The sequence below is a fragment of the Caballeronia sp. INML1 genome, from assembly GCF_023631085.1.
GTDB classification, from domain to species: Bacteria; Pseudomonadota; Gammaproteobacteria; order Burkholderiales; family Burkholderiaceae; genus Caballeronia; species Caballeronia turbans.
The window spans coordinates 114,180-169,712 of record NZ_JALQDT010000048.1 but is presented as its reverse complement, the minus strand read 5'-3'; the positions used below and the strand labels follow the sequence as shown (position 1 = coordinate 169,712).

The window sequence follows — 55,533 nt, the reverse complement described above, 5'->3', positions numbered from 1 at the left end:
AAATCAGCGCCCGGGCGCCGGGCTCGCACGCGAAGAAGACGGCGTTTTTCACGACCGGCGCGGAAGCCGTCGAGAACGCGGTGAAGATCGCGCGGGCGGCGACGGGCCGTCCCGGCGTCATCGCCTTTACGGGCGGCTTCCACGGCCGCACGCTGATGGGCATGGCGCTCACCGGCAAGGTCGCGCCGTACAAGATCGGCTTCGGGCCGTTCCCGTCGGACGTCTATCACGCGCCGTTCCCGAATGCGCTGCACGGCGTGTCCGTCGCGGATTCGCTGCGCGCGATCGAGCATCTGTTCAAGGCGGATATCGAGCCGACGCGCGTCGCCGCGATCATCTTCGAGCCGGTGCAGGGTGAAGGCGGTTTCAATGAGGCGCCCTCGGACTTCGTGCGCGGCCTGCGCAAGATCTGCGACGAGCACGGCATCCTGCTGATCGCCGATGAAGTGCAGACCGGCTTCGCGCGCACCGGCAAGCTTTTCGCGATGGAGCACCACGGCGTCGTGCCGGATCTGATGACGATCGCGAAGTCGCTCGCGGGCGGCATGCCGCTGTCGGGCGTCGTCGGGCGCGCCGAGATCATGGATGCGGCCGCGCCCGGCGGTCTCGGCGGCACGTATGCGGGCAATCCGCTGGCGGTGGCGGCGGCGCACGCGGTGCTCGACATCATCGACGATGAAAAGCTCTGCGAGCGCGCGACGGTGCTGGGCGACAAGCTCAAGGCAAAGCTCGAAGCGCTCAAGGGCGATGTGCCGCAAATCGCCGATGTGCGCGGGCCCGGCGCGATGATCGCCGTCGAGTTTTGCAAGCCTGGTTCGCATGACGCGGATGCGGCCTTCGCCAAGCTCGTGCAAACGCGTGCACTGGAGCGCGGTTTGCTGCTGCTCGTGTGTGGCGTCTATTCGAACGTTGTTCGGTTCCTGTTTCCGCTCACCATTCAGGAACAGGTCTTCGATGAAGCTATCGGGATTCTTGAAGAGGTGCTCGTCGAGACGGTTGGTGTTGCCGTTTGATTTCTGATTCTTGATGCGCGAGGCGCGGCTCTTGGTGCCTCGCGTAATGTTTTCGTTTGTTTGCTTGGGATTTCGTGGAATCCGGCAACAACAACAAAAAAAGCCCCAAGAGCCAAACCAGGGACTCACAAAGACATGAACTTGAAAGACCAACTGAAGGATCCGACGCTGCTGCGTCACGCTGCCTACATCGACGGTGAATGGCAGCAAGCCGACGACGGCGAGACCTTCGACGTCATCAACCCGGCGAATGGTGAATCGCTCGGCGCCGTACCGAAGATGGGCGCGAACGAAACGCGCCGCGCCATCGATGCTGCCAACGCCGCATGGCCCGCATGGCGCAAGAAAACCGCAAAAGAACGCGCAATCATCCTGCGCCGCTGGTTCGACCTGATGACCGCCAACGCCGATGATCTCGCGCTGATCCTCACGACCGAGCAAGGCAAGCCGCTCGCCGAGGCAAAGGGCGAGATCGGCTATGCGGCGTCGTTCATCGAATGGTTCGCGGAAGAAGGCAAGCGCGTTGCCGGCGATACCCTCGCGACGCCCGCCGCCGACAAACGCATTGTCGTGACGAAGGAGCCGATCGGCGTGTGCGCCGCGATCACGCCGTGGAATTTCCCCGCCGCGATGATCACGCGCAAGGTTGGCCCGGCGATCGCGGCCGGCTGTCCGATCGTCGTGAAGCCCGCCGAAGCGACACCTTTCTCCGCTTTCGCGATGGCCGTGCTCGCCGAGCGCGCTGGCTTGCCGAAGGGCGTGCTCAACATCCTCACCGGCGACCCGAAGGCGATCGGCGGCGAAATGACGAGCAACCCGATCGTGCGCAAGCTGTCGTTCACCGGCTCGACCGCCGTGGGGCGTCTGCTGATGGCGCAAAGCGCGCCGACAGTCAAGAAGGTGACGCTGGAACTCGGCGGCAACGCACCGTTCATCGTGTTCGACGACGCCGATCTCGACGCCGCCGTGGAAGGCGCGGTTGCATCGAAGTATCGCAACAGCGGCCAGACCTGCGTGTGCACGAACCGCTTCTACGTGCACGAGCGCGTCTACGATGCGTTCGCGCAAAAGCTGGCGGCGGCTGTCGGCAAACTCAAGGTCGGGCTCGGAACCGAAAGCGGCGTGGCGCTCGGTCCGCTCATCAACGAAGCGGCGGTGAAAAAGGTCGAATCGCACATTGAAGATGCAGTGGCGAAAGGCGCGTCGATCGCGTCGGGCGGCAAGCGTCACGCGCTCGGTCACGGATTTTTCGAGCCGACCGTGCTGACCGGCGTCACGCCCGACATGAAAGTCGCGAAAGAGGAAACGTTCGGTCCGCTTGCACCGATCTTCAAATTCTCGTCCGACGATGAAGTCGTGCGCCTCGCCAACGACACCGAGTTCGGTCTCGCGGCGTACTTCTATAGCCGCGACATCGGCCGCATCTGGCGCGTGGCCGAAGCGCTCGAATATGGCATGGTGGGCATCAACACCGGGCTGATTTCGAACGAAGTGGCGCCGTTCGGGGGCGTCAAGCAGTCCGGACTCGGACGCGAAGGCTCGCATTACGGCATCGACGATTACGTCGTCATCAAGTATCTCTGCATGGCAGTCTGATCGCGCGTTTCGCCTCGTGTGATACAAAAAGCCTCGACACATGCGTGCCGAGGCTTTTTGTTTGCGCCGATTCCCGGCGAGTTACTTCGCCGAGGCGACAGGCGTGACCTGCACCGCCGTCGCCGAGACGAACACGGCGTGGATCATGTCGCCCTTCTTGAGTTTCTGCGCCGCGAAGTCCGGCGTGAGATCGAATGTCTCCGTGCGCCACGGGCCGCGCAACGTGATCCTGCGCTTCTTGCTGTCGACGTTCTCGACCGTCGCGAGGACTTCGACCTGACGTGCCGCGTCGAAGCCCGTCACACCGTTCTCGCCCGACGTCGGCTGGTACGCCGTCGTATCGACACGCGCGCGCTCGCCCTTACCCTTCACCTTTTCGGCGCTCACGAGCAACGCGTTCTTGTAGAGCACATCGACCTTGTCGCCGACGTGCAGCTTGTCGAAGTTCGTGACTTCCTTGGTCACCAGCACGGTTGCGTCCCCGCGCGGACCGCGGACCATCAGCGTGCGGTTGGCGGCGTCGATACCGATGATCGTCGCCTCGACGCGTATCGGCTCGGCCACGCTGACGACCTTCTGGGCGGACGTTGCGAGCGGCTCGTTCTGAGCCATGGCAGCGCCCGTCGACGTGATGATTGCCGACGCGCAGAGAATCGATATCGCAAACAGTTTCACGTTCATAGCATGCATCCCTCTTTTAGATTTGTAGTGCAGATTATTCAACTTTATTGACCACTGCCTTAGCGACGGGGCCGCGTTATATATACCGCGCGACACAGTGCGAATCCAACTCATCACACGATATGTTACGAGTCGACCTGCGCCTGACTGGAACTGTCAAAGGCAAGCATGGCGTCGAACCGGTAAAATCGGTCCCTATCCCGCACGGGCGCACGCCCGTCCGCCTGCCGCTTCTTCGATCCCTCCAGGGGTGTTATGCGACGCTCGGCATTCTTTCTCCGCTTCATCGGCATCGGTGTTCTGTTTCATGTCTATGTCGGCATGCGGCTCATCCCGGACGCGCCCGTTGGCCTGCCGCTCAAGGTGCTGGCGGCGGTCCTGCTCGCGGCATCAGTCATCGTCATTCCTCTCGGCATGGCGGCCCGGCAGATCGAGCCGCAGTCGCTCGCGGATCGCCTGGCCTGGCTTGGGCTGACCGCACTGGGGTTTTTCTCGTCGCTGCTTTTATTGACCTTCGCGCGCGACGTGATTCTGTTCTTCGTGCATCTCGTCGACTGGATGCGCGGCGCGCCCGTCGGCTCGCCGGCGTTGGTCGCCTATAGCGCGCTCGCCGTGCCGCTCCTGGCCGTGCTCTTCTCGGCGATCGGCTTCTACAACGCGCGGCGGCGCGCGCCGGTCGTGAGTGTGGACGTGCCCATCGACGATCTGCCGGCCGCGCTCGACGGCTTCACGATCGCGCAGATCAGCGACATTCACGTCGGGCCGACGATCAAGCGTCACTATGTCGAACGCATCGTGGCGGCCGTCAACGGGCTCAAACCGGATCTGATCGCCGTCACGGGCGATGTCGTCGATGGCACCGTGCCGAATCTCGCCGAACACACGCGCCCGCTCGCGGGCCTCAGCGCGCGGCATGGCACGTTTCTCGTGACCGGGAATCACGAGTATTACTCGGGCGCTGACAAGTGGATCGCCGAATTCCGGCGCCTGGGTCTGACCGTGCTGCTCAATCAGCATGTCGTGCTGAATCACGACGGCGCGCAGGCCGTGCTCGCGGGCGTCACGGATTTCAGCGCAGGCAGTTTCGATCCCGCGCATCGCAGCGACCCCGCGAAGGCGATCAGCGGCGCCCCCGCCGATGCCGCCGTGCGCGTGCTGCTCGCGCACCAGCCGCGCAGCGCCGTGGCGGCGGCCGAAGCGGGCTTCACGCTGCAGCTATCGGGACACACGCATGGCGGCCAGTTCCTGCCGTGGAATTTCTTCGTGCGACTGCAGCAACCCTTTGTTGCGGGGCTTGTGAAGTTCAACGGGCTTTGGGTTTATACGAGTCGGGGTACCGGGTATTGGGGACCGCCGAAGCGGCTGGGAGCGCCGTCGGAGATCACGCTTGTTCGGCTTGTGGCTTCGGCGGGTGGGTGATGGGATTGGATAAAACGGTTCTTCGCGCAATGCCGGGGAACGGCGCCTGGCGCCCCAACTCAGCCACGCTACACGTCGCATCGTCAGGGTCTCTTCACGCCGACTAAAGCCTACCCACAACCGCTCTCCGAAAACCCACGAAGAACCAAAAAAAAGACGCGCGACGCTACCGCGCCGCGCGTCCAGCGCTTGGGGAAAGCGCCGCGCGTCCAGCGCTTGGGGAAAGCGCCGCGCCCGAACAGGGGGATGAACGGACGCGCTCGAACCGGCAGGCGGGGCCCCGCCGGCGAGTGACTACAAAGTAAGGGAACACAAAGGCCAAGGCCACAAGACCTTTCCTAAACGCCGGAGCATCGCATCGATATCACCGGTACGAATATTCATCTTGCCTTAGCCGACATCGCCGCTGGCGTCGACGCATAGACGCATTTGTGCGGAGCCGTGCCTTCCCTCGGCCAGTCGGAGCGCGCATCGAAAAACCACTCCGCCCGCTCGCGTCCTTTGCGGATCAACGCATGAATCAGCGCCGGATTGCGATCGAGCTTCGATGCATAGTCGAGCGGCCCGGGATAATCCCTTGCGTCGAGCTGCATCTGCACGACGCGAACTTTGATCGGCTTGTAGCGCTTCTCCAATGATTTGTCGGCTTTCAGCAGTTCGTTTACGCGCGTCGTGAAGTAAAGCTCCTGCCCGAGCGCGAGATTGCCGGAAAGTTCGTTGCGCCGGTCGATGATCTCGTTCGTCGATTCGGGCAACTCGCGACGATATTGCGGATTGATCTGCACGACCCAGATTTCGTCGGGCCGCGTGTCGAGCCCGAGATCGGTGAATTCGCGCACTGGCGGATTGCTGCTGAAGAGGCCGTCCCAGCACATGCGCCCGTCGGCTGCGACGGCGCGATACAGCGGCGGCACCGCGGCCGATGCGACCAGCTGATCCTGATCGAGCCTGTCGCCGGGAAAGATGACGCGATCGCCCGTACGCACATCGGTCGCGCCGACAAGAAGCGTCGGCTGCGCGCGTTGCTTCGGCTCCGTCGGCAGCGACGCGAACGGAAGATGCTTGTCGAGCAGTTCGCGCAGACGCTCCTCGGCGACCGGTGGATAGAGATACGGGCTGATTTCCGCGTTGACGGGCAGGCGCGCATACCAGGTGCCGACCGCATTGGCGACGATGTCCGGCCCCTCGCGCGCCTCCAGATCCTTCCAGAAGCCGGCGAGGCGCCGCCTGGCATCGGGAGGGCCGCCGAGCAGCAGGCCCGCCCACGCGAGCGCGCCGCACATCGCGCCGCCCGACGTTCCCGACAGCGCCACGAGTTCGAAGCGGTTGAGGAACTCGCCGCTCAGCAGCCGGTCAAGGATGCCCGCGGCGAACGCCGCATGGCTGCCGCCGCCCTGACATGCGATCGCTACTTTCGGAATGGCCGCCATCACCGCACCTCGCTTGCGTCCGTCGACATCGGACGTACGCTACAGGATAGGCGACGCGCGCCGCTATGCCAGCGCCGCGAGCACCTGCTGCGTCGAACGAATGCGACCGATGCGCGGGAAGATATAGCGGCAGGTCGATTCGTGCGTATCGGCGTGCAGGTCGCTCATCGCGTCTTCGACGAATACCTGCTGATAGCCGCGCTCGTGCGCGCCGCGTGCAGTCGAATCCACGCCGATGGCCGTCGCGATGCCGCCCAGCACGATCGTGTCGATCCCGCGGCGGCGCAAATGCGAGTCGAGATCCGTGTTGTAGAACGCGCCCCATTGCCGCTTGGTGACGACGATATCGGACGCCTGCACGCCCAGTTCCGCGCTGAGCTCGCTCCAGCCCGCCGGCTCCGGCGCTTCCTGCGCCTGTCCCGCATCGGTGATCGGACGCAGGCCGCCCGGCCCGTTCGGAAACGCCACCTTGACCAGCACGACCGGCGCGCCGAGCGTGCGAAAGCGATCGGCGAGCGCGCGCGCATTGGCAAGTACGCTCGCGGCGTCGTGAGGCTGCACGGGCAAGGCGGCGATGCCCGCCTGCAGATCGATCAGCACGAGCGCGGTCTTCGAGGGGTCGAGCTTGAGTTCAGGAGCGTTCATGGTCGCGAGGAAGGTGGATGAATGCGTGGCCTCAGGCTTCGTCGTTCCGGAATTCGAGCGCCGCGCCGTTGATGCAGTAGCGCAGGCCCGTGGGCTTCGGTCCGTCGTCGAAGACATGGCCGAGATGTCCGCCGCAGCGCCGGCAATGCACCTCGTTGCGCATGTGACCGGTCGCGTCCGCGTGCATCGCGACGGCGCCATCGACAGGTTTCCAGAAGCTCGGCCAGCCGGTGCCGCTGTCGAACTTCGTCGCCGACGAAAACAGTGCGAGCCCGCATCCCGCGCACGCATACGTGCCGTCACGACGCTCCTTGAGCAGCGGGCTCGCGAACGGTGGCTCGGTGCCGCCGCGCCTGAGCACGCGGAATTGCTCCGACGATAGACGGCGGCGCCACTCCGCGCTGCTGTAGTCGATATCGTACGATCGGGCGGGCGCCGAAGTGCCCGCGCCGCCGGAGAATGCAGCGGCCATCACGCCGAGAAGATTGCGCTTCGTGCGTCCCATGATTTTCATCCGATGACCGCCCTCATGCCTGCATTCGCCGGCCGGCGCCGCGCTACGATTTGAGCCGGTATCCCGTCCTGAAGATCCACGCAACGATCGCGATAAATACCGCAAGAAACACCAGCGTCATGCCGAGACTCACGCCGACCTGGACATCGGCGAGCCCGTAAAAGCTCCAGCGAAAGCCGCTGATCAGATAGACGACCGGATTGAACAGCGCAACGGCCTTCCAGAACGGCGGCAGGATGTTGATCGAATAGAAGCTGCCGCCGAGAAACGTGAGCGGCGTGACGATCAGAAGCGGAATGATCTGCAATTTCTCGAAGCCGTCCGCCCAGATGCCGATGATGAACCCAAGCAGGCTGAACGTCACGGATGTGAGCAGCAGGAACACGATCATCCAGACAGGATGATCGATCCTGAGCGGCACGAATAATCGTGCGGTAAGAAGAATGATCAGGCCGAGGATGACGGATTTGGTCGCGGCCGCGCCCACGTAGCTGAGGACGAGCTCGAAGTGCGACACCGGCGCGGACAGCAATTCGTAGATCGTGCCCGTGAACTTCGGGAAATAGATGCCGAAGGACGCATTGGCGATGCTTTGCGTGAGCAGCGACAGCATCACGAGCCCGGGCACGATGAACGCGCCGTAGCTGATGCCGTCCACTTCCGGAATGCGCGAGCCGATGGCCGCTCCGAATACGACGAAATAAAGCGATGTCGAAATGACGGGCGACACGATGCTCTGCATCAGCGTACGCCCGGCGCGCGCCATTTCGAAACGGTAGATCGCGCGAACGGCGTATAGATTCATTTGGCTTCCCTGACGAGACTCACGAAGATGTCTTCGAGCGAGCTTTGCGTCGTTTGCAGATCCTTGAAACGCACGCCGGCTTCGTCGACGTGGCGCAACAGCGCGATGATGCGCCCCGGCTCGTCATGCGCGTCGTACGTGTAAGTGAGCTCGCTGCCGTCCGCCGAGCGCGTGAGACCGTAAGGCTCGAGCGGCGCGGGAATATGCGCGAGCGGCTGCTCGAGCTGCAGCGTGAGCTTCTTCTGCCCGAGCTTGCGCATGAGCTCGCGCTTCTCCTCGACGAGCACGATCTCGCCGCGATTGATGACGCCGATGCGGTCCGCCATCTCCTCCGCTTCCTCGATGTAATGCGTCGTGAGGATGATGGTCACGCCGTTGCGCTGCAGTTCGCGCACGAGGTCCCACATGTCGCGCCGCAGCTCGACATCGACGCCGGCCGTGGGCTCATCGAGAAAGAGAATCTCGGGTTCGTGCGCAAGCGCCTTCGCGATCAGCACGCGCCGCTTCATGCCGCCCGAGAGCGTCATGATCTTGTTGTCTTTCTTCGCCCATAGCGAGAGAGACTTCAGCACCTTCTCGACATACGCAGGATTTTTCGGCCGGCCGAAGAGGCCACGGCTGAACGACACGGTCGCCCAGACGGTCTCGAACGCGTCGGTCGTGAGTTCCTGCGGTACGAGGCCGATCATCGCGCGGGCGGCGCGATAGTCCGTGACGATATCGTGGCCCGCGACGGTGACCTTTCCCTCGCTCGGATTGACGATGCCGCAGACGGTGCTGATGAGCGTCGTCTTGCCCGCCCCGTTCGGGCCGAGCAGTGCAAAAATTTCGCCGCGGCGGATCTCCAGATTCACGTCCCGGAGCGCGCGGAAGCCCGACCCGTAGGTCTTGGACAAGTTGGAAACAGTGATGATGGTTGGCATGGCGTGGACGATATCAGATACCGCGCGATCCGGCTTGGACGAAAGGGGTCGTCCGTTCGGCCGATGTTCGCCGGGCCCGGCACTGCCTACAATGCACTGCTGAATACCGGGAGCCGACATCATGCTGTTCGAACAGATCCAGACCACCTGCCTCAACGACGCGGACCTGCCGTGGGTGCCGTTCACACCGTATAGCGAGCGCGTGCTCGTCAAGTATTTCAAGCTGGATCCGATCCGCGGCGAGGTCATCGCGCTCATGAAGGCGCCGGCGAAAGGCCAGATGCCCCGGCATCGGCATACGGGAACCGTGATCGTCTATACGGTCGAGGGGCGCTGGAAGTACCGCGAGCACGACTGGATCGCGGGGCCGGGGAGCATCGTGTACGAGACAGCGGGGTCGAGTCATACGCCGGAAGCGCTTGCGGGGGATTCGGGCAGCGCGGACATCGTCACGCTCAACATCATCCAGGGCGAACTGCTCTTCGTGAACGACAGCGGCCACGTCCTCGCCGCTGAAAACTGGAAGAGCGGCTGGGAACGTTACGCCGCCTTCTGTCATGCAAACGGCATCGCCCCTAAAGATCTGACGGCTTTCGGGTAACGCCGCAGCCTTTTCCACTGGTTAGAATCGACGCCTGGATGCGCATCGCGCGCTTTCGACCCTTTCCGGTTTGCCGGCCGCTTCCGGCCGGCGCAGATCAAGGAGAAGCAAAAGCATGAAGATTCAGACCGTCGGTATCGTCGGCGCGGGAACCATGGGCAACGGCATCGCGCAGGTCGCGGCCGTCGCGGGCTTCGAGGTCGTGCTGATCGACGTCACCGACGCCGCACTCGCCAAGGGCGTCGCCGCGCTCACGGGCAGCCTCGAGCGGCTCGTGTCGAAGGACAAGCTGGAAGCATCCGCGCGCGATGCAGCGTTAAAGCGCATCGAGACATCGACCGATTACGCGCGCCTCGCCAACGCCGACATCGTGATCGAAGCCGCGACGGAGAACGCCGAGCTCAAGAATCGCATCCTGAAGCAGATCGAAGGGGCTGCACGCGCCGATGCGATCATCGCGTCGAACACGTCGTCGATTTCGATCACCGCGCTCGCCGCGACGCTCGCCGCGCCCGAGCGCTTCATCGGCATGCACTTCTTCAATCCGGTGCCGCTGCTGCAACTCGTCGAAGTGATTCGCGGCGTGCAGACGAGCGATGAAACCGCTGCCGCCGTGCGCGAACTCACCGAAAAACTCGACAAATCGCCGATCGGCGTGCGCAACTCTCCGGGCTTCGTCGTCAACCGCATTCTCGTGCCGATGATCAACGAAGCGTTCTTCGTGCTCTACGAAGGCGTCGCGAGCGCGGAGGAAATCGACGCGGGCATGAAGCTCGGCGCGAATCATCCGATCGGCCCGCTTGCGCTCGCGGATCTGATCGGCCTCGACGTATGCCTCTCGGTGATGGACGTGTTCCTCAAGGACTTCGGCGATTCGAAGTACCGCGCGTGCCCGCTGCTGCGCGAACTCGTCTCGGCGGGGCGTCTCGGCCGCAAGACGAAGCGCGGCGTGTATCAGTACGATTGAGCTGCGTCGAAATCGAGCGCCGGTCCGGCGGGCACGATGCCCGTCGGATTGATCGTCCGATGACTCTCGTAGTAATGCCGCTTGATGTGCTCGAAGTTCACCGTGGCCGCGACGCCCGGCATCCGGTAGATCTCGCGCGCGAACCGCGAGAGATTCGGATAATCCGCGATGCGCCGCAGATTGCACTTGAAGTGGCCGACGTACACCGCGTCGAAGCGCACGAGCGTCGTGAAAAGGCGGATATCTGCTTCGGTGAAACGCTCGCCCGTAAGGTAGCGACGCGTGCTCAGGCGTTCTTCGAGAAAATCGAGCGTCTCGAAAAGCGGCATCACCGCTTCCTCGTACGCGGCTTGCGTCGTCGCGAAGCCCGCCTTGTAGACGCCGTTGTTCACCGTGTCGTAGATGCGGGCGTTGAGCGCGTCGATGTCGTCCTGAAGCTTGCGCGGATAGTAGTCGCCGGGTTTCGCGCCGATGCCGTCGAACGCCGAATTCAGCATCCGGATGATCTCCGACGATTCGTTGCTGACGATCGTCCCGCGCGCCTTGTCCCACAGGATCGGCACGGTCACGCGGCCGCTGTAATGCGGATCGGCCGCCGTGTAGACCTGATGCAGATAGCGCGCGCCGTTGATCGTGTCCGGCACGACGCCCGGACCGTCGTCGAAGGTCCAGCCGTGTTCCAGCATCAGCCAGTTCACGACCGATACGTCGATCATGGCTTCCAGCCCCTTCAGGGCGCGCACGATGAGCGTGCGATGCGCCCACGGGCACGCGAGGCTGACATACAGGTGATAGCGACCGGCTTCAGCCTCGAAACCGCCCTCGCCGCTCGGCCCCGGCGCGCCATCGGCCGTCACCCAGTTGCGAAAGGCAGCGTCCTTGCGCACGAAGCGCCCGCCCGTCGACGCCGTTTCGTACCATTTGTCCTGCCATTTTCCGTCGACGAGAAGTCCCATTTCCGTTCTCCTTGAGCGCCGCTGCGCAAGACGCGCGCCGCGGCATCGCTGCATCTCAGTTCGATGAAGGCGCGTCGATGAAGCGCACGAGTTGCGCGATCGTCGCGTCCGGCGCTTCTTCCATCAGCCAGTGGCCCGCGCCCGGTACGACCACGCCCTGCACGTTGGTCGCGACGAGCTTCGCCTGATCGATCAGGAACGTGCCCGACGCGCGTTCGCCCGTGAGCACGAGCATCGGCATCTGCAGGGGCGTTCGGGCAAAGGCGGCGAAATCGTTCGCGTCCTGCGGGAACGCGTGAAAATACTCGAAGCCCGCGCGCATGCGGCCATTGCGCGCGTACTGGGCCGAATAGTAACGGCGATCCGCCTCGCTCACCGAACGCGCGGGATCGGCGGCGAAGTCGTTCCAGAAGTGCTCGAAGAAGATGCGCTCGCGGCCGCGCACGAGCTTTTCCGGCGTGTCGCCGTAGAAGTTGAAGTGCCATTTGTCGCGTAAGAGCCAGACTTTCTGCCAGTCGCCGACGCCGGGCAGGAACGCGTCCATCAGCACGATGCTGTCCACTTCGTCGGGATATTGCGCCGCGTACGCATACGCGACCATCAGCCCGATGTCGTGCCCGACGAGCTTGACCTTGCGAAACCCGAGCGCCTGGACCATCGCGTGAATGTCTTGCGCGAGCGTTTTCTTGTCGTAGCCGGAAGCCGGCATCGCCGAGCCCCCCGCGCCCGGGAGATCGGGCGCAATCACGACGCGCTCGCCCGCGAGACGCGTCACGAGCGGCTGCCACATGCGGCTCGTCTCCGTGTAGCCGTGCAGCAGCACGACGGGCGTCGCGTCGCCGTGGCCGGCTTGCAGATAGTGAATCCCGACGCCGTTCGCATCGATCGTGCGGGACTGGATCGCGCTCGCGGCGGCGGCCGCCTGAGGCGCACGCGGCGCGTTTGCGGCATGCGCGACCGGCTGCAGGGCGGCGGCGGCGAGAAGCACGCCGGCGGCGCGGCGCATAGTGTGCAGGAAGGCGTTCATCGTTCAGCTCCATCGAAAGTTGGGTTATCCCGATGACGCTCATGTTGATCCGCCGCACCGCTTTTGCCGTACGATCCGGACGATGAACTCGTTCGATGGAGTCGAACATGTTGTCAGAGGAAGAACTCTCGCTGCTCGACGCGATCCGCGAAACCGGCAGCCTTTCGCGCGCGGCGGCGCGTCTCGGCAAGGCGCCGTCCACGGTGTCGCATGCCGCGCGGCAACTGGAAACGCGCTTCGACGCGCTGCTCTTCGACCGGCGCCGCTATCGTCTGGAACTGACGCCCGCCGGCCATCTTCTCGCCGATGAAGCATCGCGTCTCATGCTCGACGTATCGCGCCTCGCGCAGCGCGTGAAGCAGATCGCGAGCGGCTGGGAAGACCGGCTGTGGATCGTCTGTGACGAGATTCTCGAATTCGAAACGCTGCTGCCGGTCGTGCAGGCGTTCGATGCGCTCGATTCCGGCGTCGCGCTGCGCATCACCCATGAAGTGCTGGGCGGCACTTGGGAAGCCTTGCGCGACGGCCGCGCGGATCTGATCATCGGCGCGACCAACGAGCCGCCGGCGATCCCCGGCCTGCGCTGGTTCGAGCTCGGCGTGATGCAATGGGCGTTCGCAGTGTCGCCGCGCCATCCGCTTGCGACGGTGCGCGGGCCGCTCAAGCGCGATCAGATCGCGGCGCATCGGGCGGTCGTCGTCGCGGATTCGTCGCGCTCGGCGGGGCGCGCATACGGGGTGCTCGGCGGCCAGGCCGCGTTCGCCGTGCCGACGATGCGCGCGAAAATTCTCGCGCAGCGGCAAGGGCTCGGCACGGGCTGGGTGCCACGGCATCGCGTGAAAACGCTGCTTGCGCGCGGCGAACTCGTCGAGAAGGAAACCGCCGATCCGCGCGAGCCGAACGTCCTGTACGTCGCATGGCGCGGCGATCACGAAGGGCGCGCGCTGCAATGGTGGACGCAGCAATTGCGGCAGCCGCGCCTCGCTGAGCGTCTCGTCGAAGGGATCGACGCGTTCGCGTAAGACCCGGTTATAACTGCGTTCGATGTCTCGTCGCAACCTGAATCGACGGGACACGTCATGAGAAAAACACACTCGCCGCTGGGCGCGGCGCTTTCGGCCGCCGTGCTCGCGCCGGTCGTCGCGATTCCGCTCGCCGCCCTGCACATCAGCCCTGCCGACGCGCAGGCCATCGTCATCGCGCCCGCCGCGCCGCCGCGCGTCGAACCGCCTCCGCGCGCGGGCTACGCATGTGACCCGGGGCGCTGGCATCGCGGCCTCTGTCTGGGCGACGGGCCACTGGCGGCCGGTCCACGGGGGCTATCGCTGGATGCCGCGTCCATGGGTGCAGCGCGGGCCGACCTGGCGTAGGGCCGAAGGGCATTGGGCATGAGCGCACGCGGCATCACGATCGAACCAGGGTCATCCGAACCAGACGCGTGACGGCTGCCTGATCGCCGTCGCGGGTGGCGGACAGCAGGCGTTCGTTGAGCGTGTAGGCGTCCTGCTGCGCGTAAGCGATCGTGCCCGCCACATCATCGACAGCGAGAGCGCCGGCAAGCGAAGGGTTCTTGTCATCGTTATGTGCGCCTTCGAAAGCGTCATTGCAGATTCGCGATGTAATTCGCCAGGTTCTCGATGTCCGCGTCCGTGAGATTCTTCGACACGCTCGTCATGTTGCCCGCGTCGTTGGTGCGCTTCCTGTCACGGAAGTCCTGCAACTGCTTCACGATGTACGGATACTGCTGCCCCGCGACGCGCGGAATTTCGTTCTGCCCTGAAAAGCCGCCGAGATGGCACATCGTGCAGCGAATCTCTTCGGACTTCTTCCTGCCCGCCTCGACCTTCACCGGGTCCGCCTTGAAGTCGGTGGCGATCGGCTTTTGCGCGGCGAAGTAATCGGCGAGGTCGTGCATGTCGCCGGGTGTGAGATTCGCGGCCATCGGCGACATGCGCGGATCGCTGCGGCGCCCCGCCTTGAAGTCGCGCAATTGCAGATAGAGATAGCGCGACGTCTGTCCCGCGAGCGAGGGATAGTCGCCCGTCGTCGAGTTGCCTCCGAGCCCGTGACACGACGTGCAGACGGCAGCCTTCGTGGCAGCCGCCCGCGCATCCGCGCGGGACCGCGAAGGCAGCGACAGCAGCAGGCACGCAACGATCCACAACACGTAGACGAGCCAGACCCGCAGACGTTTCGTGCGCGTCGGCATCACGGCAGCGCAAACACGAGCAGGCTATTGCCGCGCTTGAAGCCGAGCAGCGTATTGCCGCCCGCCGCGACCGCGATGTATTGCTTGCCGTTCAGCATATAGGGCACGGCCGGCGCATTGACGCCAGCGCCGCACTGGAACGCCCAGAGCTTGCGTCCGGTGGCGGCGCCGGGCAGCATGCGCGCGCCGGTCGGTGTCGGCAGGGTCCACACGCCTTCCGGCGGAATCATCGCGTCGGAAATGCGATTGTTCGGGCCGCCGCAGAAGGTCGTGACCGGTCCCATCTTGTGCTTGTAATGCCTGAACTCGTTGCCCGTCACCGCGTCGATCGCATAGACGTGGTTGTACGACGGGGTGAGGAACATCACGCCGTTCGAGACGATCGGCGCGGTTTCCATCGACTCCATCACGGCCGTCTGGAAGATGAACGCGGGCTTGTGCTTCGCCACATTCCAGGTATTGATCTGCGTCGCAGGCGCATAGCGCGCTTCGGCATACGATCCGTTCGAATGCCGCCACGAGGCGCTGTCGCCCGCTGCGCCGTCGAGCTGCTGCTGCGAGGCGGATCGCAGCGGACTCGGCACCGGCCATGGGATGTCACGATACCGACAGCACCGCAGGCAACAGTCAGCGCAACGAGCGAGGTGCGGGAAAAACCGGCCATGTCAGTCTCCCAGATCGTTCTTGTGTTGTTCCTCGCGGTGCGCGGCGGAACATAGCCTGCCCTCTTCTGCGCCCGCACCAAAGAATAGGCAATTCAAAAAGGCATTTCCAGATTTCGTGCAAAGACTTCGTTCGACGCGTCACGCATCGACGAAAGGTATTTCAGGGGCAGGCGCACCCCGATTTTTAGTAGTATGGATTGGAGTGCCGTTATGATTGCGCCCGTTACGCGGTAGCGGCTTGCCGGACGCCGGCTTTCGCATGTCGCTTGTTCATCACGCGTTGCGCGCCATGCCCGTAGCCGGGCGCCGCATCGACCATCACTTTTATCCGGACGCACCATGCCAATCCTATCCAACGGGCAACCGAATCCGAATCCCCGCCAGCCGGTGGATATCGCGCGGATCCTGCTCGTCATCACGATCCTGACCGCGCTCACGGTCGGCAGCCTGTACATCTTGCGCCCGTTTCTGCCGGGCCTCATCTGGGCCACGACGATCGTCGTCGCGACCTGGCCGCTCATGCTCGCCGTGCAGCGCCGCTGCGGCAACCGCCGCTGGATTGCGACGACCGTGATGCTGCTGATCCTTCTGATCGTCATCGTGCTGCCGCTCTATGAAGCGATCTCGACACTCGCGTTGCACGGCGGCGAGATCATGGCGGCCATCAAGAGCCTGCCTTCCTACGCGCTGCCGCCGCCGCCGGGCTGGGTGCACGACATTCCGCTCGCGGGCGCGCGCATCGCGAGCGAATGGCAGTCGCTGTCCGATGCGGGCCCGGGCGGCCTGCTCGCGAAACTCGAGCCCTACGTGACGATCGCCGCCCGCTGGATGCTGTCGCATGCCGCGGTCGTCGGCGTGTTCGTGATGCACATGGTCATCACCGTCATCATCTCCGGCATCCTGTACATGAACGGCGAGGCGGCGGGACGATTCGTCACGCGCTTCGCGACGCGCATCGCGGCACAGCGCGGCGCGGAAGCCGTCAAGCTCGCCGGTCTCGCCATCCGCGCGGTGGCGCTCGGCATCGTCGTGACGGCGGTCACGCAGTCGGCGCTAGGCGGCATCGGGCTCGCGGTCGCGGGCGTGCCGGCGGCGGGCATCATCACGGCCATCATGCTGATGCTGTGTCTGGCGCAGATCGGCCCGCTGCTGCCGTTGCTCGGCGGCGTCGCGTTTCTTTTCTGGCACGGCTCGAATATCGCCGCGTCGCTGCTGCTCGTGTGGTCGATCATGATTGCGATGCTCGATAACTTCCTGCGGCCCATTCTCATCAAACGCGGCGTGAATCTTTCGATGATGCTGATTCTTTCCGGCGTGCTCGGCGGCATGTTTGCGTTCGGAATAGTCGGATTATTTATCGGCCCAGTCATTCTCGCGGTGACGTCGACGATTCTGGATGCGTGGATCAATGAACAGCCGCCGCTTGCGCAAGTCGAGGCGATGAGCAATGAAGAAATCGCGAAAGCCCCGTCCACACGGGATCTTGCGGATGCATCGAGAAGACAGACCTGAATGATAAATATATTGGCGCTTTGTTGATTTTGTTCGCGACAATAAGATTCCACTTAAATCGAGAATTCGGACTCTTACGAAAATGAGACCTTCTCCCAGTTAATGCCGTGTTTCTCGATTAATTGGCAAGTTGAATCCGCTACAATGCAATCCATCGTGATTTGCCCTTTGAGGGCGCAGGGGATTGACCATGTCTTTGCGTGACGTGGACGCCATCGATTACATCGGAGTGAATGTTCTTTACGGGCGCGTGTATGTCGGACTCTTTGATGATCTCGACTGGCGCGACGAAAAGGAGCACCTGGATTTGCTCACGAAAAAGATCGACCGCTACATCCGTTACATTCGTTCAGGCAAATTGCTGCTGAACTATCCGAAAGTCCGCGGCTATGAAATCGTGGTCGAATACGTGTCGATGCATCCCATGACGCCGTCCGGGATCGAGTTCTGGAAATCACGCGAACGCCTGCTCGCCGACGCCGGCTATAAGGCGCATATCCGTGGCGTGGATGTACGTCATTCGCTCGGCATCGCGGTCGACAAGCCGGAGCACGTCAATGCCGAGCCGGTCGAGCCGCCCGCGCTGGAAGTGCTCGACGCGGACCCGCACGCGCAAGAACTCGCCGATATCGCCGATATCTCGTATCTCCCGCCGCTGATGCGCAAAGCGCGCCGGCCGCAAGCGCTGCCCATGCTCAGGCGTCTCGTGATGCGCCAGGCGGCCAGTCACTGAGATCGTGCGGGATCAATAAAAAGCGGCGTGGCCCGTCCCTGAGCCCGCCGCTTCCCTTTGGCGCGGATCGCGGATGATTACCGCGCCGCACACGTCACGCACGCATCACTTCACGCCGCTCAATGCCGCTGAAGCGACGGACGGTACCGAAATGCCGTTGGTCTTCGCGTACTGCACCGCTTGCGAGAGCGTCTGCACCAGCGACTGCAACTGTCCGGGCGCGGATTGCGCGATATAGCTCGCAGCCTGCGCGGTCGCCGGATTCGAGCCGGCCTGCAACAGCGACGACATGTTCATCGAATTCGTCACCGAGCCGAGATCCGATTGCAGGCCGGCGTACTGCTTCACGCCCTGCCCGAGCGAACCGAGACCGTCGCTGAAGCTTTGCTTGCTCGCAGCCGTCGGCGGCGGCGTGGAGCCGCTCGTGAACGCCTGCATCAGCGATTGCGACACGCTCTGCTGCGTGCCGCCGAGTTGCGACAGCACGCTCGTGCTCGGCACGCCGCTTCCGCCCGATGCCCCCGATAACAAGCCCGCCGCCGATTGCGCCTGACTCGCGACGCTCGACATGCCCATCGCCGATGCGAGAGTCGATTGTCCCGAGAGCACTTGCTGGTTCGCGCCGAGATAGCCCTGCACGAGCGAGTTCAACGCGGAGGGCTGCGTCGCGCCGTTCGCGCCTGCCGCCACATCGGCCTTGCCGCTGCCGAAGCCGAACTGCTGGAGATTGAGTTGTGCATACGATGCGGCCGGCGCGATCAACGCGAATGCGATGCCGGCCGACAAGACTGCGATCCGTGACGTACGGTTCGACATGGTCGGTTCCCCTCTTGAATTGTCCGATGGTCGATAAGCCCCGTTCGACCACCGGTCATTTCGCCGGTTCGCCGCAGATACATTTGCTTGCGATTTCCCTCAGACGATCACGCGCCCAGGTCCGCGAGCGGATGCATGTCCCTGCGCCACGGCGATGAGAGAAAGTGCTGCACACGCTCCGCTCGCACCTGCGCGAGTGTCGTCGGCGCGAAACGCGGCCGCTCGTCCTTGTCGATGATGAGCGCGCGCACGCCTTCGATGAAATCGCCGTCGTCGATTGCGCGGTACACGACCCCCAACTCCATGCGAAAGCAATCCGCAAGCGTCATCTGACGGCCGCGCATGAGCGCGTGATACGTCACCTCGAGCATCGTCGGCGAATGGCTTTCGAGCGTGGCGAGCGTCGTGCGCGCCCAGTCCGATTCATCCATCGCCAGCGACGCGACGATGCGCTCCACGCCGCCCGTCGCGCACGCGGTGAAATGGCGCCTGATGTGCACGCGGATATCGTCGAGCGGCGCGTGACGTTCGATGTTCGCGGCCGGCACGAACACGCGCTTCAATTGCGTCATTGCGTCCTGCGTATCGTCCCAGCGCATGTTGTCGAGGCGCTCGACGAAGCCGCGCAGCCATGTCGATGGCACGCATTCGTCGGCGAGCCCGACGCGCTTCGCATCGGCGCCCGATAGACGCGCGCCCGTCAGGCCGACGTAGAGCGCGAGATCGCGCGGCAGCACGCGCAGAAAGTGCGTCGCGCCGACATCGGGCAACAGGCCGATGCGCGTCTCGGGCATCGCCATGCGCGTGCGCTCGGTCGCGATGCGCAGCGCCGCGCCTTGCGCGAGCCCCATGCCGCCGCCCATCACGATGCCGTCCATCAGCGCGATCACGGGCTTCGCAAAACGATGCACCGTGAAATCGAGCCGATATTCGTCGATGAAGAATTTCAGCCACGGCGTGTCGTGATGCGGATCGCTGCGCGCCGCGTGATAGAGCTTGCGCACGTCGCCGCCCGCGCAGAACGCCTTGTCGCCCGCGCCGCGCAGCACGACCGCTGCGATCGACGCGTCCCCCGCGCACTGCGCGAAGCGTTCGGTGAGGCGCGCGATCATGTCGTGCGACAGCGCGTTCAACGCGTGCGGCCGGTCAAGCGTGACGATCGCCACGCGATTGACGATCTCGAAGCCGACTTCCGGCGCGTCATGCAACAGTCCCTGCGTGCTCATGACGCGCCCCACTGCGGCTTGCGCTTTTCGAGAAACGCGGCCACCCCTTCGCGCTGATTCGCGCCGTCGAAAAGATCGACGAAGCGCTCGCGTTCCAGCGCCAATGCAGCGCGGCGCGGTATGCCTTCGCGCGCGGCGTGAATCAGCGGCTTCGAGTACGCGACGGCGTCCGGGCTCATCGACGCGACGCGGGCCGCGATCTTCAGCGCGGCTTCGTATGCGCCGCCGCTCGCGACCACGTCCTCGACGAGACCGATGCGCAGTGCGGTCTGCGCATCCACACGCTCGCCCGTCAGGATGATGCGCTTCGCCCAGCCTTCGCCGACGAGCCACGGCAGCGTCTGCGTGCCGCTTCCGCACGGCAGCAGTCCGACCGACGCTTCGGGCAGCGCCATCTGCGCATGTTCCTCGGCGATGCGGAGATCGCAGGCAAGCGCGCATTCGAGCCCGCCGCCCATCGCGTAGCCGTTGATCGCGGCGATGGTCACCGCGCGCGCGTTCTGCAACGCCTCGAATGCCGCGCCGAAGCGCTGCGCGGCGACGCGCGCGTGAGCCTTGTCGCCATCGGCGAACTGATTGAGGTCAGCGCCCGCGCTGAAGAACTTCGGGCCCGTGCCGGTCACGACGATCGCGCGCACGTGGGCATCGCGGTTGAGGCCGTCGACGGTTTCCTGCAGCGTCGCGAGACCATCGGCCGTGAATGCGTTGGCCGGCGGGCGGGCGAGACGAATCGTGACGGTCGGACCGTCGCGCGTGACTTCGATCATCGTGGGATTCCTTTAGTCGGCTTTGCTGGTCTGACGCAGTTCCGGAAAGTCCTCTTCCCAGAACTCGAACTCGCCGCGCGCGCCATCCTGCGTGCGCGCGATCTCCTGCCTGCGCAGATCGACGCGGCGGATCTTGCCGGAAATCGTCTTCGGCAATTCCGCGAATTCCAGACGCCGGATGCGCTTGTAGGGTGCGAGCCGCTCGCGCGAGAACGCGAACACGCTCTTGGCCAGCTCCGGCCCGATGGAATAGCCGTGCCGCAGCGTGACGAACGCCTTCGGCACCGACAGCCGCAGCGGATCGGGACTCGGCACGACGGCCGCTTCCGCGATCGCCTCGTGCTCGATCAGCACGCTTTCCAGTTCGAACGGGCTCAACCGGTAATCCGACGACTTGAACACGTCGTCCGCGCGGCCGACATAGACGAAGTAGCCATCCGCGCCGCGCGCCGCGACATCCGACGTTCGATAGAAGCCGCCGCGCATCGCGTTCCCGGTGGCTTTCGGATTGTCCGCGTAACCGGTCATCAGGCCGAGCGGCGGCGGATCGAGCACGAGCGCGATCTCGCCTTCCTCCGCCGGATGGCCGTCCGGGTCGAGCAGCGCCACGCGATACCCCGGCAGCGGACGGCCCATCGAGCCCGGCACGAGCCGCTGGCCCGGCGTGTTCGCGATCTGCGCGGTGGTTTCGGTCTGGCCGTAGCCGTCGCGGATCGGCACGCCCCAGGCCGCCTGCACGCGCTCGACGACTTCGGGATTGAGCGGCTCGCCCGCGCCGACGATCTCGCGCAGCTTCACTTCGTACGATGCAAGCGGTTCCTGCACGAGCATGCGCCACACGGTCGGCGGGGCGCAGAGCGTCGTCACTTCGTATCGGACGAGCACATCGAGCGCGCGGGCGGCATCGAAACGGCTGAAGTTGTAGATGAACACGCACGCCTGCGCATTCCAGGGCGCGAAGAAGCAACTCCACGCATGCTTCGCCCAGCCGGGCGAGCTGATGTTCCAGTGCACGTCGCCGGGCTGCAGGCCGATCCAGTACATCGTCGACAGATGGCCGACCGGATAGCTCTGATGCGTATGCGCGACGAGCTTCGGCTTCGACGTCGTGCCCGACGTGAAATACAGCAGATAGGGATCGTTCGCGTTCGTTACGGCATCCGAAACAAATTCCGGCGATGCATCGTAAGCGGTCTCAAACGCAAGCCAGCCCTCTTTCGCGCCGCCCACGGCGATGCGCAATCCGGGCACGCCGATGTCATGGAACTTCGGTGTTTCCGCCGCATCGACGATCACGTGCTGCACGCCGCCGAGCGCGATGCGGTCGCGCAAATCGGCCGGCGCGAGCTGCGTGGTCGCCGGCAGGACGATAGCGCCGAGCTTCATCGCGGCGAGCATCGTGTCCCATAGCTCGACGCGGTTCGGCAGCATCAGCAGGATGCGTTCGCCGCGCTTCACGTTCAGGCCGCGCAAATGATTCGCGACGCGCGCCGAACGCTCGCTCATCTGCGCGAACGAAAGACGCGTCTCGCCGCCGCTTTCGTCGACGATATGCAGCGCGGGCGCATCGTTGCCGCGCGCCATCGGGTCGAAATAGTCGAGCGCCCAGTTGAAGCGATCGAGCGACGGCCATCTGAAGTCGCGATACGCGGTGTCGTAATCGGTGCGATGAGCAAACAGAAAGTCTCGTGCTTCGATGAAAGCGTGGGCGTCGTTCATTGCGTCTCCGGTCCGATGCAAGGCTGTTTTTTTAAGCGCGAGTCAAACGTTGCGTGCGATCACCATCCGCTGCACTTCGCTCGTGCCTTCGTAGATCTGCGTGATGCGCGCATCGCGATAATGACGCTCCACCGGATAATCCTGCAGATAGCCGTATCCGCCGTGGATCTGAATCGCATCGGAACACACGCGCTCGGCCATCTCCGACGCATACAGCTTCGCCTGCGATGCCTCCGACAGGCACGGAACGCCTTCCGTGCGCATGCGCGCCGCGTGATGGATCAGGAGGCGCGCGGCGTTGATCTGCGTCTGCATGTCGGCGAGCATGTTCGCGACCGACTGATGCTCGTGGATCGGCTTGCCGAACTGCACGCGCTCTTTCGCGTAGGCGCGCGACGCATCGAAAGCCGCGCGCGCGATGCCAAGCGCCTGCGCCGCGATGCCGATGCGTCCGCCCTCCAGATTCGACAACGCGATCTTCAGGCCCTCGCCGCGCTTGCCGAGCAGGTTGGCCGCGGGAATCGCGCAATCGTCGAAGGTGATCGGACAGGTATCGGACGCGCGGATGCCGAGCTTGTGCTCCGGCGCGCCGACGTTGAAGCCTGGCGTGTTCGTGGGCACGATGAACGCCGAGATGCCGCGCTTGCCCTGATCGGGATCGGTGACGGCGAAGACGATCGCCACGCCCGCGCGCTTGCCGTTCGTCACGAACTGCTTGCTTCCGGAGATGACCCACTTGCCGTCTTTCTCGAGGGCGCGCACGCGCAGATTGTTCGCCTCCGAGCCGGCCTGCGGCTCCGTCAGGCAAAACGCCCCGATGATCTCGCCGCTCGCCAGCTTCGGCAGCCATTCGGCCTTTTGTGCGTCGGTGCCGTAGGCGAGAATCGGACCGCAGCCGACGGAGTTGTGCACGCTCATCATCGTGGCGCAGGATGCGCAGCCGGCGGCGACCTCTTCCATCGCGAGTGCGTAGGCGGTGTAGTCGCTGAAGGTGCCGCCGAGCTCCGCGGGCACGATCATGCCGAGCAGGCCGAGCTCGCCCAGTTGCCGCACGACGGCATCGGGAATGGCGCCGTCCTTGTCCCACTGCCCCGCATTCGGCGCGAGCACTTCGGTTGCGAACTGGCGAGCGGCGTCGCGGATCATGCGCTGCTCTTCGGTGAGAAATGCGTCGATCATGTTTCGTCTTTCGGTGAATGGGGCTGGGCCGGCGCGGCGGGCTGGATCGATCGGATACACTTTCTGGCCGCCGCCGGGTCGGTCGATGAAGGGCGGATGGGCCGTCTGAGCACGAGTCTAGGCAATCGCCGGACCTTAGCCGATGCCCAAAACGATCACGCTAACTGAGCGCTTTGGCCACCTAGTGAGAACCCCAAGTCCCAAAAAGAAGATCGAGCGCGATTCGATTTCGCCGAGTCTCGTCGAAGCGGCGTTGCGATGCGCCGAGGCGCGCGGCGTCGCGCGCGAGCAATTGCTGGCCGCCGCGGGCATCGCGCCGGCGACGCTCGAATCACCGCGCGCGCGCGTGTCGCCGGTACAGTACGGCAAGCTGTGGAACGCCACCGCCGACGCGCTCGACGACGAGTTCTTCGGCCAGGATGCGCATCCGATGCGGCGCGGCAGCTTCGTGCTGCTGTGCCACGCGGCGCTGTCCTCGCGCGACGGCGCGCACGCGCTCGCACGCATCTCGAACTTCATGCGCATCGTGCTGGATGAGCTGAGGTTCGAGGTCGACATCGACGAAAGGCGGGTGCGCATCTGGCTCGAGGACACCGGCGCGCCCAAGACGATGTTCGCCTACGCGACGGGTTTCATCCTCGTGTACGGGCTGCTGTGCTGGCTGGTCGGGCGGCGCATTCCGGTGCTGGCGGCGCAGATGCGCTGCGCCGAACCCGCCGACAGCGACGAATACCGGCTGATGCTCTGCAACGATCTGCGTTTCGGCGAGACGCGCTCGTTCGTCGATCTGTCGGCCGAATGCGCGGCGCTGCCGGTCGTGCAGACGCCCGCCACGCTCAAGCGCTTCCTGCGCGACGCGCCGGCGAATTTCATCGTGAAATATCGCAATCCGGATTCGCTCGCGGCGCGCGTCAGGACGCGCCTGAAGCAAACCGCGCCGACGGACTGGCCCGAAGCCGAGAGCATCGCGGCGGCGCTCCACATGGCCGAAGCGACGCTGCGGCGCCGCCTGAAGCAGGAAGGCCTCACCTATCAGGCGATCAAGGACGCATTGAGACGCGACCTCGCGATCGCGCGCCTCGCGCACACGCAGGAGACGATTCCGCAAATCGCCGATGCGCTCGGTTTCGCGGAACCGAGCGCGTTCCGGCGCGCGTTCAGGAAGTGGACGGGCGTGCGCCCCGCGGATTACCGCCGCGAAGGCTGACTGCGAGGGCGCATCGGGGCTGCTATATTGGATCGACGATCACTTCGCATCACGGAGCGCACCATGAAGAAAGTCAGCCGGGATGAACGTTCGAAACAGGACCAGCCGAAGCCGGATAACGAAGAGGACTTGCTCGACGAAGCGCTGGAAGAAACCTTTCCCGCGAGCGACCCGATCGCCGTGCACCCCGAGCCGGACACCCCGAGGGACGGCAGGAAGAAATAGTTATTCGCCCCCCTCGGGCTCGTCCGGGCTCGAAAGAAGCACAACGAGCTTCTCGACATGCTGATGTAAGAGCTTCACGTGCTTGTCGATCTGTTCGAGACGTCCGGTCAGGTCGGCCTTCGCCGCCTCGCTCATGCGATCCGACGCGATGAGTTCGTCGACCTTCGGCTGCATCCCTTCGACCTGAAGCAGGCCGAGCTGGCGCTCCAGGCGGCGCAAATCCTGTGAAAGCAGTTCGCGATTCTTGCGAAAAAGCAGATCGCGACGGTTCATCTCGGCCTGTTGCTGGGCGAGATCGGCGACGCGGCGCGTCGCCTCGGTCTGGGAAAGCAGCGGTTCCGGGCCGCGCAGCACGGAGCGCTTCGGCGCGGGATGGGCCGTGCCGCGAAACACGGCCATCGGCGTTTCCTCGTCGATCGCGCGCAGGACGTCCGGCGGCACGTCTTCCAGCGTGCGGCGCTCGTCCATCCAGTGCGGCGGCAGGCCAGTCACGAGCTCGATACCGCGCACGAACTCCTCGTTGAAATCGCGCTGACCGGCGACGATCAGCTTCATGAACGTCGGCGAGAAGCTCATCATGCGCGCGAGGCGCGCAGCGCCTCCCGGCGAGCCGACCAGCACGTTCATATTGGCTCGCCAGACAAGGAACAGCGTTTCGTCGAAATCTTCCATGAACAGGCTCCAGGCAGACCGACGCGTCCGATTGGGCGCATCGGCGTTGCGCGCACCAGATCCGCGCGCATGCATATCCGGTTCCCGAATATCGCTGCGCACCGCGACCGGTGCGCCGTCCACATACCGCATAAAACACCATACTACCGTCGTCGGCAAGCGTGGCGGATAACCGCGCGCCGCTCGATGCCACGCATGCGACACGACGCTGCATTGCCGCCGCGCGCGCCGCCCGAAAGCTTACGGTTCGTTGCGCAGATATCCTTCCTTGCTCGGATCGAGCATGCGCCAGGAGACGATGAGCGAAATCGCGCACATCACCGTGACGTACCAGAAGAACGTCGATTCGCTGCCCGCCGACTTGAGCCACAGCGCGACATATTCCGCCGAGCCGCCGAACACCGCGTTGGCAACCGCATAGGACAGCCCGACGCCCAGCGCGCGCACTTCCGGCGGAAACATTTCCGCCTTGATGAGACCGCTGATCGACGTATAGAAGCTGACGATCGCAAGCGCGATCACGACCAGCACGAACGCCATGACCGGGCTCGCCACCGTCGAGAGCGCGTGCAGCAACGGCACCGTGCCGATGGTCGCGAGCGCGCCGAACCAGAGCATCGATGCGCGACGGCCGATGCGATCCGACAGCGCGCCGAACGCGGGCTGCAGCAGCATATAGACGAACAGCGCGGCGGTCATCACGTTGCTGGCGGTTTTCGCGTGCATGCCCGCCGTGTTGACCAGGTACTTCTGCATGTAGGTCGTGAACGTGTAGAAAATGAGCGAGCCGCCCGCCGTGAAGCCCACGACGGTCATGAAAGCGGCCTTGTGCTGCATGAGACCCGCGAGCGTGCCGGCCTCCTTGCGATGACGCGTTTCGGCGGTCGAGGTTTCGTCGAGCGAGCGTCGCAGGTAGAGCGAAACCAGCGCCGCGCACGCGCCGATGAAGAACGGAATGCGCCAGCCCCACGCCTTCAGCTCTTCCGTCGACAGGAACTGTTGCAGCACCACCAGCACGAGGAGCGCGGCAAGCTGCCCGCCGATCAGCGTCACGTACTGGAACGACGCGAAGAAACCGCGCCGGCCGCGCAGCGCCACTTCACTCATGTAGGTCGCGCTCGTGCCGTATTCGCCGCCCACGGACAAACCCTGGAACAGGCGCGCGATCAGGAGCAGGAACGGCGCCCACGCGCCGATCGACGCGTAAGTCGGCAGAAAGGTGATGACGAGCGAGCCGCCGCACATCATCAGCACGGAGATCATCATCGCGTTGCGGCGACCGTGCTTGTCGGCGATGCGGCCGAAAAGCCAGCCGCCGATCGGACGCATCAGGAAGCCCGCCGCGAACACGCCCGCGGTGTTCAGCAACTGGACCGTCGGGTTGCCGCCCGGGAAGAACGCCGCCGAGAAGTACAGCGCGAGGAACGAGTAGATGTAAAAGTCGAACCACTCGACGAGGTTGCCCGACGAGGCGCCGACGATTGCGAAAACGCGGCGCCGGGTGTCCTCTGCGGTATAAGCGGGAAGGTCGGTCATGTTCTTTCTGATCTCTTGGTCACTGTCTGGATGGCGTGTGCCGGGGCTCGTGTCCCCCGGTCCGGACGCTCTTGGCGGCGTTCGGGCGCAAGTTTATACGACGGTTCGGACGAAAGCGCGCGTTCGTGGCGCGCGAAAGACGGCCGGATGGCGTCAGAAAATTCGCGCAGTCGCGCGGTCGCGCCGCGCCGCGCAATGGCGTCCGTCGCTCGCTCAGGCTTGCCGTAAAAGCATTCGCCGCCCTTGCGGCGGGTTTATGCGGCGCTTTGGATGCGTTCCGCCGATGCCTCGGCCATTCATCCTAGGTGATTACCCTGATCGAAGATTTCGCCAACTAATTATCGATAAAGTCTCGGGATCACGATTCGCATCGACGAGGACCGCATGAACCCGCATCAACCGATTACCCTCGACGCCGCGCTTGCGTCGAAGTTCGCCCAGGTCGCGCTCGGCCATCTGACGCGCGAGTATCCGAACAAGCTCGACCATGTCATGGCGGGCGACGCCGATGTTCAAAGCCCGCGCGCGCTGCATCCGATCTTCTACGGCAGCTTCGATTGGCATTCGTGCGTTCACGGCTACTGGCTGATCGCGCGGCTGTACGACCGCTTTCCCGCGTTGCCGGAGGCGCCGCGCATCCGTGCGGTGATCGACGCGCATTTCACCGATGCCAACGTCGCCGCCGAAGTCGCGTATCTGCAGCGTCCCGCAGCGCGCGGCTTCGAGCGGCCCTACGGCTGGGCGTGGCTGCTCGCGCTCGCAGCGCAGCTCCGCTCGATGCAGTCCGAGGACGGCGCGCGCTGGGCCCGCACGCTTGCCCCGCTCGCCGATGCGTTCGTCGCCCGCTTCGAAGACTTTCTGCCGAAGTCGACGTATCCGCTTCGGGTCGGCACGCACTTCAACATGGCGTTCGCGCTGACGCTCTCGATCGGCTACGCGCGCGCCACGCACGACGCGGGCTTCGAACGCCTGCTCAGCGAGACGGCCTTGCGCTGGTTCGAGAAGGACGAAAGCTGTCAGGCGTGGGAGCCGGCGGGCGACGAATTCCTGTCGCCTTCGCTGATGGAAGCCGTGCTGATGCGCCATGTGCTGCCGGACGAGCGTTTCGTCGGCTGGTTCGACCGGTTTCTGCCGCGCATTGCCGCACGCGAACCGGCGACGCTCTTCGCGCCCGCCACCGTCACCGATCGCAGCGACGGCAAGCTCGCGCACCTCGACGGGCTGAACCTTTCCCGCGCGTGGTGCCAGCGCACGATCGCGCGGGCATTGCCTGCGGGCGACGCGCGCATCGCGGTGCTCGATGCGGCCGCGAGCGAACATCTGGCGGCGGGCATTGCGCATGTGGCGGGCGATTACATGGGCGAGCACTGGCTCGCGACATTCGCGCTGCTGGCGCTGGAGGCCTGATCCGCGTCAGACGCGCGGCTGGAACGCGATCACGCCCATGCCGATGAGTGCGATCGCCCCGCCCGCGACATCCCACGCCGTCGGCCGGATGCGCTCGACGGCCCATAGCCACGCGATCGCCACGCCGATATACACGCCGCCGTAGGCCGCATAGATGCGCCCCGCCGCGGTGTCGTGCAGCGTGAGCAGCCACGCGAACAGCGCGAGCGACAGCGCGCCGGGCACGGCGAGCCACGGCGAGCCGCCCTCCCTGAGCCATCGATACGGAAAATAACAACCGGCGATCTCGGCAATGGCCGTGACGACATAGAGCGCGAATGTTCTCATGACGCGCATTATCGGCGCTGGCGTGAAGTTGCGTGGTCCGCGTCCGCTCCGGACAATGACGCCCTTGTTACGAACCGCCAGCCCGAACACCTTGCAGACGACTCCGCAAAACGATTCGCCCGGAACCACCGCGCTGCCCGTGCACTGGCACAAGCGCGTGTTGATGCTCGCGTTTCCGATCGTCCTCGCCAATTTGACGCAACCGATTCTCGGCGCGGTCGATACGGCCGTCGCCGGGCATTTCGACGGACCGCAGTATCTCGGCGGCGTCGCGCTCGGCGGGCTCGTGTTCAGCTTCGTGTTCTGGGGCTTCGGCTTTCTGCGCATGGGCACGACGGGGCTCGTCGCGCAGGCGTTCGGTGCACACGACGACGACGCCTTGCGCGCGAGCGTGCTGCGCGCCCTGCTGCTCGCGCTCGCGATCGGCGTGGCGGTGCTCGCGCTACAGATGCCGATCATCCGCTACGGACTCGTCGCGCTGGGCGGCAGCGCGGCCGTCCAGGACACCGCGCGCGCGTATTGTCATGCGCGCATCTGGGCCGCGCCGTTCGCGCTCGGCAACTATGTCGTGCTCGGGTATTTGCTCGGCTGCCAGCGCGTGCGGCTCGCGCTCGTCACGCAGATCTTCATCAATCTGGTGAACATCGTCGCGGTGCTGCTGTTCGTGTATCGCTTCGACTGGGGCATCGCGGGCATCGGCGCGGCGACCGCCTTCGCGGATTTCTGCGGCTTCTCGCTCGGCGTCGCGATTCTCTGGCATTTGCGTCCGCGCGATCTCGCGCCGCTCGCGCCCCGTTCACTCTTCGACGGGCACGCGCTCAGGCGGCTGGTTGCGCTCAACCGCGACATCTTCATCCGCACGATCTGTCTGCTCGGCTCGTATGCCTGGTTCGCGCATCTCGGCGCGCGCGAGGGCGATGCGATCCTCGCCGCCAACGCCGTCCTGCTGAACTTCCAGACCTTCATGTCCTTCGGACTCGACGGTTTCGCGCACGCGGCCGAGGCGCTCGTCGGCGCGGCGGCCGGCGCGCGCGACCGTCACGCGTTCCGGCAGGCGGTGAAGATCACGATGCTCTGGTCCGCGATCGGCGCGGCGGGCTTTTCCATCGTCTACTGGATAAGCGGCGAATGGATCATCGGCAAGCTGACCGATCAGGCCGTCGTGCACGCGGCGGCGGCGCGCTATCTGCCGTGGGCGTCGGTTCTGCCGCTCGCATCCGTAGCGGGCTTTCAGCTCGACGGCGTGTTCATCGGCGCAACGCGCACGCACGAACTCATGAAAGCGATGGCAGTCTCGCTCACGGTGTTTCTGCTCGCCGCCTGGGCGCTCGCGGGATCGCTCGGCAATCACGGGTTGTGGCTTGCGCTCACCCTTTTCATGGTGGCGCGCGGCATCACGCTGGCGGTGCAGGTGCCTGCGATCGAGCGCGTGTCGTGCGCGCCCGATCGAAGCTGAACTACTGCGAATTCGGCTTAAGTGCGGCGAGGCCATCCAGCAGCGCCTTGTGGAACGTCGCCGGATCCTGCATCTGCGGCGCGTGGCCCAGCTCGGGAAACTCGACGAGTTTCGCGCCCTCGATGCGCTCCTTCGCCAGCTTCGCAAGATCCGGATAGCGGCCGAGCGTCGGGCGGATTTCCGGCGGCGCGAGATCCTTGCCGATCGCCGTGTTGTCCTTGTCGCCGATGAGCAACAGCGTCGGCGTCTTCAACTGATCGAATTCGTAGACGACCGGCTGCGTGTAGATCATGTCGTAGAGCAGCGCCGAGTTCCACGCGACGATGTCCTTGCCCGGCCCGCGATACATGCCCGCGAGCATCTGCACCCACGGTTCGTAATCGGCGCGCCATTGCCCTGAATAGTACGTGTTCGTCTCGTAACGGCGGATGCCATCGGCGCTCGTTTTGAGCTCGCGCGCGTACCAGTCGTCGATCGATATCGACGGCACGCCTTTCGCCTTCCAGTCTTCGAGTCCGATCGGATTGACGAGCACGAGCTGCTGCGTCTCGCGCGGATACATGAGCGCATAGCGCACTGCGAGCATGCCGCCCGTCGAATGCGCGATGAGCGTCGCCTTCGATACGCCGAGCGCCGTCAGCAGCGCATGCGTGTTGCGCGCGAGTTGCTGAAAGCTGTACTGATAACGCGCGGGCTTGGTCGACTTGCAAAAGCCGATCTGATCCGGCGCGATGACGCGATAACCCGCATCGGTCAAGGTTTCGATAGTCTGCTTCCAGGTCGCCGAACAGAAATTCTTCCCGTGCAGAAGCACCGCGGTGCGACCGTTCGGATGCAGCGGATGCACGTCCATATAGGCCATGCGCACGACCTGGCGCTGCGACGTGAGCGCGAATTGCGCAACCGGATACGGATAGTCGAAGCCTTGCAGCTCGGGGCCGTAGGCGGGGCCGTCATTGCCGGCTGCTGGCGCGGTGTCCTCGGCATGGGCGTGAAAAGCGCAGGACATCGCGAGCGACAACACGACAGAACGAAGGACGGACGGCTTGCTACGCACTGGATTCATTTTTTCCATTTCGAGATGACGTCGGCCGACGCATTCTAGCGCGCTTGAAAGTTCACGCGCCCACGCGCTGCCCGCCCCGCGCCCTGTCTGCAGCGCTTATACTTGCGGCCCCGATCGTCGTCTGGATCTTTACAAGCATGTCATTCCGTATCAAGGCATTCGCCGCCGCGCTCTTCGCATTCGTCAGTATCGGCGCATCCGCGAGCGACTGCCCGCAGTTCAGTCCCAACGGCCGCGCGCCGGTCGTCGTCAATTCTAAGATGCGCGCGGAGACGCAGGAAGTCTGCTACACCGACTTCGCGCTGCTTCACTCCGGCATCACCAAAGGACCGCTCTGGTCGGCGGAACATCTGACCGCCAACAGTGTCGATCAGGCAAAGAACAACACGCGCACCAATCGCTTCTTCGTCGAAAAGCGCTTGCCGCCCGGTGAGAGCGCGCAGCTTTCCGATTACAAGAAGAGCGGTTACGACCGCGGCCATATGAGCCCCGCGGGCGATCGCGCGAGCAAGCAAGGCATGGCCGAATCGTTTTCGCTTGCGAACATCGTGCCGCAGGATCCCTCGAACAACCGGCGCATCTGGTCGCGCATCGAGGAAGCGGTGCGCAGGCTGACGGAGGAATCGGGCGAAGCGTTCGTCGTCACCGGCCCGCTCTTTTCCGGCCGTCAGTTGCAGACGATCGGCGAATCGCGCGTGTTCGTGCCGACGCAACTGTACAAGGTGGTCTATTTGCCACAGCGGCAGATTGCGTTCGCGGTGGTGGTTGAAAATACGCCGACGGACACGTACACGATGAAAACCGTGCGCGAGCTGGAAGCGATGAGCGGTCTCGCGTTTCCCGGCATACCGGACGGACTGAAGGACAAACGAATTGGAGGGTTGCGAGGTGTTTAAACCATTTGCGAACGATACGGACGTGATGAACATCGCGGGCGACGCGATCAACATCGAAAACGGCGTGAAGCGACTGACGATCAGCGGCGATCTGACGATTGCCCGCGACAAGGCGGGACTTGCCAACGCGCTCGCGCTTCAGAAGGCGCTCGGTGCGATCATCGAAGCATTGCAGAGCGAGGCCTCGCTGCCCGCGAAGTTGCCCGACGAACCGGCCGCGCCGTCAGGCACCGCTGACAACCCGTTTATCTGAAGCGGCGATCGGAGACAGCCGCGCGGAGAAATCGAAGTGATCGAATGCCATGTCGGCCCGAGTCCGCTTGGGCACATCCTGTATCGCGCCGAAGACGACTGCTTGACCGGGCTCTTCTTTCTCGGGCAGAAGCACTTTCCCGCCGGGTTGCCGGAGCCGACGCTGTCCGAGACGCCGCCCGCATCGCGCGTAATCGGCGAGGCGCGCGAGCAGATCGGCGAATACTTCTCTGGCGTGCGCAAGGCGTTTTCGATCCCGTTGACGCTCAACGGCACAGCGTTTCAGCGGCAGGTCTGGGATGCACTGCGGCAGATCCCTTTCGGCGAAGCATGGACCTACGGCGATCTCGCGCGCCGACTGGGCTTGCCCGCGGGCGCATCGCGGGCGGTCGGCGGCGCGAACGGCCGCAATCCGATTGCGATCATCGTGCCGTGTCACCGCGTGATCGGCGGCGACGGAGAATTGACCGGCTACGCCGGCGGCGTGGAACGCAAGCGTCACTTGCTCACGCTGGAGGGCGGCCCGGGTCGCGAGCAACTCGCGCTCTTCTGAACCGGCCGTCCTCGGCGCAAAGATAAGAAAGCCCGCGAACCGAAATGGTTCGCGGGCTTTTTCGTGAGCGACGTACTTCGCCGTTTTACGGCGTGAGCGTGACTTCCACGCGACGATTCTCCGCACGACCGACGCTCGTAGCGTTCGACGCGATCGGGTTCGCCTTACCGAATCCCTTCACCGAGTAATTGTCGGCATGCAGGCCGCGTTCTTTCAGATACGTGAGCACGGCCTGCGCGCGACGCTGGGACAGACTGACGTTATAGGCATTCGGCCCGGTCGAATCCGTATAGCCCTCGACCGTCACGGAGGCGAAGTTCGCACCCTGTGACTCGGCGACGAGCTGATTCAGAATGCCCTTGGCCTTCGGCGTTAGCACGGCGCTATCGAAGGCGAAGTTCGTCTTCTCGTCCAGCAAGATCTTGCGCGGCGCGGGGGCCGCTGCCTTGACGGGAGCCGGCTGCGGCTCGGGCGCCGGCGTGCTGGTCACGGGCGCAACCGGCGCCGCCTGCACCGGCGTCGCGCAATTGAAGATCACGTTGCGGGGATCGTTCGGCGTCTGAGTACCGGCGAGCGTCTGGAGCACATTCAACGGTTGATTGCCGCACATCTTCTGAGCGGCGGCCATACAGGCGCTGCCGTTCTCGAAAACACCGTAGCATTCGGCGCGGTAAGCCTTTTGACCATCCGACGTCTGAATTTGGCTGATATTGAACGCCGGTCCCGTGGTGGACGAGCAACCCGCAAGTGCAGCAGCGGCGATAAGACTAACGGCAAGGGTTTTCGTGAGCAATTTGGTGTACATGCGAGTCAATTTGAAAGCGCGAAGCCGCCGAAAGCGCGCCTCATTTCCAGGCCTGGGCTCATGCCAGAGGCGGCAGGCGGATTCATGGGTCATTCGGATGCGCTCGACTTTCGATGAGCACTCCAAAAGCTGCGGGATTGTAGCCCGACGATTTGCGCGGCTTAAGCGGACAACTCCCAAATTGAAGACGCCTCTCATGCGTATTTCAAAGCGCCTATTTGACCGGCGCGGGGAGATCGCCATCGGACTGCGTTTGCAGTTCCTGCACGCGGGTCTGCCGCGGTTGAAGCTGCGCCTGCGCGGCGGCCCGTCCGGTGCGCAATTCGCGGATCGCGTTCTGCTGCTCCGGCTGACAAGCCGTCGCCTGGCTTGCGGCGCGCGAGCAATATCGAGATCGGCTTCTAGCCGCTCGGCGCGCTCACACTGCGCGCAGATTTGCCTGTCGGCAGCTTGATACGCTTGATTCCCGCATCGGCGAGTGATCGATGTTTTAGCGAAATCGGAATAAACGGGTTCGGCGCGCCCGTCATTTTGTGTTTTGGTCACGCGCCATATTTTTCTTTTCTGAAGCGCAACGTAATAAGCCCAGCGCTGCATTGCGATTCTTCCGTAACGGCAAAGCACATCACTCGAAAAGAATTGGCGCTGTGAAGCCGCCGATTCCAGACGCCTGAATCGCTTTGAAACGCGCGGATTTAAATCGACGGCTGGCGCCGGGAACCGTCTTGCTGCAATCGCGGCTCGCTCGCGCTGCGCAAGGTTTCGACCGGTTTGAGAATGCGAGAATCGCCCGGTAGGCCTGGCATGCGCGAGAAAATGTCATGGTCTGCGCGGAAGTCGAACGGCGCGGCCGACAGAATGCCCGCGTCGGGCAAAGGCTGGACCGCGTGAACCGGCCCGGCGGCCGCGGCAAAAAGCGCGAAAAAGCTGGCAATGAGCGCGAGAGCGCCCGGGATCGGGTGCGAACGGTGCATGGCAAGGAAAAGGCAATGAGGGCGCGCGAGCGCCGGAATGGAGCAGCCGGAGGAAACACGGCGTCCGTGTACTGCATGGTTCGTTATTTCAACAGTCGCCGCGCCTTCTGCCCATGAGAGAGTTCTCAAAGACTTCTTGCCCGGCGGCAGCCTTTCTCATCCGCCACGGGGATCGGGTGTGAAAAATGCGTGCCGCAGGCGTTCATGTGTGCGCGCACGCGCGGCCGGCGCATGGTTCGAGGACCATAGCGGAAGCGCAAAAAGCGCCCTGGAAACACAAGGCACCGCCCACGGAAGGCAGGGCGGCGGCGATCATCAGCACGGCAGGCGGCCACAGCTTGCCAAGACTCGGCCATAATGCGCCATCGCAAAAATGCCGGATCGCCAAGTAAAAACGAAAATGCCATGAATCAAGACGACAAGCACTCGACCGATCGAACCAGACAGTCCGGCCCCATCGACGGCAACGTCACGACCGGCGTCGTGGGCCTGGACGAGATTCTGGGCGGCGGCCTCGTCGAAGGCGGCCTGTATCTGATCGAAGGGATGGCGGGCGCGGGCAAGACGATCCTCTCGTCGCAAATCGGCTTTCATCGCGTCGCGCAGGGTGACATGGTGCTGTACATCACCCTGATCGCCGAATCGCATACCAAGCTTCTGTCCCATCTGAAGGGACTCTCGTTCTACAACGCCGACGCCATCTCCGACCGGATGCTCTTCGTCTCCGGCTATCACGAACTGATGCGCGACGGCCTGTCCGGTTTTCTCGCGCTGATCGCCTCGACCATCAAGACGAGCCGGCCGCGCTTCATGGTCATCGACGGATTCCGCAGTGCACGCGAATTCAGCTCGACGGAACTCGAACTTTCGCAGTTCATCCACGAACTGTCGGCATTCGTGAGCGCCGCGCGCTGCACGACGCTGATCCTCGCGCCGCTGTCGGGCAACGAGCCGCATCCGGAGCACACGCTCGTCGACGGGCTCATCGAGCTGAACCGCTACAACACCGGCATGCGGCGCGCCCGCGAGATCGAGGTCCACAAGCTGCGCGCCCGCGATCACCTGCTCGGCAAGCACTTCTTCAAGATCACCGAGCACGGCCTCGAGACGTTTCCGCGCATCGAGGCGTCGCCCGCGAACGATCAAGGGCCGCCCGATTTCAAGAGCAGGCTCGGCTTCGCGTTTCCCGATTTCGACCAGATGCTCGGCGGCGGCGTCGTGCGCGGCTCGACGACCACGCTCGTCGGGCCGTCGGGCGTCGGCAAGACGCTCGTGTCGCTCAAGTTCCTGCAGGCCGGCGTGGAGCGCGGCGAGCGCTGCGTCTATTTCGGCCTCTACGAGTCGCCCGAACGGCTGCTGGCGAAAGCGCAGGAGGTCGGCATCGATCTCGTGCCGGCCGTCCAGGACGGACGCCTCGTGATTCACTGGCATCCGGCCGTCGAACTGGCGATCGACGAGCTCGCCGTCGAGTTGATGAACGCGGTCAGAAACGCGAATGCGTCGCGGCTCGTCGTCGACGGTATCGACGGATTTTTCCAGTCCGCGAACCGCACCGAGCGCTTCGGGCTCTTTCTCAACGCGCTCATGCACCGCCTGCGCAACGCGGGCGTGACCACCATCCTCACCGAGGAGATGCCGCTCTACGGCGAGGTGAGGCTGCCCACGACGCTGCGCGCGTCCGCGATGACGGAGAACATCGTGCTCATGCGCTATGTGGAGGCGAATTCCGCGCTGTATCGCATGGTGTCGATCGTCAAGCAGCGCGAAGGCTCGCACGATTCGGCGATTCGCCGTCTCACGATCGACTCGCGCGGCCTGCATATGAGCGAAGGCTTCATCGGCCCGACGGGTCTGCTGTCCGGACACCCGTCGATCGCGCCCGCGCTCTCCGTGTCGGACCCCGGCGCGCGCGCATGAAAAAGATCCTCGTCGTCGACGATGAATTCGACATTCTGACCACGTGGCGGCTCGTGCTCGAAATGGAGGGCTACGAGGTCTCGACCGCGTCCAACGGGCGCATCGCGCTCGACGCGGCGCGCTCGAATCCGCCCGCGCTCGTCATTACCGACTGGATGATGCCGCACATGGACGGCGTCGAGCTGGTCAGGCAACTGGCGGCAAGCGACGGGCTCGCGCGCGTGCCCGTGATTCTGATGAGCGCGGCCGCCAATGCGCCGGCGCTCGAGCATCCGCACGCGCAGTTTCGCCGCAAGCCGTTTTCGATCGACGATCTGATCGACACCGTCCAAAGCCTGATCGGGCCGGCGTGAGCGGACGTAGGCACGCGGCGTGCTGCACTGGTGCGTTCCGGCAAATCCGGACTCAGGAAGAAACCGCTCAACCAAAGGGAGGCACCATGGTGCAGGATCAAGTGGAAGGCGTGGCGCAAAAAGTCGTCGGCAAGGTGCAGGACACGGTCGGCGCACTGACGGGCGACGAAGCGACGCAAGCCGAGGGCAAAGTGCGGCAGGCGTACGGCAACTTGCAGCAGAGCTACGGGCAGACTGTCGACAACGTGCGCCTCGCGGTGGCGAATCAGCCGATTCAGGGCGTGCTGATCGCCGCGGCGGTGGGCTTCATGCTGGGCGCGTTGTGGAACCGCGATCGTTGATGCGCGGATTGCCGTGCGCGTGACACATCGAGACCAGGGCCGGCGCGGGACACTGCGCCGGCCTTGTCGTTCATGGTGCCTCGCGCACGATGCCGACGAGCGCCGCCGACCGCGCGCAGCCGATCGCGATCCCGACAGCCGCCACGGCGAGCGCGCCATGCGTGCCGTCGATCGCCGCCGCAAGGGCGAGGCCGCCCGCGGCCGCTGCGCTCATCAGGCTCGCCGCAGGTGCGCCCGCCGCGCCGCCCATCGCGAGCGACAAATGCGCGCCGATGAGCGCGACCATCGCAATGACCGACACCACGGCGAGCGCGCCCGGTTGCGCGCCGAGCCCATAGGCGAGCGCCGCGCACGCGCCGGCACAGGCGAGATGCAGCGGCTGGAGGATCAGGTTCTCGCGCTTCGTCCGCGCAAAGATCAGATGACCCAGCGCCGCAATCGCGCCGCCCGCCAACACCCCACACGTGCCATTCAGGCCCGGCAGCACCCATGCGACGAAAGCGATCGTGGCGAGCAACGCGTGCGTCGATGCACTGGACGCGCCCCCGTCGAATCGATATCCGGCCAAGCCCGCGAAAGCCGCAAGCAGGAGCGCCGCGGCCAGCGGCGCGATGGCAGCCGGCCCGCCGCTCGCGCAAGCAGCGGCGACGATCACCGCGCCGGCCACCGCCCACGCGCGCAAACGCGCCGCGCCCATGCGCATCGACGAACCCGCCGACAGCGCCGCGAGCACGCAAAGCGCCCCGGCGAGAGCATCGGACATGCGTCGCTCCTTCAGGCGGCCAGCACGTTCGACAGCGTGCCGATGCCCGCGATCGACACATCCACGCGCGCGCCGTCCTTGATCGAGCCGACGCCGATCGACGTGCCGCACGCGATCACATCGCCGGGCACGAGCGTCATGTCTTGCGACAACATGCTCACTTGCTCGGCGGGCGAGAAGATCATGTCGTCGAGAGGATAATTCTGGCGCTCGACGCCTTCGACCGTCGTGACGACGCTCGATGCGCGCCAGTCGAAGCCGTTGCCCGGCGTGACGATCGCGGGCCCGAGACAGGTGAACGTGTCGAAGCCTTTCGAGCGGCACCACTGCGCGAAGTTGGGATCTTCCTGCAACAGCTCGATCGCGGTGACGTCGTTCACGCACGTGAAGCCGAAGATCGCCGCCTGCGCCTCCTCGACCGACGCCCCGCTCACCGTCTTGCCGATCACGATGCCCAGTTCGCCCTCATACGCGATCTTGCCGTGATAGCTCTTCGGCCGGCGGATCGACTCGTTTGGCCCGATCACCGACATCGGCGGCTTGATGAGAAAGAGCGGATGCTGCGGCGGCGCCTTGTCGAGCTTCTGCGACAGCGCGTAGTAGTTGTTCCACAGCGCGATGACCTTGCTTGGCTGGCACGGCGCGAGCAGCGCGAGGTCGGCGGCGGCAAAGGAGATGTCGGTCGGGCGCGGGCGGTCGAACATCGCGCCTTCGTGCTGCACGACGCGGCCCGAGTGCTGATCGAGCGTGCCGAAACCGATGCTGCCGCCCGCATCGCGAAAACGAATCCAGTGTGTCAAGTTTGCCTCCCTTGTGAGGAGCGCGGGCGTACATGGCCCGCGCTCTCGTCCCCTCCTCCTTACATCAGATCAAACCCGCGCCGCGCGCCCACTTGTATTTCGCGCCGAGCACCGCGACGGGCAGTTCCGTCGAGTAGGCGTAAGCAGGCACGCCATGCTCGTAAAGATACTCCGCCGCTTCCTCGACCTGCACGTCGCCCGCCAGCGACGCGACGATCGGCTTCTCGATGCCGAGCGCTTTCATCTCCTCCTTCACTTCAATCACGAGCTTCGCGAAGACCATCGGCGGCGTGATGATCGTGTGCCAGTAGCCGAGGATGATCGAATGGATGCGATCGTCTTCCAGCCCGAGGCGGATCGTGTTCTTGTACGTCGTCGGCGGCTCGCCTCCGGTGATGTCGACGGGATTGCCGGCCGCGCCGAACGGCGGGATGAACTTGCGGAACGCGGCGTCGAGATCGTCGGGCATCGTCATCAGCGACAGGTTGTTGTCGACGCACGCATCCGAGAGGAGCACGCCCGAGCCGCCCGCCCCCGTGATGATGACGACGTTCTCGCCCTTGGGCGTCGGCAGCTTCGGAATGCCGCGCGCGAATTCAAGCAGATCGCGCAGGGAGCGCGCGCGGATCACGCCGCATTGCTGGAACACGTCTTCGTAGATCTTGTCGTTGCCCGCGAGCGCGCCGGTGTGCGAGCTCGCCGCGCGCGCGCCGAGGCTCGTGCGGCCCGCCTTCAGAACCACGACCGGCTTCTTCTTCGACACGCGCTTCGCGGCCTCGGCGAACGCACGTCCATCCTTCAGGTCCTCGCAATGCTGCGCGATGATCTCGGTGTTGTCGTCCTGTTCGAAGAACGTGAGCAGATCGTCTTCATCGACATCGCTCTTGTTGCCGAGGCCCACGATCGCCGACACGCCCATTTTCGCCGAGCGCGAAAAGCCGATGATCGCCATGCCGATGCCGCCCGATTGCGACGACAGCGCGGCCTTGCCTTTCACGTCATATGGCGTGCAGAACGTCGCGCACAGGTTCTTCGGCGTGTAGTAGAAGCCGTAAATGTTCGGGCCCATCATGCGGATGTCGTACTGGCGCGCGATCCTGACGATCTCCTCCTGGCCTTCGTGATTGCCGGTCTCGGCAAAGCCGGAAGGAATCAGCACGGCGCCCGGAATCTGCTTCTCGCCCACTTCGACGAGCGCCTGCGCGACGAACTTCGCCGGAATCGCAAAAACGGCCACATCGATCACGCCGGGCACGTCCTTCACGCTCTTGTAGGCCTTGCGGCCCATGATCTCGTCGGCTTTCGGATGGATCGGATAGATCGTGCCCTGATAGCCGCCGTTGATGAGGTTCTTCATCACCGAATTGCCGATCTTCCCGTCCTCGTTCGACGCGCCGATCACCGCGACCGCATCGGGCTTCATGATGCGGTTCATCTGCTTGACGATCTGCTCCTGCGTCGGCCGGTAGCGCGGCGCCGCCGGCTCGAAGTCCATCACGATGCGCACGTCCGCCGCCACCGCTCCGTTCGGGCTCGCGAAGACCGGGTTCAGGTCCATCTCCGAAATTTGCGGGAAGTCATCGACGAGACGCGACACGCGCTCGATCAGCGTGATGAGCGCCTCGCGATTCACCGGCTCCGAGCCGCGCACGCCGCGCAGCACTTCGGCGGCCTGGATGCCGTCGAGCATCGATGCGGCTTCGTCGCGCGTCACGGGCGCGAGGCGGAAGGTCACGTCTTTCAGCACTTCGACGAGCACGCCGCCGAGACCGAACGCGATCAGCTTGCCGAACGACGGATCGGTCACCGCGCCGATGATCACTTCCTGCCCGGCGCCGACCATCTGCTGGACCTGGACGCCGACGAGCGTCGCGTTCGGGTCGTATTTCTTCGCATTCGAAATGATCGTGTCGAAGCCGGCCCGCACGTCGGCTTCGTTCTTCACGCCGACCAGCACGCCGCCCGCTTCGGTCTTGTGCAGGATTTCGGGCGATACGATCTTCAGCACCACCGGAAAGCCGATGAACGACGCGAGCTTCGCGGCATCGTCCGCAGACTTCGCGACGCCTTCCTGCGGCACCGCGATGCCGTATGCATCGCAGACGAGCTTGCCTTCGGGCGCCGTGAGCGAGGTGCGGCCTTCGGCCTTCACGCGATCGAATACTTCGGCGACGCGGCGCTTCGCGTCGGGTGCGTGCAGCGGCACGACCGGCGCCGCGTGCGTGGATGAGTTGGCTGCTTCGCTGCGTTCCTGGACAACCGTGCTGTTCATGTCGCGTATCTCCGATTTATATGGGCGTGCCGGGTCCGCGCCGCCTTCTCTCGAAGGCGGCGGGAGGCAAAGCAACTGCGTGGATGCGCTCAGATCGCGCCGAGGCTTCTCAGCGTGGCGACCTGGTCAGGCGTGTAGCCGAGCTCGGCCATGACTTCGTCCGTGTGCTCGCCGAGCAGCGGCGAGCGCACGACGTCCGTCGGGCTGTCGGACAATTTGATCGGATTGCCGACCGTGAGGTATTTGCCGCGCACCGGATGATCCACTTCGACCACGGTCCCGGTCTTGCGCAGCGACGGTTCTTCGGCGATCTCCTTCATCGAGAGAATGGGGCCGCACGGGATGTCGTGCTTGTTGAGGATTTCCATCGCCTGGAACTTGGTCTTCGACATCGTCCAGCGCTCGATCTCCGCGAAGATGTCCTTCAGATGCGGCAGCCGCGCGTTCGGCGTCTTGTAGTCCGGATGGTCGATCCATTCCTCCTTGCCGATCACCTTGCAGATTTCACCCCATACCGGCGCCTGCGTGATGAAGTAGATGTACGCGTTCGGATCGGTTTCCCAGCCCTTGCACTTCAGGATCCAGCCGGGCTGGCCGCCGCCCGATGCGTTGCCCGCGCGCGGCACCGCTTCGCCGAACGTGCCGTTCGGGTATTGCGGATACTCCTTCATTACGCCGGTGCGTTCCAGCCGTTGCTGGTCGCGCAGCTTCACGCGGCAGAGGTTGAGCACGCCGTCCTGCATGGCGGCGAGCACTTTCTGGCCGCGTCCGGTCGAGTTGCGCTGATAGAGCGCCGTGACGATGCCGAGCGCGAGATGCAGACCGGTGCCGGAATCGCCGATCTGCGCGCCGGTCACCGTCGGCGGGCCGTCGTCGAAACCGGTCGTCGAGGCCGCGCCGCCTGCGCATTGCGCGACGTTTTCGTAGACCTTGCAGTCCTCGTACGGTCCGGGTCCGAAGCCTTTCACCGACGCGACGATCATCCGCGGATTCAGTTCCTGGATGCGCTCCCACGTGAAGCCCATGCGATCGAGCGCGCCCGGCGCGAAGTTCTCGACGAGCACGTCGCATTTCTTCACGAGCGTCTCGAGCACCTTCTTCCCTTCGGGATTCTTGGTGTCGATGGTGATCGAGCGCTTGTTGTGATTGAGCATCGTGAAGTAGAGGCTGTCGGCGTCGGGGATGTCGCGCAGTTGCTCCCGCGTGATGTCGCCCGCGCCCGCGCGTTCCACCTTGATGACGTCCGCGCCGAACCACGCGAGCAGCTGCGTGCAGGTCGGCCCCGATTGAACGTGCGTGAAATCCAGGATTCGCACGCCGTCCAGCGCCTTGCCAGATGTGTTCACCGTCATGGCTTGTCTCCCAACTCTTTCGTTCGACGTTTATAGGTTCACATTTATTTGTACATCGTCTGCGCCATCGTGCCCGGCGCGTAGACAGTCGGATCGACCCAGATGTTGATGACCGCGCTTTTGCCCGTCTTCGCCACCGATTCGCGCGCCCGCTGCAGCGCGCCTGCGATCTTCGAGGCTTCGCGCACTTCCTCGCCGTAGCCGCCGAGCATTTCGGCGAAGCGGCCGTACGGCACATCCGAAAGCAGATTGCCGACATTGCCGCGCTCTTCGCCGTATTTCGCGAGCTGGCCGTAGCGGATCTGGTTCATCGCGGAGTTGTTGCCGATCACCGCGATATACGGCACACCGAAGCGGTTCGCGGTTTCCATGTCGAAGGACGTCATGGAGAACGCGCCATCGCCGTAGTAACAGAGTACTTCTTTCTCGGGGTTGGCGAGGCCCGCCGCAATCGCGAAACCCGTGCCGACGCCGAGCGAGCCGAGCGCGCCCGGGTCCATCCACTGGCCGGGGCGGCGCGGGCGAACGGCCTGCGCGGAGATCGTCACGACATCGCCGCCGTCGCCGATATAGATCGTGTCGTCGGAGAGGAACTGGTTGATTTCGTGCGCGACGCGGTACGGATGGATCGGGCTCGCATCGGAGGTGAAGAGCGGCATCAGCTTGGCGGTCGCGGTTTCCTCAAGCGCGGCGAGCTCGCGCATCCACGCCTGGCGCGCCTGACGCTTGTCGTTCTTCAGGCGTCCCGTCGACGCTTGCAGGACTGCGCCGAGAATCGCGCCCGGATCGCCGACGAGACCGAGATCGATATCGCGGTTCTTGCCGACCGTGCGGTAATCCATGTCGATCTGCACGAGCTTCAGGTCGCGGCTGATGCGCTTGCCGTAGCCCATGCGGAAGTCGAACGGCGTGCCGACGATCACGATCAGATCCGCCTTCGCGAAAGCCTGCGAGCGCGTGCGGTCGAAGTGATGCGGGTCGCCCGGCGGCAGCAGGCCCCGGCTCGCGCCGTTGAAGTAGCCTGGAACGTCGAGGCCGCGCAGCAAGGCGATCGCTTCTTCGTGGCCGCGCGCCGTCCACACTTGCTGGCCGAAGAGAATCGCGGGACGTTCGGAGTTGACGAGCAGATCCGCGAGCTGCTCGATCGACTGCGGATCGCCGACCGATTTCGTCGACGCGCGATAGCGGCCGGGCTGCGGAATCACGGCCTTCGACACGTCGATTTCACGGTCGAGCACATCGCGCGGAATCTCGAGATACGCCGGGCCGGGCGCGCCGTTGAAGGCTTCGCGCGCGGCCATCGACACCATGTCGGCGACGCGCTCGGTGCTCGGCACGGTGGCGGCGAACTTGGTGATCGGCGCCATCATGTCGACGTGCGGCAGATCCTGCAGCGAACCCATCTTGTGCTGGGTCAGGGCGCCCTGCCCGCCGATATGAAGGATCGGGCTTTCCGAGCGGAACGCCGTGGCGACGCCCGTCACCGCGTTGGTGCAGCCCGGTCCGGCGGTCGTCACGACGCAGCCGAGCTTGCCGGTCTGACGGGCGTAGCCGTCGGCGGCGTGGGCGGCGACCTGCTCGTGGCGCACGTCGATGATGCGGATGCCTTCATCGACGCAACCGTCATAGATATCGATGATGTGGCCGCCGCACAGCGTGAAGATCGTGTCGACGCCTTCGTTCTTCAAAGCACGGGCGACCAGATGGCCGCCCGAAATGACGCCTGCGCCGCGGGTCTTCTGCTTCAGCGTGTCATCGGCGGTGGTGGTGGCTGGAGCGACTTCAGGGCGGCTGCTGACGACTTCGGACATTGTTGTCTCCTCCTCGATGGGGTGGTGTGCGGGGCTCCCGTGACGTCGTCCTGCCGTCCGGTTCCTGTGATATACAATATTCCACACACAGTATTAGTCAACTATAGTCCGATCGGCGAAAACCCTGTGATGCACTGCAAGATCGTCGTGGCGGCCGGTTTGGCGTGCTTTTCGACGTGCTCAACGCTGCAGTGCATCAATCGCTGTATGCCTTCCATGCGCGTTAAGAAGTTGCTGAACACCGGACCGCATGCCTCGATAAAAGTGTTTTGACCGCCGTGAAATCTGATATACAGTATTTCAGCGCGCCCTTGGATACGCGTTTGTGGCCGCGCGCATTCCCATCAGAGGACATCAGGAGACGCAATGAACATCCACGAATATCAGGCGAAGACGCTGCTGCGGAAGTACGGCGTCGCGGTTCCAGCGGGCCGCGTCGCCTTTTCCGCGCAGGAAGCCGCCGACGCGGCGAGCGCGCTCGGCGGGCCGGTCTGGGTCGTGAAATCGCAGATTCACGCGGGCGGCCGCGGCGCGGGACGCTTTTCGAATGATCCGGACGGCAAAGGCGGCGTGCGCGTCGTGAAATCGGTGGACGAGGTACGCGAGAACGCGCAGAAGATGCTCGCATCGGTGCTCGTGACGAAGCAGACCGGGCCGGCGGGCAAGGAAGTGAAGCGTCTCTATATCGAGGAAGGCTGCGATATCGCGCGCGAGCTGTATCTCGGCATGCTGGTCGATCGCGCCACGTCGCGCATCACGATCATGGCGTCGACCGAAGGCGGCATGGAGATCGAGGAAGTGGCGCACCGCACGCCCGAGAAGATCCTCAAGGTCGCGATCGATCCGGCGACCGGGCTTCAACCCTTTCACACGCGCCAGATCGCATTCGGACTCGGCCTGAGCGGCAAGCAGGTCAGCGCGGCATCGAAGTTCATCACGGCGCTGTATCAGGCGTTCGTCGATCTCGACGCGTCCATCGTCGAAGTGAATCCGCTCGTCGTGACCGGTTCCGGCGACGTGATGGCGCTCGACGCCAAAATCAATTTCGACGACAACGCGCTCTATCGCCATCCCGACATCGAAAAGCTGCGCGACGAAGACGAGGAAGATCCCGCCGAAATCGAAGCGGCGAAACACGGGCTGAACTACGTGAAGCTCGACGGCAACATCGGCTGCATGGTGAACGGTGCCGGCCTCGCGATGGCCACGATGGACATCATCAAGCTCTATGGCGGCGAGCCGGCAAACTTTCTCGACGTCGGCGGCGGCGCGACGCAAGAACGCGTGTCCAGCGCGTTCAAGCTGATCCTGCGCGACCCGAAGGTGCAGGGAATCCTCGTCAACATCTTCGGCGGCATCATGCGTTGCGACGTGATCGCGCAAGGCGTGGTCGCGGCGGCGCGCGAAGTCGACCTGCGCGTGCCGCTCGTCGTGCGCCTCGCCGGAACGAATGTCGATGCCGGCCGCGAAATCCTGCGCACGTCCGGTCTCACGATCATCCCCGCCGAAAACCTCGCCGATGCCGCCGACAAGATCGTCAGCGCCGTCGCCGCTGCCCAACACTAACGAGGAAGCCGACATGAGCGTTCTGATCGACAGCAACACCAGAGTCATCTGCCAGGGCTTCACCGGCGCGCAAGGCACGTTTCACTCGGAACAGGCGATCGCGTACGGCACGCGCATGGTCGGCGGCGTGACGCCCGGCAAAGGCGGCACGACGCATCTGGACCTGCCCGTGTTCGACACCGTCGCCGATGCGGTCGCGAAAACCGGCGCCGACGCATCCGTCATCTACGTGCCGCCGCCCTTCGCCGCCGACGCGATCCTCGAAGCCATCGACGCGCAGGTGCCGTTCATCGTCTGCATCACAGAAGGCATTCCGGTGCTCGACATGCTGCGCGTCAAGCGCGCGCTCGCCGGCTCGAACAGCCGGCTCGTCGGGCCGAACTGCCCGGGCGTCATCACGCCGGGGCAATGCAAGATCGGCATCATGCCGGGGCATATTCATCGGCCGGGAAAGATCGGCGTCGTGTCGCGTTCGGGCACGCTTACTTATGAGGCCGTCGCGCAGACGACCGCCGCGGGGCTCGGGCAGACGACCTGCATCGGCATCGGCGGCGATCCGGTGAACGGGACGAACTTCATCGACTGCCTCGCGCTCTTTCTCGAAGACGACGCCACCGAGGGCATCATCATGATCGGGGAGATCGGCGGATCGGCGGAAGAGGAAGCCGCGCAATTCCTGAAGGAGGCGAAGACGAAAAAACCGGTGGTCGGCTTCATCGCCGGGACGACGGCGCCGCCGGGACGCCGCATGGGCCACGCGGGCGCGATCATCTCGGGCGGATCGGGCACGGCGAGCGCGAAGATCGACGCGATGAAATCGGCGGGCATCCACGTCGCGGATTCGCCGGCCGCCCTCGGCGAAACGATGGTCCACGCGATACGTTAGTGGTTCGTCCGTTTCATCGTTCAGTCGACGCGTCGTTGCTTGCGACGACGCCCGGGCAAGCGTTGGCACTATCGGTTCTGTCATTCGGAAAGCAAAAAAGGCTGCGCGGCAAACGCCGCGCAGCCTTTTTCATTATTGAACCTCAAACCGCCATCAATCCAGAAAGTCGCAATTCGCCTCGACGAACGCCGCCAGATCCAGCGAGTGCTGCTTCACGAGCCGCTCGACCAGCTCGGTATCGCGCTTTTCCAGCGCCTCGATGATGCGCATGTGATCGACGATCGAGCGCGACGCCCGGTCGCTCTGCGAGATCGTCATCTTACGGATGGCGCGCACATGCACGAAGATGTTCTTGATCGTATCGAAGATGATTTCCGACTTCGACAGCCGCACGATCGCAGAATGGAAAGCGATATTCGCTTCCGAATACTCGTCGATGTGCTCGGCGGGCGTCGAGTCACGGAAATTGTCGAACATGTGGCGCAAGTGGGCGATTTCCTCGTCCGTTGCGCGCTGCGTCGCGAGCCGCGCCGCCATGCTTTCCAGCGCCGCCCACATATGGATCATCTCGACGATCTCGCGCTTGGTCTTGCGCAAGATGTAGACGCCGCGGCGCGGCACCGTTCGCAGGAACCCTTCCTGCTCGAGCAGCGTCATGGCCTCGCGGATCGGGGTGCGCGAGACGCCGAGCGCCTCGGTCAGCTCTTTCTCGTCGAGACGGATTTCTTCCCGCGAGCGGTAGATGTCCGCCTCGGCGATCGCCTGCCGCAGCTTCGCGTACGCCTGGTCGCGCAGCGAAACCGTGGCATTGATCGGCTCCAGCGAAAGTGTGAGCCCTGACGGACGAACGTCGGGGCGAACTTCCGGCCTGTCTACGGATTGAGTATCAGATGGCATTGATGGCTTGATTTCCCAAGTGCGGACGGCCAGCGTCGACACGCTTGCCCGAACCGCCGTTCTGGTCCTCCGCCGCAAGACCGGCGAATCGACCGTGATCCTGTGCGCGCTGCAGCATGTTCTGCGGCACCGCCGACGCAATCATAAACGTAACACCCATACCCACGGCAACCAGCGCGAATCCGACAACAACCAACAGGGCGATGCTCATCTCAGGCTCCGGTTAAATCACTCAAGAGCCCTCAGTATATGCTGCATCGCAACAGCGATGCAACATATTTTGCATCTTGTATATCAGAAACAACGTTGGTGCCTTTGTCTGCAGTTTAGGCGGCTTTTTGCGATTGCGGGAGCGGCAGCGGCTTCGCCGTGCCCTGGTTCACGCCCTCACGCAGTTTGATCAATGCGAGGACCGCATCAAGCATCGGCGTGCCTACGTGAACCAGCCGGCCGATTTCCTGCACGACCGTCATCAGCGGGTCGATCTCCATCGGGCGTCCGGCCTCGCAATCCATCAGCATCGACGTCTTGTGCGCGCCGACCGCGCCCGCGCCGTTGATGCGCCGCTCCACATCGACGCGGAAGTTCACGCCGATCTTGTCGCCGATGGCCTTCGCCTCCAGCATCATCGCCTTCGAGAGCGCGCGGGTGCCGGGATCGCTCGTCAATACGTCGAGCGTCGCGCCGGTCAGCGCGCTGATCGGGTTGAAACACAGGTTGCCCCAAAGTTTCAGCCAGATTTCGTCGCGGATGTTGTCGCGCATCGGCGCCTCCATGTCCGCCTTGGCCATCATGTCGTGCAGCGCCTGAAGACGCGGCGTGATTTCACCGCTCGGCTCGCCGATCGGAAACTTCTTCCCGTAGTGATGCTCGATGACGCCCGGCTCCGCGATCTCCGCCGCCGGCAGCAGCACGCAGCCGATCGCGCGTTCCGGTCCGAACACGTCCCATTGCCGCCCGCCGGGGTCGACGCTCTGCAACTTCGTGCCTTCCAGCTCGCCGCCGTGCTTGTAGAAGTACCAGTAAGGCAGTCCGTTGACGGCCGTGACGATCGCGGTCTCCGGGCCGAGCAGCGGCGGAATCAGGTCGACGACCCCAGGAATCGAATGCGCCTTGAGCGCGATGATCACGTAATCCTGCGGACCGAGTTCGGCGGGATTGTTCGTGCAGCGCACCTTGACGACATGCTCCTCGCCATCGATCCGCAGCTTGACGCCGTTCGCCTGCATCGCCGCGAGATGCGGTCCGCGGGCGACGAAACTGACGTCCGCACCGGCGCGCGCCAGTTGCGCACCCATATAGCCGCCGATCGCGCCGGCGCCGTACACGCAGATTTTCATGGTTCGTCTCCTGAGGGTTGTAGCCTTATAGCCTTCTGATATACAAGATACTACATTCCGTATTGAGCAAGAACAAGGCGAATCGTGCGCTCGCAAACGAGCGGAAACCCGCATGCGCAAGAGGCGCCGCGGGTGCGGATGAAGAAGGGAAAGCGCCGGTCAGGCGCCGACAGCCTGACCCGAGATGAGAGTATGCGACGAGGACGCGACGATGTGTGACCACACACTGGCCGCGCTCGCGCGCAATGCGCGGCTCTTGCGCCGCACGAGCATGATCGTGCGCGACGCGTTTGGCACGAGCGGGATGAAGCGCGTCTGCGCGCTGTCGCATGCGGCGCGCGCGTGCATCGGCAGAATGCCGACGCCAAGCCCCGCTTCGGCCATGCGCGCGACCGCCGCCGGCTGCGTGAGTTTCTGACGCACCGCGCCGGTCACGCCGTGCAGCGCGAGCGCGGCTTCGATGGCGCGAAGGCTGCCGGTATCGTCATCGAGAAGAAGCAGCGGGGTGCCGCGCAGTTGCTGCCAGTCGATGCGCGCCGCGCCGCTCAACCGATGCGATACACCGACGACCGCCGCGAGGCCGTCGGCGAAAAGCGGTTCGGCGGCGAGCTCGTCGAGATTCTCCGGCGCGGCGACGAGGCCCAGTTCCGCCTCGCCCGAGCGCACGAGTTGCAGCACGGCGTTCTGCGGCCGATCCATCATCACGATCGTGATATCCGGCAAGCGCTCGTGACAGGACGCGAGCATGGCGGGCACGACGCTCGCCGTGAGACCGCAACTGCTCGCGAGATTCACGACACGCGGCTCGCCGCCCTCCTGCGCGCGCGGCCGTAGCGTCGCTTCCAGTTCTTCGACGAGCGGCGCGATGCGCGCGAGCAGCCTGCGTCCGGTGTCGGTGAGCGCGACCTGGCGCGTGGTGCGATCGAAGAGCCGCAGTGCGATTTCGTCTTCGAGTTCTCTGATGCTGCGGCTGACTGCCGATTGCGTGATGCCGAATTCGTCGCCCGCGCGCGTGAAACTGCGATGCCGCGCGAGCGTGACGAACAATCTCAGCTGATGCAGCGATACGCTGAGCGGCGGAGATTGTTCGCGCGTCATGCCTCGACGCCTTACTGAACCGTATTGCGCGAGGCGTCCCAGCCCGTCTGGAACGACGCGTTGATCGACGATTCCGCCGACGTTTCCGCGAGCGTGTTTTCGATCCAGCGCTTGCGCATCGGCGCAAGGACGAACTTCGCGCACAGTCCCGCCGCGATCGACGTCACGGCCGCCGTGATGAACACCGCGTTCCAGGAGCCGATCGACGCGAGCACCGACGCAAGCGGCACCAGCATCGACGCCGTGCCCTTCGCGGTGTACAGCGTGCCCGCGTTGGCGGCGGCGTATTTGCTGCCGAAGGTATCGGCGCAGGTCGCAGGAAAGATCGAGAAGATCTCGCCCCAGCAGAGGAACGTCATCGCCGCGAACAGCATGAAGAGATACGGATTGTGTCCGAACTCCATCAGCCCGAGCAGCGCGACGCCTTCGCCCAGGAAGATGATGAACATCGTGTTCTCGCGGCCGATCTTGTCCGAGATGAAACCGCACAGCGGGCGCGTGAAGCCGTTGCACAGGTTATCGATGGACAGGGTCATCGCGAGCAGCGGCAGCGTCACGCCGAGAAGATTCACCGGCATCTTGGCGAAGCCGTACTCCTTCGCGATCGGCCCGAACTGCGCGGTCGCGATCACGCCGCCCGCCGCGACGAACACGAACATCAGATACAGCACCCAGAAGAGCGGCGAGCGCACCATCTGTCCTGTCGTGTAGTCGATCTTCGTCGACACGATGCGCTTGGCCGGCACGATGCCCTTCGGCGGATTCGGCCGCACGAGCATCAGCGCGAGCACGAAGATACACACGCCCTGCAGAATGCCGAAGAACATGAACGCGTGCTCGTAGCCCGAGCTCTGGATCATGTTGGAGATCGGAATCACGGTGACGGCCGCGCCCGCGCCGAAACCGGCCGCCGTCATGCCCGCCGCGAGACCGCGCTTGTCCGGGAACCACTTGAGCGCCGTGCCGACGCACGTGCCGTACACGCAGCCCGCGCCGATGCCCGCGACCACCGCCCCGATGTAGAGATGGATGAGACTCGTCGCGTGCGCGTCGATGATCCAGCCGAGCGCCGCGCAGATCGAGCCGCCGATGACGACCGGCCGCGGCCCGAACTTGTCGACGAGCCAGCCCTCGACGGGCACGAGCCATGTTTCGGTGACGATGAAGATAGTGAAGGCTGTCTGAATCGCCGCTTGTCCCCAATGGTGTTTCGCATCCATCGGAACGACGAATAGGGTCCATGCGTATTGCAGGTTGGCGACCAGCCCCATGCATATGATGCCGATCACTAGCTGGAACCATCTGTTGTGGTGACGCCCGTGCGATTGCCCGGACACAACCGTGTCTGCGCTTGCCATGTCTGTCTCCGTTATGTGTCATAGCGCTCGTGCGGCGCTTGATGTGCTGCGAGAAACCGGCGCAGTGCGTCGGCGGCGGGCGGTCGGTCAGGGAACGTGCTCGGTCCGGGCGGCGTGGGCGTGAAGCCGCTTGTCGCGCAAGTCGCGCGTATTGAAATGGGCGATCGATTCGCACATCTGGCAAACATCCGCGTCAGGCGATCGAAGATACATTTCGAGCGATTCCCAATAAGGTCCGGATGGTTGATACAGCCTTTGCAGGCTTTGCGTGCTGATCAGTTCTTCTCGTGTTGCCGCGCGGCGCTTGCCGATGCTCGGGGTTTAGCATGGCCGTCCGTGCTCACCGCGACTGTCCGCCTTACAACTATGGGGACGTGAAAGCATCGTGGGGGAGAAAAACGATTAAGGAAAGTTAGAAAAAATTATTGTATAAATTAGATATCGTTAATGGATGAAGGATTGTCGTGCTTCGCAACGCCACCCTGCGTCAATTGAAGATCTTCGAGACCGTTGCACGTCGACTGAGCTTTTCCCGCGCCGCCGAGGAACTGTATCTCACCCAGCCCGCGGTCTCGACGCAGGTGAAACAACTGGAGGAGCACGCCGGTCTGCCGCTCTTCGAGCAACTCGGCAAGAGAATCTACCTCACGCCGGCCGGGAATGAAATGCTCCATTACAGCCGGGCGATCCTCGAACAATTCCGCGAAGCCGACGACGCCATGGCGCGGCTCAAGGGCATTTCGGGTGGAACGCTCAACGTCGCGGTGATCAGCGCGGGCGATTACTTCTTCCCGCGGCTGCTTGCAGCGTTCACGCAGCGTAATACCGATGTCAGGCTCAATCTTGCGGTGCACAATCGCGAAGAACTGCTGCATCAGCTTTCTGACAACCTCACCGACCTCGCCGTGATGGTGCGTCCACCGCGCGATATGGATACGGCCAATGTGTCATTCGCGCCGCATCCGTATGTGATCGTTGCGCCGCCCGATCATCCGCTCGTCGGACGGAGGAACATGCCGCTCGAAGCGCTGGCCGACGAGCCGTTCATCGTCCGTGAGCGCGGTTCGGATACATGGAATTCGATGGAGGAAGGTTTCGCCGGCAGGCTTTCGAACCTGAACGTCGCGATGGAAATCACGAGCACGGAGACGATCAAGCAGGCTGTGATCGCCGGCATGGGTCTGAGCTTTCTATCCGCGCATACGATCAGCATGGAACTGCAGGTCGGGAAGCTGGCGGTGCTCGATATCGAGGGTTTTCCCGTGATGCTCAACTGGTTCGTCGTGCATCGGAACAATAAGCGTCTGCCGCCGGTGGCGCTCGCGTTCAAACAGTTTCTTATCGAGGAAGGCGCTGCGCAGATCGAAGCCATCACCCAGATCGTCGCGAAAACCGGCAAGCCCAACTCATAACGTTCAATGAATAGATAAGCGAAAAAAGTTTAACTGTCGTATATGGATCATGTTTTCTATCCTGCATTCATGCCCCACGGCCATACAGGAGACGATCATGAGCCATGCAACGTACAGCGATGACCGCGAAATTCAGGCGCAGGTCTGCGCATTCAATACCGCTTTCGAAGAACTCGACCTGATGTTCCGTTGGGATGCGCAGACTTATCTCTCGCTCGCATCGGCCGACAGCGACTACGGGAAAATTGCGCAATACATCGAGACCCACTCTCCGCATCTCTTGAAGGCGTATAGCGCGGAGTTTCTCTGCCAGGCGATCGTCGAGCGGAAAAATTCGACCATTGAGGCGTGCCGGCAAAACACGGTTCAGTATGAAGACAGCACGCAACGGGCGCGGCTTTGGAGAGCGCGCGACGAGGCAACGGCGCGCGTCTGAAGGCGCTTCAATATCAATAAAGGCGGCCCGGGAAATCCCGGACCGCCTTTTTGCGCTTTGTGCATTTTTACGCCTCGCCGCGGTTGCCCGCGGCGGCCTCGATCTTACGGCGTCAGCGCAACCCAGACCGCCTTCGGCTCGGTGAAGTTCTCGATGGCGACGTCGCCATGCTCGCGGCCGAAGCCGGAATCGCCGCCGCCGCCCCAAGGCAGGCGCACGTCCGTGAAGCCGTAGGTATTCACCCAGACCGTGCCCGCCTTGAGTTCGGCAGCCAGGCGATGCACGCGGCCGATATCCGCGCTCCACACGCCCGCGGCGAGGCTGTATGCGGTGCCGTTGGCGATGCGCAGCGCGTCGGCTTCGTCGTCGAAGGGGATGACGCTCGCGACCGGACCGAAGATTTCTTCCTGCGAGATACGCATTTCGTGCTCGACCTTCGCGAACACCGTCGGCTCGACGAAATAGCCGCGCTCGCCTGAGCGCCTGCCGCCCGTCACGAGCGATGCGCCCTCCCCTTTGCCGATGTCCACATAGTCCAGCACGCTCTTCATCTGCTTGGCGGAGATGAGCGGGCCCATATTGGTTTCCCGCTTCGACGGATCGCCGAGTTTGATCGTCCGCGCGCGCTCCGCGAGCCGCTCGACGACTTCGTCGTAGACCGCGCGCTGGGCGAGAATCCGCGAGCCGGCGGAGCAGACTTGTCCGGCGTTGAAGAAGATGCCGGAGGCCGCCGCGCGCACGGCGCCATCGAGATTCGCGTCCGCGAAAATCACGTTGGCGGACTTGCCGCCGAGTTCGAGCGTGACACGCTTGAAGTTGCCTGCCGCGCCCTGCAAAATGCCGCGCCCGACCGATGGCGATCCGGTGAACGTCACTTTGTCGACGCCCGGATGCGCGACGAGCGCGTCGCCGACGACCGAGCCTTTACCGGTCACGATATTGAGCACGCCCGGCGGCAAGCCGGCTTCCAGCGCGAGCCGCCCTACCATCAGCGCGGAAAGCGGCGTGATTTCGGCGGGCTTAACGATCAGCGTGCAGCCGCACGCGAGCGCGGGCGCGATTTTCCACATGCCGATCATGAGCGGGAAATTCCACGGCACGATCGCCGCGACGACGCCGACGGGTTCGCGCACGGTGTAAGTCAGCGCGTCGGGGCGCGCAGGCACGACCTGGCCGTTGATCTTGTCGCACCAGCCGGCGTAATACGCGAGCGTATCGATGGCGGCGGGCACGTCCTGGCGCTGCACGCCCGCGATCGGCTTGCCTGCGTCGAGACTTTCGAGCGCCGCGAGTTCTTCCTGATTCTCGCGCAGCAATTCGGCGAGCTTCATCAGGATCCGGCCGCGCTCGGCGGCACGGATCGCGTTCCACGGTTTGAGGGCGGCGCGCGCGGCCTGCACGGCGCGGTCGACATCGGCGGACGTACCCTGTGCCACGCGGGAAATCGGGTTCTCGGTGGCCGGATCGAGGTTCGTCGAGTACTCGCCTCCGCTCGGTGGAACGAATTCGCCGTTGATCAGCAATTCGTAGCGCTTCAGTTCCGTGGTGCTGTCCATGTCTCGCTCCGTGTGTTTTTCCGAATCACTTTATGTTGAAGCAGAAAAACCATCCATGAAAGCAAAACATTTTTATTGTTTATATAGGCCGGAATGTATGGACGGATATAGCGGCGGCCGGTTCGATCCCGGCGCAACGAGTCATCTCCTCGCCTCCTTCGACAGGCGAAGCGATACGAGCGACTCGTCGCATGGCTTCGGACATCGGGCGGCGCTATACTTGCCAGCCTTTCGTTTTTCTCGAGTCTTCAAGCAATACATATGAACGCACTACCTCCCTGCCCCAAGTGCCATTCCGCATTCACTTATGAAGATGCGGGCATGTATATCTGCCCCGAATGCGCGCACGAGTGGTCTGCGCAGACGGACACCGCATTGGAGCCCGCCGCGAAGATTTATCGGGATTGCGCTGGAAACGTCCTTCACGATGGCGACACCGTCACTGTCATCAAGGATCTGAAGCTCAAAGGCGGTGGCGGCGTCGTCAAGATGGGCACGAAAGTCAAAAACATTCGCCTCGTCGATGCCGATCACGACATCGACTGCAAGATCGACGGCTTCGGCGCCATGAGCCTCAAGACGGAATTCGTCAAAAA

At 64.1% G+C, this 55,533-nt stretch carries 55 protein-coding genes and 2 pseudogenes (2 of these 57 running past the window's edge); 24 read left to right on the top strand and 33 right to left on the bottom strand.

Annotated features, from left to right (window positions below; genetic code table 11):
• Positions 1-1,013: the 3' portion of a 4-aminobutyrate--2-oxoglutarate transaminase gene (gene gabT, locus NCR38_RS15175; protein WP_086961038.1), read on the top strand. It extends 283 nt beyond the left edge of the window; only the last 1,013 of its 1,296 coding nucleotides appear in the window; its start codon lies off the left edge, out of view; the stop codon is at positions 1,011-1,013.
• 135 nt (positions 1,014-1,148) lie between these two features.
• A complete protein-coding gene (locus tag NCR38_RS15170) occupies positions 1,149-2,609 on the top strand; it encodes an NAD-dependent succinate-semialdehyde dehydrogenase (RefSeq protein ID WP_061118230.1) in 1,461 nt (486 codons plus the stop codon).
• Between the two features lie 81 nt (positions 2,610-2,690).
• Here NCR38_RS15170 and NCR38_RS15165 read toward each other — a convergent pair whose 3' ends face one another.
• Positions 2,691-3,290 carry a hypothetical protein gene (locus NCR38_RS15165; RefSeq protein WP_086961040.1) on the bottom strand — a complete coding sequence of 200 codons (600 nt, stop codon included), beginning with the start codon at positions 3,288-3,290 and terminating at the stop codon, positions 2,691-2,693.
• Positions 3,291-3,545: 255 nt separating this feature from the next.
• Here NCR38_RS15165 and NCR38_RS15160 point away from each other — a divergent pair, with 255 nt between their 5' ends.
• Complete coding sequence (locus NCR38_RS15160; protein WP_061118231.1) at positions 3,546-4,709, top strand: metallophosphoesterase; 1,164 nt, start codon at positions 3,546-3,548, stop codon at positions 4,707-4,709.
• A 380-nt stretch (positions 4,710-5,089) separates the two neighbouring features.
• Here NCR38_RS15160 and NCR38_RS15155 read toward each other — a convergent pair whose 3' ends face one another.
• The 5 genes from NCR38_RS15155 to NCR38_RS15135 form a co-directional block, all read right to left on the bottom strand.
• The gene (locus NCR38_RS15155; RefSeq protein WP_061118232.1) at positions 5,090-6,139 is read right to left on the bottom strand and encodes a patatin-like phospholipase family protein; all 1,050 of its coding nucleotides are present in this window, start codon (positions 6,137-6,139) and stop codon (positions 5,090-5,092) included.
• A gap of 63 nt (positions 6,140-6,202) precedes the next feature.
• Complete coding sequence (locus tag NCR38_RS15150) at positions 6,203-6,784, bottom strand: hydrolase (RefSeq protein ID WP_061118233.1); 582 nt, start codon at positions 6,782-6,784, stop codon at positions 6,203-6,205.
• 31 nt (positions 6,785-6,815) lie between these two features.
• The gene (gene msrB / locus NCR38_RS15145; protein WP_061118234.1) at positions 6,816-7,298 is read right to left on the bottom strand and encodes a peptide-methionine (R)-S-oxide reductase MsrB; all 483 of its coding nucleotides are present in this window, start codon (positions 7,296-7,298) and stop codon (positions 6,816-6,818) included.
• A gap of 43 nt (positions 7,299-7,341) precedes the next feature.
• The gene (locus NCR38_RS15140; RefSeq protein ID WP_061118235.1) at positions 7,342-8,103 is read right to left on the bottom strand and encodes an ABC transporter permease; all 762 of its coding nucleotides are present in this window, start codon (positions 8,101-8,103) and stop codon (positions 7,342-7,344) included.
• Positions 8,100-9,026, bottom strand: a complete 927-nt coding sequence (locus NCR38_RS15135) for an ABC transporter ATP-binding protein (protein WP_061118236.1) — start codon at positions 9,024-9,026, stop codon at positions 8,100-8,102. Before NCR38_RS15135 ends, NCR38_RS15140 begins: the two co-directional genes overlap by 4 nt.
• A gap of 121 nt (positions 9,027-9,147) precedes the next feature.
• On the opposite strand from NCR38_RS15135, the gene NCR38_RS15130 reads away from it, so the two are divergent.
• Positions 9,148-9,627: a 2,4'-dihydroxyacetophenone dioxygenase family protein gene (locus tag NCR38_RS15130; protein WP_061118237.1), complete on the top strand. Its 480-nt coding sequence runs from the start codon at positions 9,148-9,150 to the stop codon at positions 9,625-9,627.
• Positions 9,628-9,742: 115 nt separating this feature from the next.
• Positions 9,743-10,594: a 3-hydroxybutyryl-CoA dehydrogenase gene (locus tag NCR38_RS15125; RefSeq protein ID WP_061118238.1), complete on the top strand. Its 852-nt coding sequence runs from the start codon at positions 9,743-9,745 to the stop codon at positions 10,592-10,594.
• Here the strand turns inward: NCR38_RS15125 and NCR38_RS15120 are convergent.
• Together NCR38_RS15120 and NCR38_RS15115 are read right to left on the bottom strand one after the other, a co-directional pair.
• On the bottom strand, positions 10,582-11,550 hold the full coding sequence (locus NCR38_RS15120) for a glutathione S-transferase family protein (protein WP_061118365.1): 969 nt from the start codon (positions 11,548-11,550) through the stop codon (positions 10,582-10,584). The two genes, NCR38_RS15125 and NCR38_RS15120, sit on opposite strands and share 13 nt — an antisense overlap.
• A gap of 55 nt (positions 11,551-11,605) precedes the next feature.
• Positions 11,606-12,577 carry an alpha/beta fold hydrolase gene (locus tag NCR38_RS15115; protein ID WP_061118239.1) on the bottom strand — a complete coding sequence of 324 codons (972 nt, stop codon included), beginning with the start codon at positions 12,575-12,577 and terminating at the stop codon, positions 11,606-11,608.
• Between the two features lie 107 nt (positions 12,578-12,684).
• Between NCR38_RS15115 and NCR38_RS15110 the strand changes: the two genes are divergently transcribed.
• Together NCR38_RS15110 and NCR38_RS15105 are read left to right on the top strand one after the other, a co-directional pair.
• A complete protein-coding gene (locus NCR38_RS15110) occupies positions 12,685-13,599 on the top strand; it encodes a LysR family transcriptional regulator (RefSeq protein WP_061118366.1) in 915 nt (304 codons plus the stop codon).
• Positions 13,600-13,656: 57 nt separating this feature from the next.
• Positions 13,657-13,947, top strand: coding sequence for a hypothetical protein (locus NCR38_RS15105; RefSeq protein ID WP_409219288.1), 291 nt, complete (start codon positions 13,657-13,659; stop codon positions 13,945-13,947).
• A 34-nt stretch (positions 13,948-13,981) separates the two neighbouring features.
• Here the strand turns inward: NCR38_RS15105 and NCR38_RS34160 are convergent, their stop codons facing one another.
• The 3 genes and pseudogenes from NCR38_RS34160 to NCR38_RS34345 all read right to left on the bottom strand — a co-directional run.
• Entirely contained in the window at positions 13,982-14,110 is a 129-nt protein-coding gene (locus NCR38_RS34160; protein ID WP_284502276.1) for a hypothetical protein, read from the bottom strand.
• A gap of 67 nt (positions 14,111-14,177) precedes the next feature.
• Positions 14,178-14,786, bottom strand: coding sequence for a cytochrome c (locus tag NCR38_RS15100; protein WP_061118367.1), 609 nt, complete (start codon positions 14,784-14,786; stop codon positions 14,178-14,180).
• A 242-nt stretch (positions 14,787-15,028) separates the two neighbouring features.
• Positions 15,029-15,450: pseudogene (locus NCR38_RS34345) on the bottom strand (quinonprotein alcohol dehydrogenase); the annotation flags it as partial.
• A 340-nt stretch (positions 15,451-15,790) separates the two neighbouring features.
• Here NCR38_RS34345 and ydiK point away from each other — a divergent pair.
• Positions 15,791-16,963 carry an AI-2E family transporter YdiK gene (ydiK, locus tag NCR38_RS15090; protein ID WP_250477318.1) on the top strand — a complete coding sequence of 391 codons (1,173 nt, stop codon included), beginning with the start codon at positions 15,791-15,793 and terminating at the stop codon, positions 16,961-16,963.
• Positions 16,964-17,153: 190 nt separating this feature from the next.
• Complete coding sequence (locus tag NCR38_RS15085; protein ID WP_061118242.1) at positions 17,154-17,696, top strand: DUF6572 domain-containing protein; 543 nt, start codon at positions 17,154-17,156, stop codon at positions 17,694-17,696.
• Between the two features lie 105 nt (positions 17,697-17,801).
• Here the strand turns inward: NCR38_RS15085 and NCR38_RS15080 are convergent, their stop codons facing one another.
• The 5 genes from NCR38_RS15080 to NCR38_RS15060 form a co-directional block, all read right to left on the bottom strand.
• Positions 17,802-18,512 carry a hypothetical protein gene (locus NCR38_RS15080; protein ID WP_250477317.1) on the bottom strand — a complete coding sequence of 237 codons (711 nt, stop codon included), beginning with the start codon at positions 18,510-18,512 and terminating at the stop codon, positions 17,802-17,804.
• 107 nt (positions 18,513-18,619) lie between these two features.
• Positions 18,620-19,738 carry an enoyl-CoA hydratase/isomerase family protein gene (locus NCR38_RS15075; RefSeq protein WP_061118244.1) on the bottom strand — a complete coding sequence of 373 codons (1,119 nt, stop codon included), beginning with the start codon at positions 19,736-19,738 and terminating at the stop codon, positions 18,620-18,622.
• Positions 19,735-20,505 carry an enoyl-CoA hydratase gene (locus tag NCR38_RS15070; protein WP_061118245.1) on the bottom strand — a complete coding sequence of 257 codons (771 nt, stop codon included), beginning with the start codon at positions 20,503-20,505 and terminating at the stop codon, positions 19,735-19,737. The genes NCR38_RS15075 and NCR38_RS15070 overlap by 4 nt, the downstream gene beginning before the upstream one ends.
• A gap of 12 nt (positions 20,506-20,517) precedes the next feature.
• Entirely contained in the window at positions 20,518-22,224 is a 1,707-nt protein-coding gene (locus tag NCR38_RS15065; protein ID WP_061118246.1) for an AMP-binding protein, read from the bottom strand.
• 42 nt (positions 22,225-22,266) lie between these two features.
• The gene (locus NCR38_RS15060) at positions 22,267-23,400 is read right to left on the bottom strand and encodes an acyl-CoA dehydrogenase (protein WP_061118368.1); all 1,134 of its coding nucleotides are present in this window, start codon (positions 23,398-23,400) and stop codon (positions 22,267-22,269) included.
• 145 nt (positions 23,401-23,545) lie between these two features.
• On the opposite strand from NCR38_RS15060, the gene NCR38_RS15055 reads away from it, so the two are divergent.
• The gene (locus tag NCR38_RS15055; RefSeq protein ID WP_250477315.1) at positions 23,546-24,610 is read left to right on the top strand and encodes an AraC family transcriptional regulator; all 1,065 of its coding nucleotides are present in this window, start codon (positions 23,546-23,548) and stop codon (positions 24,608-24,610) included.
• Positions 24,611-24,673: 63 nt separating this feature from the next.
• Positions 24,674-24,835: a hypothetical protein gene (locus NCR38_RS15050; protein ID WP_250477314.1), complete on the top strand. Its 162-nt coding sequence runs from the start codon at positions 24,674-24,676 to the stop codon at positions 24,833-24,835.
• Here the strand turns inward: NCR38_RS15050 and NCR38_RS15045 are convergent, their stop codons facing one another.
• The gene (locus NCR38_RS15045) at positions 24,836-25,507 is read right to left on the bottom strand and encodes a hypothetical protein (protein ID WP_061118369.1); all 672 of its coding nucleotides are present in this window, start codon (positions 25,505-25,507) and stop codon (positions 24,836-24,838) included.
• Between the two features lie 240 nt (positions 25,508-25,747).
• Positions 25,748-27,043, bottom strand: coding sequence for an MFS family transporter (locus NCR38_RS15040; protein ID WP_061118248.1), 1,296 nt, complete (start codon positions 27,041-27,043; stop codon positions 25,748-25,750).
• Positions 27,044-27,427: 384 nt separating this feature from the next.
• Between NCR38_RS15040 and NCR38_RS15035 the strand changes: the two genes are divergently transcribed.
• Positions 27,428-28,450: a DUF2891 domain-containing protein gene (locus NCR38_RS15035; protein WP_061118249.1), complete on the top strand. Its 1,023-nt coding sequence runs from the start codon at positions 27,428-27,430 to the stop codon at positions 28,448-28,450.
• A 6-nt stretch (positions 28,451-28,456) separates the two neighbouring features.
• Here NCR38_RS15035 and NCR38_RS15030 read toward each other — a convergent pair whose 3' ends face one another.
• Entirely contained in the window at positions 28,457-28,777 is a 321-nt protein-coding gene (locus NCR38_RS15030; RefSeq protein WP_061118370.1) for a YnfA family protein, read from the bottom strand.
• Between the two features lie 163 nt (positions 28,778-28,940).
• Between NCR38_RS15030 and NCR38_RS15025 the strand changes: the two genes are divergently transcribed.
• Positions 28,941-30,233 carry an MATE family efflux transporter gene (locus NCR38_RS15025; RefSeq protein WP_250477327.1) on the top strand — a complete coding sequence of 431 codons (1,293 nt, stop codon included), beginning with the start codon at positions 28,941-28,943 and terminating at the stop codon, positions 30,231-30,233.
• Position 30,234: 1 nt separating this feature from the next.
• Here NCR38_RS15025 and NCR38_RS15020 read toward each other — a convergent pair whose 3' ends face one another.
• Positions 30,235-31,242 (bottom strand): alpha/beta fold hydrolase, encoded by a 1,008-nt coding sequence (locus tag NCR38_RS15020; RefSeq protein WP_250477326.1) that lies wholly within the window; start codon positions 31,240-31,242, stop codon positions 30,235-30,237.
• 194 nt (positions 31,243-31,436) lie between these two features.
• Between NCR38_RS15020 and NCR38_RS15015 the strand changes: the two genes are divergently transcribed.
• Genes NCR38_RS15015 through NCR38_RS15005 form a run of 3 tightly spaced genes read left to right on the top strand, consistent with a single transcriptional unit; the run spans position 31,437 to position 33,000 of the window.
• Positions 31,437-32,195 (top strand): DNA/RNA non-specific endonuclease, encoded by a 759-nt coding sequence (locus tag NCR38_RS15015; protein WP_061118250.1) that lies wholly within the window; start codon positions 31,437-31,439, stop codon positions 32,193-32,195.
• On the top strand, positions 32,188-32,448 hold the full coding sequence (locus NCR38_RS15010; protein ID WP_250477313.1) for a hypothetical protein: 261 nt from the start codon (positions 32,188-32,190) through the stop codon (positions 32,446-32,448). Before NCR38_RS15015 ends, NCR38_RS15010 begins: the two co-directional genes overlap by 8 nt.
• Positions 32,449-32,484: 36 nt before the next feature.
• Positions 32,485-33,000, top strand: a complete 516-nt coding sequence (locus NCR38_RS15005) for a methylated-DNA--[protein]-cysteine S-methyltransferase (RefSeq protein ID WP_061118252.1) — start codon at positions 32,485-32,487, stop codon at positions 32,998-33,000.
• A gap of 85 nt (positions 33,001-33,085) precedes the next feature.
• Here NCR38_RS15005 and NCR38_RS15000 read toward each other — a convergent pair whose 3' ends face one another.
• Both NCR38_RS15000 and NCR38_RS14995 read right to left on the bottom strand, forming a co-directional pair.
• Positions 33,086-33,898: an OmpA family protein gene (locus NCR38_RS15000; RefSeq protein WP_250477325.1), complete on the bottom strand. Its 813-nt coding sequence runs from the start codon at positions 33,896-33,898 to the stop codon at positions 33,086-33,088.
• 333 nt (positions 33,899-34,231) lie between these two features.
• A pseudogene (locus tag NCR38_RS14995) lies at positions 34,232-34,402 on the bottom strand (DUF2968 domain-containing protein); the annotation flags it as partial.
• Between the two features lie 782 nt (positions 34,403-35,184).
• Between NCR38_RS14995 and NCR38_RS14990 the strand changes: the two are divergent.
• The 3 genes from NCR38_RS14990 to NCR38_RS14980 all read left to right on the top strand — a co-directional run bounded on the left by NCR38_RS14990 (position 35,185) and on the right by NCR38_RS14980 (position 37,390).
• Positions 35,185-36,696 carry an ATPase domain-containing protein gene (locus NCR38_RS14990; protein WP_250477312.1) on the top strand — a complete coding sequence of 504 codons (1,512 nt, stop codon included), beginning with the start codon at positions 35,185-35,187 and terminating at the stop codon, positions 36,694-36,696.
• Positions 36,693-37,049, top strand: coding sequence for a response regulator (locus NCR38_RS14985; protein ID WP_061118257.1), 357 nt, complete (start codon positions 36,693-36,695; stop codon positions 37,047-37,049). Before NCR38_RS14990 ends, NCR38_RS14985 begins: the two co-directional genes overlap by 4 nt.
• 86 nt (positions 37,050-37,135) lie before the next feature.
• Positions 37,136-37,390: a CsbD family protein gene (locus NCR38_RS14980; protein ID WP_061118258.1), complete on the top strand. Its 255-nt coding sequence runs from the start codon at positions 37,136-37,138 to the stop codon at positions 37,388-37,390.
• A 70-nt stretch (positions 37,391-37,460) separates the two neighbouring features.
• On the opposite strand, the gene NCR38_RS14975 is transcribed toward NCR38_RS14980, so the two are convergent.
• From NCR38_RS14975 to NCR38_RS14955, 5 genes are all read right to left on the bottom strand, one after another.
• Entirely contained in the window at positions 37,461-38,153 is a 693-nt protein-coding gene (locus NCR38_RS14975) for a hypothetical protein (RefSeq protein WP_061118259.1), read from the bottom strand.
• An 11-nt stretch (positions 38,154-38,164) separates the two neighbouring features.
• A complete protein-coding gene (locus NCR38_RS14970; RefSeq protein WP_061118260.1) occupies positions 38,165-38,953 on the bottom strand; it encodes a fumarylacetoacetate hydrolase family protein in 789 nt (262 codons plus the stop codon).
• A 64-nt stretch (positions 38,954-39,017) separates the two neighbouring features.
• Positions 39,018-41,225, bottom strand: a complete 2,208-nt coding sequence (locus NCR38_RS14965) for an acetate--CoA ligase family protein (protein WP_250477311.1) — start codon at positions 41,223-41,225, stop codon at positions 39,018-39,020.
• A gap of 89 nt (positions 41,226-41,314) precedes the next feature.
• Complete coding sequence (gene frc, locus NCR38_RS14960; protein ID WP_061118261.1) at positions 41,315-42,577, bottom strand: formyl-CoA transferase; 1,263 nt, start codon at positions 42,575-42,577, stop codon at positions 41,315-41,317.
• Between the two features lie 44 nt (positions 42,578-42,621).
• Positions 42,622-44,388, bottom strand: coding sequence for a thiamine pyrophosphate-binding protein (locus NCR38_RS14955; protein ID WP_250477310.1), 1,767 nt, complete (start codon positions 44,386-44,388; stop codon positions 42,622-42,624).
• A 366-nt stretch (positions 44,389-44,754) separates the two neighbouring features.
• Between NCR38_RS14955 and sucC the strand changes: the two genes are divergently transcribed.
• Both sucC and sucD read left to right on the top strand, forming a co-directional pair.
• Positions 44,755-45,954 (top strand): ADP-forming succinate--CoA ligase subunit beta, encoded by a 1,200-nt coding sequence (gene sucC, locus NCR38_RS14950; protein ID WP_061118263.1) that lies wholly within the window; start codon positions 44,755-44,757, stop codon positions 45,952-45,954.
• A 13-nt stretch (positions 45,955-45,967) separates the two neighbouring features.
• Positions 45,968-46,840 (top strand): succinate--CoA ligase subunit alpha, encoded by an 873-nt coding sequence (gene sucD, locus NCR38_RS14945; protein WP_061118374.1) that lies wholly within the window; start codon positions 45,968-45,970, stop codon positions 46,838-46,840.
• 153 nt (positions 46,841-46,993) lie between these two features.
• On the opposite strand, the gene NCR38_RS14940 is transcribed toward sucD, so the two are convergent.
• The 5 genes from NCR38_RS14940 to oxlT form a co-directional block, all read right to left on the bottom strand.
• Positions 46,994-47,737 (bottom strand): GntR family transcriptional regulator, encoded by a 744-nt coding sequence (locus NCR38_RS14940; RefSeq protein ID WP_061118264.1) that lies wholly within the window; start codon positions 47,735-47,737, stop codon positions 46,994-46,996.
• Positions 47,727-47,948, bottom strand: a complete 222-nt coding sequence (locus NCR38_RS14935) for a hypothetical protein (RefSeq protein WP_061118265.1) — start codon at positions 47,946-47,948, stop codon at positions 47,727-47,729. Before NCR38_RS14935 ends, NCR38_RS14940 begins: the two co-directional genes overlap by 11 nt.
• A 115-nt stretch (positions 47,949-48,063) precedes the next feature.
• A complete protein-coding gene (locus tag NCR38_RS14930) occupies positions 48,064-49,077 on the bottom strand; it encodes a 2-dehydropantoate 2-reductase (protein ID WP_061118266.1) in 1,014 nt (337 codons plus the stop codon).
• Positions 49,078-49,236: 159 nt separating this feature from the next.
• Complete coding sequence (locus tag NCR38_RS14925) at positions 49,237-50,175, bottom strand: LysR family transcriptional regulator (protein ID WP_061118267.1); 939 nt, start codon at positions 50,173-50,175, stop codon at positions 49,237-49,239.
• Positions 50,176-50,186: 11 nt separating this feature from the next.
• Complete coding sequence (gene oxlT / locus NCR38_RS14920) at positions 50,187-51,533, bottom strand: oxalate/formate MFS antiporter (protein WP_061118268.1); 1,347 nt, start codon at positions 51,531-51,533, stop codon at positions 50,187-50,189.
• A gap of 464 nt (positions 51,534-51,997) precedes the next feature.
• Between oxlT and NCR38_RS14915 the strand changes: the two genes are divergently transcribed.
• Together NCR38_RS14915 and NCR38_RS14910 are read left to right on the top strand one after the other, a co-directional pair.
• A complete protein-coding gene (locus tag NCR38_RS14915) occupies positions 51,998-52,945 on the top strand; it encodes a LysR family transcriptional regulator (RefSeq protein WP_061118269.1) in 948 nt (315 codons plus the stop codon).
• A gap of 97 nt (positions 52,946-53,042) precedes the next feature.
• Complete coding sequence (locus NCR38_RS14910; protein ID WP_061118270.1) at positions 53,043-53,381, top strand: hypothetical protein; 339 nt, start codon at positions 53,043-53,045, stop codon at positions 53,379-53,381.
• 104 nt (positions 53,382-53,485) lie between these two features.
• On the opposite strand, the gene NCR38_RS14905 is transcribed toward NCR38_RS14910, so the two are convergent.
• Positions 53,486-54,937 carry an aldehyde dehydrogenase family protein gene (locus NCR38_RS14905; protein WP_061118271.1) on the bottom strand — a complete coding sequence of 484 codons (1,452 nt, stop codon included), beginning with the start codon at positions 54,935-54,937 and terminating at the stop codon, positions 53,486-53,488.
• A 261-nt stretch (positions 54,938-55,198) separates the two neighbouring features.
• Between NCR38_RS14905 and NCR38_RS14900 the strand changes: the two genes are divergently transcribed.
• Positions 55,199-55,533, top strand: partial view of a zinc ribbon domain-containing protein YjdM gene (locus tag NCR38_RS14900; protein ID WP_061118272.1) — the 5' portion only. Its footprint extends 7 nt past the window's final position; the window shows 335 of its 342 coding nt (coding positions 1-335); the start codon lies at positions 55,199-55,201; the stop codon falls past the right edge of the window.

What these genes read in the sequence shown, in the direction of transcription:
- NCR38_RS15035 (WP_061118249.1), top strand. Translation starts at nt 27,428, where the DNA reads ATGAACCCGCATCAACCGATTACCCTCGACGCCGCGCTTGCGTCGAAG.
- NCR38_RS15135 (WP_061118236.1), bottom strand. Translation starts at nt 9,026, where the DNA reads ATGCCAACCATCATCACTGTTTCCAACTTGTCCAAGACCTACGGGTCG.
- sucC (WP_061118263.1), top strand. Translation starts at nt 44,755, where the DNA reads ATGAACATCCACGAATATCAGGCGAAGACGCTGCTGCGGAAGTACGGC.
- NCR38_RS15115 (WP_061118239.1), bottom strand. Translation starts at nt 12,577, where the DNA reads ATGAACGCCTTCCTGCACACTATGCGCCGCGCCGCCGGCGTGCTTCTC.
- NCR38_RS15085 (WP_061118242.1), top strand. Translation starts at nt 17,154, where the DNA reads ATGTCTTTGCGTGACGTGGACGCCATCGATTACATCGGAGTGAATGTT.
- NCR38_RS15045 (WP_061118369.1), bottom strand. Translation starts at nt 25,507, where the DNA reads ATGGAAGATTTCGACGAAACGCTGTTCCTTGTCTGGCGAGCCAATATG.
- NCR38_RS15070 (WP_061118245.1), bottom strand. Translation starts at nt 20,505, where the DNA reads ATGATCGAAGTCACGCGCGACGGTCCGACCGTCACGATTCGTCTCGCC.
- frc (WP_061118261.1), bottom strand. Translation starts at nt 42,577, where the DNA reads ATGACGGTGAACACATCTGGCAAGGCGCTGGACGGCGTGCGAATCCTG.
- NCR38_RS14930 (WP_061118266.1), bottom strand. Translation starts at nt 49,077, where the DNA reads ATGAAAATCTGCGTGTACGGCGCCGGCGCGATCGGCGGCTATATGGGT.
- NCR38_RS15065 (WP_061118246.1), bottom strand. Translation starts at nt 22,224, where the DNA reads ATGAACGACGCCCACGCTTTCATCGAAGCACGAGACTTTCTGTTTGCT.
- NCR38_RS15160 (WP_061118231.1), top strand. Translation starts at nt 3,546, where the DNA reads ATGCGACGCTCGGCATTCTTTCTCCGCTTCATCGGCATCGGTGTTCTG.
- NCR38_RS14905 (WP_061118271.1), bottom strand. Translation starts at nt 54,937, where the DNA reads ATGGACAGCACCACGGAACTGAAGCGCTACGAATTGCTGATCAACGGC.
- NCR38_RS15055 (WP_250477315.1), top strand. Translation starts at nt 23,546, where the DNA reads ATGCCCAAAACGATCACGCTAACTGAGCGCTTTGGCCACCTAGTGAGA.
- NCR38_RS14935 (WP_061118265.1), bottom strand. Translation starts at nt 47,948, where the DNA reads ATGAGCATCGCCCTGTTGGTTGTTGTCGGATTCGCGCTGGTTGCCGTG.
- NCR38_RS15080 (WP_250477317.1), bottom strand. Translation starts at nt 18,512, where the DNA reads ATGTCGAACCGTACGTCACGGATCGCAGTCTTGTCGGCCGGCATCGCA.
- NCR38_RS15075 (WP_061118244.1), bottom strand. Translation starts at nt 19,738, where the DNA reads ATGAGCACGCAGGGACTGTTGCATGACGCGCCGGAAGTCGGCTTCGAG.
- ydiK (WP_250477318.1), top strand. Translation starts at nt 15,791, where the DNA reads ATGCCAATCCTATCCAACGGGCAACCGAATCCGAATCCCCGCCAGCCG.
- NCR38_RS14940 (WP_061118264.1), bottom strand. Translation starts at nt 47,737, where the DNA reads ATGCCATCTGATACTCAATCCGTAGACAGGCCGGAAGTTCGCCCCGAC.
- NCR38_RS15150 (WP_061118233.1), bottom strand. Translation starts at nt 6,784, where the DNA reads ATGAACGCTCCTGAACTCAAGCTCGACCCCTCGAAGACCGCGCTCGTG.
- NCR38_RS15170 (WP_061118230.1), top strand. Translation starts at nt 1,149, where the DNA reads ATGAACTTGAAAGACCAACTGAAGGATCCGACGCTGCTGCGTCACGCT.
- NCR38_RS15020 (WP_250477326.1), bottom strand. Translation starts at nt 31,242, where the DNA reads ATGTCCTGCGCTTTTCACGCCCATGCCGAGGACACCGCGCCAGCAGCC.
- oxlT (WP_061118268.1), bottom strand. Translation starts at nt 51,533, where the DNA reads ATGGCAAGCGCAGACACGGTTGTGTCCGGGCAATCGCACGGGCGTCAC.
- NCR38_RS15125 (WP_061118238.1), top strand. Translation starts at nt 9,743, where the DNA reads ATGAAGATTCAGACCGTCGGTATCGTCGGCGCGGGAACCATGGGCAAC.
- NCR38_RS14985 (WP_061118257.1), top strand. Translation starts at nt 36,693, where the DNA reads ATGAAAAAGATCCTCGTCGTCGACGATGAATTCGACATTCTGACCACG.
- NCR38_RS14965 (WP_250477311.1), bottom strand. Translation starts at nt 41,225, where the DNA reads ATGAACAGCACGGTTGTCCAGGAACGCAGCGAAGCAGCCAACTCATCC.
- NCR38_RS14990 (WP_250477312.1), top strand. Translation starts at nt 35,185, where the DNA reads ATGAATCAAGACGACAAGCACTCGACCGATCGAACCAGACAGTCCGGC.
- NCR38_RS15165 (WP_086961040.1), bottom strand. Translation starts at nt 3,290, where the DNA reads ATGAACGTGAAACTGTTTGCGATATCGATTCTCTGCGCGTCGGCAATC.
- msrB (WP_061118234.1), bottom strand. Translation starts at nt 7,298, where the DNA reads ATGAAAATCATGGGACGCACGAAGCGCAATCTTCTCGGCGTGATGGCC.
- NCR38_RS15030 (WP_061118370.1), bottom strand. Translation starts at nt 28,777, where the DNA reads ATGAGAACATTCGCGCTCTATGTCGTCACGGCCATTGCCGAGATCGCC.
- NCR38_RS15100 (WP_061118367.1), bottom strand. Translation starts at nt 14,786, where the DNA reads ATGCCGACGCGCACGAAACGTCTGCGGGTCTGGCTCGTCTACGTGTTG.
- NCR38_RS14955 (WP_250477310.1), bottom strand. Translation starts at nt 44,388, where the DNA reads ATGTCCGAAGTCGTCAGCAGCCGCCCTGAAGTCGCTCCAGCCACCACC.
- NCR38_RS15105 (WP_409219288.1), top strand. Translation starts at nt 13,657, where the DNA reads ATGAGAAAAACACACTCGCCGCTGGGCGCGGCGCTTTCGGCCGCCGTG.
- NCR38_RS14975 (WP_061118259.1), bottom strand. Translation starts at nt 38,153, where the DNA reads ATGTCCGATGCTCTCGCCGGGGCGCTTTGCGTGCTCGCGGCGCTGTCG.
- NCR38_RS14925 (WP_061118267.1), bottom strand. Translation starts at nt 50,175, where the DNA reads ATGACGCGCGAACAATCTCCGCCGCTCAGCGTATCGCTGCATCAGCTG.
- sucD (WP_061118374.1), top strand. Translation starts at nt 45,968, where the DNA reads ATGAGCGTTCTGATCGACAGCAACACCAGAGTCATCTGCCAGGGCTTC.
- NCR38_RS14980 (WP_061118258.1), top strand. Translation starts at nt 37,136, where the DNA reads ATGGTGCAGGATCAAGTGGAAGGCGTGGCGCAAAAAGTCGTCGGCAAG.
- NCR38_RS15015 (WP_061118250.1), top strand. Translation starts at nt 31,437, where the DNA reads ATGTCATTCCGTATCAAGGCATTCGCCGCCGCGCTCTTCGCATTCGTC.
- NCR38_RS15040 (WP_061118248.1), bottom strand. Translation starts at nt 27,043, where the DNA reads ATGACCGACCTTCCCGCTTATACCGCAGAGGACACCCGGCGCCGCGTT.
- NCR38_RS15050 (WP_250477314.1), top strand. Translation starts at nt 24,674, where the DNA reads ATGAAGAAAGTCAGCCGGGATGAACGTTCGAAACAGGACCAGCCGAAG.
- NCR38_RS15110 (WP_061118366.1), top strand. Translation starts at nt 12,685, where the DNA reads ATGTTGTCAGAGGAAGAACTCTCGCTGCTCGACGCGATCCGCGAAACC.
- NCR38_RS15140 (WP_061118235.1), bottom strand. Translation starts at nt 8,103, where the DNA reads ATGAATCTATACGCCGTTCGCGCGATCTACCGTTTCGAAATGGCGCGC.
- NCR38_RS15130 (WP_061118237.1), top strand. Translation starts at nt 9,148, where the DNA reads ATGCTGTTCGAACAGATCCAGACCACCTGCCTCAACGACGCGGACCTG.
- NCR38_RS15000 (WP_250477325.1), bottom strand. Translation starts at nt 33,898, where the DNA reads ATGACCCATGAATCCGCCTGCCGCCTCTGGCATGAGCCCAGGCCTGGA.
- NCR38_RS15155 (WP_061118232.1), bottom strand. Translation starts at nt 6,139, where the DNA reads ATGGCGGCCATTCCGAAAGTAGCGATCGCATGTCAGGGCGGCGGCAGC.
- NCR38_RS14910 (WP_061118270.1), top strand. Translation starts at nt 53,043, where the DNA reads ATGAGCCATGCAACGTACAGCGATGACCGCGAAATTCAGGCGCAGGTC.
- NCR38_RS15025 (WP_250477327.1), top strand. Translation starts at nt 28,941, where the DNA reads ATGCTCGCGTTTCCGATCGTCCTCGCCAATTTGACGCAACCGATTCTC.
- NCR38_RS15120 (WP_061118365.1), bottom strand. Translation starts at nt 11,550, where the DNA reads ATGGGACTTCTCGTCGACGGAAAATGGCAGGACAAATGGTACGAAACG.